Source organism: Mesorhizobium sp. Ca11 (assembly GCF_020165275.1).
Taxonomy (GTDB): Bacteria; Pseudomonadota; Alphaproteobacteria; order Rhizobiales; family Rhizobiaceae; genus Mesorhizobium.
The window spans coordinates 1-53,791 of record NZ_JAIUHU010000009.1; the positions used below are offsets into that span (position 1 = coordinate 1).

The 53,791-nt window shown below is 63.5% G+C and carries 63 protein-coding genes and 1 tRNA gene (1 of these 64 cut by a window edge); 30 read left to right on the forward strand and 34 right to left on the reverse strand.

Annotated features, from left to right (window positions below):
• Positions 1-117 precede the first annotated feature (117 nt).
• Together LB538_RS17270 and ykgO are read right to left on the reverse strand one after the other, a co-directional pair.
• Positions 118-738: a tetratricopeptide repeat protein gene (locus LB538_RS17270; protein WP_224532590.1), complete on the reverse strand. Its 621-nt coding sequence runs from the start codon at positions 736-738 to the stop codon at positions 118-120.
• A gap of 128 nt (positions 739-866) precedes the next feature.
• Entirely contained in the window at positions 867-992 is a 126-nt protein-coding gene (gene ykgO, locus LB538_RS17275; RefSeq protein ID WP_040974291.1) for a type B 50S ribosomal protein L36, read from the reverse strand.
• Between the two features lie 244 nt (positions 993-1,236).
• On the opposite strand from ykgO, the gene LB538_RS17280 reads away from it, so the two are divergent.
• Positions 1,237-1,662, forward strand: coding sequence for a lysozyme inhibitor LprI family protein (locus LB538_RS17280; RefSeq protein ID WP_224532589.1), 426 nt, complete (start codon positions 1,237-1,239; stop codon positions 1,660-1,662).
• Positions 1,663-1,669: 7 nt separating this feature from the next.
• Here LB538_RS17280 and LB538_RS17285 read toward each other — a convergent pair whose 3' ends face one another.
• The 8 genes from LB538_RS17285 to LB538_RS17320 form a co-directional block, all read right to left on the reverse strand.
• Positions 1,670-2,746 (reverse strand): 5-(carboxyamino)imidazole ribonucleotide synthase, encoded by a 1,077-nt coding sequence (locus LB538_RS17285; protein WP_224532588.1) that lies wholly within the window; start codon positions 2,744-2,746, stop codon positions 1,670-1,672.
• The gene (gene purE / locus LB538_RS17290) at positions 2,743-3,240 is read right to left on the reverse strand and encodes a 5-(carboxyamino)imidazole ribonucleotide mutase (protein ID WP_224532587.1); all 498 of its coding nucleotides are present in this window, start codon (positions 3,238-3,240) and stop codon (positions 2,743-2,745) included. The genes LB538_RS17285 and purE overlap by 4 nt, the downstream gene beginning before the upstream one ends.
• Positions 3,241-3,318: 78 nt before the next feature.
• Positions 3,319-4,524, reverse strand: a complete 1,206-nt coding sequence (locus LB538_RS17295; protein ID WP_224532586.1) for an aminotransferase class V-fold PLP-dependent enzyme — start codon at positions 4,522-4,524, stop codon at positions 3,319-3,321.
• A 19-nt stretch (positions 4,525-4,543) separates the two neighbouring features.
• Positions 4,544-5,005 carry a RidA family protein gene (locus LB538_RS17300; RefSeq protein ID WP_095767324.1) on the reverse strand — a complete coding sequence of 154 codons (462 nt, stop codon included), beginning with the start codon at positions 5,003-5,005 and terminating at the stop codon, positions 4,544-4,546.
• A 37-nt stretch (positions 5,006-5,042) separates the two neighbouring features.
• The gene (locus LB538_RS17305; RefSeq protein ID WP_224532585.1) at positions 5,043-5,834 is read right to left on the reverse strand and encodes an amino acid ABC transporter ATP-binding protein; all 792 of its coding nucleotides are present in this window, start codon (positions 5,832-5,834) and stop codon (positions 5,043-5,045) included.
• Between the two features lie 4 nt (positions 5,835-5,838).
• On the reverse strand, positions 5,839-6,489 hold the full coding sequence (locus LB538_RS17310) for an amino acid ABC transporter permease (RefSeq protein WP_140841555.1): 651 nt from the start codon (positions 6,487-6,489) through the stop codon (positions 5,839-5,841).
• Position 6,490: 1 nt separating this feature from the next.
• On the reverse strand, positions 6,491-7,156 hold the full coding sequence (locus LB538_RS17315; protein WP_140841553.1) for an amino acid ABC transporter permease: 666 nt from the start codon (positions 7,154-7,156) through the stop codon (positions 6,491-6,493).
• A 113-nt stretch (positions 7,157-7,269) separates the two neighbouring features.
• Complete coding sequence (locus LB538_RS17320) at positions 7,270-8,100, reverse strand: transporter substrate-binding domain-containing protein (RefSeq protein ID WP_210200001.1); 831 nt, start codon at positions 8,098-8,100, stop codon at positions 7,270-7,272.
• Between the two features lie 164 nt (positions 8,101-8,264).
• Here LB538_RS17320 and LB538_RS17325 point away from each other — a divergent pair, with 164 nt between their 5' ends.
• Positions 8,265-9,065, forward strand: coding sequence for an IclR family transcriptional regulator (locus tag LB538_RS17325; protein WP_224532584.1), 801 nt, complete (start codon positions 8,265-8,267; stop codon positions 9,063-9,065).
• A gap of 18 nt (positions 9,066-9,083) precedes the next feature.
• Here the strand turns inward: LB538_RS17325 and LB538_RS17330 are convergent, their stop codons facing one another.
• On the reverse strand, positions 9,084-9,287 hold the full coding sequence (locus LB538_RS17330) for a YdcH family protein (RefSeq protein ID WP_140841547.1): 204 nt from the start codon (positions 9,285-9,287) through the stop codon (positions 9,084-9,086).
• A 239-nt stretch (positions 9,288-9,526) separates the two neighbouring features.
• Between LB538_RS17330 and LB538_RS17335 the strand changes: the two genes are divergently transcribed.
• A complete protein-coding gene (locus LB538_RS17335; protein ID WP_042641511.1) occupies positions 9,527-9,706 on the forward strand; it encodes a YdcH family protein in 180 nt (59 codons plus the stop codon).
• Here the strand turns inward: LB538_RS17335 and LB538_RS17340 are convergent.
• Positions 9,687-9,947: a hypothetical protein gene (locus LB538_RS17340; protein WP_224532583.1), complete on the reverse strand. Its 261-nt coding sequence runs from the start codon at positions 9,945-9,947 to the stop codon at positions 9,687-9,689. The genes LB538_RS17335 and LB538_RS17340 overlap by 20 nt on opposite strands.
• On the opposite strand from LB538_RS17340, the gene ispG reads away from it, so the two are divergent.
• The 4 genes from ispG (at position 9,946) to LB538_RS17360 (ending at position 13,582) form a co-directional block, all read left to right on the forward strand.
• Positions 9,946-11,196 carry a flavodoxin-dependent (E)-4-hydroxy-3-methylbut-2-enyl-diphosphate synthase gene (gene ispG / locus LB538_RS17345; protein ID WP_140841545.1) on the forward strand — a complete coding sequence of 417 codons (1,251 nt, stop codon included), beginning with the start codon at positions 9,946-9,948 and terminating at the stop codon, positions 11,194-11,196. The genes LB538_RS17340 and ispG overlap by 2 nt on opposite strands.
• A gap of 4 nt (positions 11,197-11,200) precedes the next feature.
• Positions 11,201-12,061, forward strand: a complete 861-nt coding sequence (locus tag LB538_RS17350) for a lytic transglycosylase domain-containing protein (protein WP_224532582.1) — start codon at positions 11,201-11,203, stop codon at positions 12,059-12,061.
• Between the two features lie 29 nt (positions 12,062-12,090).
• Positions 12,091-12,309: a phosphotransferase-like protein gene (locus tag LB538_RS17355; protein WP_224551550.1), complete on the forward strand. Its 219-nt coding sequence runs from the start codon at positions 12,091-12,093 to the stop codon at positions 12,307-12,309.
• Between the two features lie 136 nt (positions 12,310-12,445).
• Positions 12,446-13,582: a sterol desaturase family protein gene (locus tag LB538_RS17360; protein ID WP_224532580.1), complete on the forward strand. Its 1,137-nt coding sequence runs from the start codon at positions 12,446-12,448 to the stop codon at positions 13,580-13,582.
• A gap of 234 nt (positions 13,583-13,816) precedes the next feature.
• Here LB538_RS17360 and LB538_RS17365 read toward each other — a convergent pair whose 3' ends face one another.
• The 3 genes from LB538_RS17365 to LB538_RS17375 form a co-directional block, all read right to left on the reverse strand.
• Positions 13,817-16,150: a response regulator gene (locus LB538_RS17365; protein ID WP_224532579.1), complete on the reverse strand. Its 2,334-nt coding sequence runs from the start codon at positions 16,148-16,150 to the stop codon at positions 13,817-13,819.
• A 186-nt stretch (positions 16,151-16,336) separates the two neighbouring features.
• Complete coding sequence (locus LB538_RS17370) at positions 16,337-16,555, reverse strand: hypothetical protein (RefSeq protein ID WP_140841537.1); 219 nt, start codon at positions 16,553-16,555, stop codon at positions 16,337-16,339.
• Positions 16,556-16,569: 14 nt separating this feature from the next.
• Positions 16,570-16,893: a hypothetical protein gene (locus LB538_RS17375; protein WP_140841535.1), complete on the reverse strand. Its 324-nt coding sequence runs from the start codon at positions 16,891-16,893 to the stop codon at positions 16,570-16,572.
• 95 nt (positions 16,894-16,988) lie between these two features.
• Here LB538_RS17375 and LB538_RS17380 point away from each other — a divergent pair, with 95 nt between their 5' ends.
• Positions 16,989-18,992, forward strand: a complete 2,004-nt coding sequence (locus tag LB538_RS17380; RefSeq protein WP_224532578.1) for a PAS domain-containing sensor histidine kinase — start codon at positions 16,989-16,991, stop codon at positions 18,990-18,992.
• Here LB538_RS17380 and LB538_RS17385 read toward each other — a convergent pair.
• Positions 18,983-19,582, reverse strand: coding sequence for an HXXEE domain-containing protein (locus tag LB538_RS17385; protein WP_224532577.1), 600 nt, complete (start codon positions 19,580-19,582; stop codon positions 18,983-18,985). The two genes, LB538_RS17380 and LB538_RS17385, sit on opposite strands and share 10 nt — an antisense overlap.
• A 244-nt stretch (positions 19,583-19,826) precedes the next feature.
• Here LB538_RS17385 and LB538_RS17390 point away from each other — a divergent pair, with 244 nt between their 5' ends.
• Positions 19,827-20,801, forward strand: coding sequence for an alpha/beta fold hydrolase (locus LB538_RS17390; protein ID WP_224532576.1), 975 nt, complete (start codon positions 19,827-19,829; stop codon positions 20,799-20,801).
• 76 nt (positions 20,802-20,877) lie between these two features.
• Here the strand turns inward: LB538_RS17390 and LB538_RS17395 are convergent, their stop codons facing one another.
• A complete protein-coding gene (locus LB538_RS17395; protein WP_224532575.1) occupies positions 20,878-21,096 on the reverse strand; it encodes a tautomerase family protein in 219 nt (72 codons plus the stop codon).
• Positions 21,097-21,308: 212 nt separating this feature from the next.
• The gene (locus LB538_RS17400; protein WP_411909031.1) at positions 21,309-22,226 is read right to left on the reverse strand and encodes a polyprenyl synthetase family protein; all 918 of its coding nucleotides are present in this window, start codon (positions 22,224-22,226) and stop codon (positions 21,309-21,311) included.
• 76 nt (positions 22,227-22,302) lie between these two features.
• Between LB538_RS17400 and LB538_RS17405 the strand changes: the two genes are divergently transcribed.
• The 3 genes from LB538_RS17405 (at position 22,303) to LB538_RS17415 (ending at position 24,167) form a co-directional block, all read left to right on the forward strand.
• Positions 22,303-23,061, forward strand: a complete 759-nt coding sequence (locus LB538_RS17405; RefSeq protein WP_224532574.1) for a transglycosylase domain-containing protein — start codon at positions 22,303-22,305, stop codon at positions 23,059-23,061.
• Positions 23,062-23,355: 294 nt separating this feature from the next.
• Positions 23,356-23,538: a 50S ribosomal protein L32 gene (rpmF, locus tag LB538_RS17410; RefSeq protein ID WP_006203806.1), complete on the forward strand. Its 183-nt coding sequence runs from the start codon at positions 23,356-23,358 to the stop codon at positions 23,536-23,538.
• A 227-nt stretch (positions 23,539-23,765) separates the two neighbouring features.
• On the forward strand, positions 23,766-24,167 hold the full coding sequence (locus LB538_RS17415; RefSeq protein WP_140545089.1) for a hypothetical protein: 402 nt from the start codon (positions 23,766-23,768) through the stop codon (positions 24,165-24,167).
• On the opposite strand, the gene LB538_RS17420 is transcribed toward LB538_RS17415, so the two are convergent.
• Entirely contained in the window at positions 24,159-24,677 is a 519-nt protein-coding gene (locus LB538_RS17420; protein ID WP_224532573.1) for a winged helix-turn-helix transcriptional regulator, read from the reverse strand. The two genes, LB538_RS17415 and LB538_RS17420, sit on opposite strands and share 9 nt — an antisense overlap.
• An 88-nt stretch (positions 24,678-24,765) precedes the next feature.
• On the opposite strand from LB538_RS17420, the gene LB538_RS17425 reads away from it, so the two are divergent.
• The 4 genes from LB538_RS17425 to LB538_RS17440 all read left to right on the forward strand — a co-directional run bounded on the left by LB538_RS17425 (position 24,766) and on the right by LB538_RS17440 (position 27,191).
• A complete protein-coding gene (locus LB538_RS17425; protein ID WP_224532572.1) occupies positions 24,766-25,593 on the forward strand; it encodes an alpha/beta fold hydrolase in 828 nt (275 codons plus the stop codon).
• A gap of 93 nt (positions 25,594-25,686) precedes the next feature.
• Entirely contained in the window at positions 25,687-26,343 is a 657-nt protein-coding gene (locus tag LB538_RS17430; protein ID WP_224532571.1) for a glutathione S-transferase family protein, read from the forward strand.
• Positions 26,344-26,349: 6 nt separating this feature from the next.
• Positions 26,350-26,685: an ArsR/SmtB family transcription factor gene (locus tag LB538_RS17435; RefSeq protein WP_095767344.1), complete on the forward strand. Its 336-nt coding sequence runs from the start codon at positions 26,350-26,352 to the stop codon at positions 26,683-26,685.
• A gap of 11 nt (positions 26,686-26,696) precedes the next feature.
• Positions 26,697-27,191 carry an SRPBCC family protein gene (locus tag LB538_RS17440; protein WP_224532570.1) on the forward strand — a complete coding sequence of 165 codons (495 nt, stop codon included), beginning with the start codon at positions 26,697-26,699 and terminating at the stop codon, positions 27,189-27,191.
• A gap of 61 nt (positions 27,192-27,252) precedes the next feature.
• Here LB538_RS17440 and LB538_RS17445 read toward each other — a convergent pair whose 3' ends face one another.
• From LB538_RS17445 to LB538_RS17455, 3 genes are all read right to left on the reverse strand, one after another.
• Positions 27,253-27,528: an ArsR/SmtB family transcription factor gene (locus LB538_RS17445; protein ID WP_140841513.1), complete on the reverse strand. Its 276-nt coding sequence runs from the start codon at positions 27,526-27,528 to the stop codon at positions 27,253-27,255.
• A 32-nt stretch (positions 27,529-27,560) separates the two neighbouring features.
• Positions 27,561-28,808: an MFS transporter gene (locus LB538_RS17450; protein ID WP_224532569.1), complete on the reverse strand. Its 1,248-nt coding sequence runs from the start codon at positions 28,806-28,808 to the stop codon at positions 27,561-27,563.
• Between the two features lie 81 nt (positions 28,809-28,889).
• Positions 28,890-29,084, reverse strand: a complete 195-nt coding sequence (locus LB538_RS17455; protein WP_095767348.1) for a DUF1192 domain-containing protein — start codon at positions 29,082-29,084, stop codon at positions 28,890-28,892.
• A gap of 215 nt (positions 29,085-29,299) precedes the next feature.
• Here LB538_RS17455 and LB538_RS17460 point away from each other — a divergent pair, with 215 nt between their 5' ends.
• The 3 genes from LB538_RS17460 (at position 29,300) to LB538_RS17470 (ending at position 31,693) form a co-directional block, all read left to right on the forward strand.
• Complete coding sequence (locus LB538_RS17460; RefSeq protein ID WP_224532568.1) at positions 29,300-30,310, forward strand: NAD(P)H-quinone oxidoreductase; 1,011 nt, start codon at positions 29,300-29,302, stop codon at positions 30,308-30,310.
• A gap of 296 nt (positions 30,311-30,606) precedes the next feature.
• Positions 30,607-30,747 (forward strand): DUF1127 domain-containing protein, encoded by a 141-nt coding sequence (locus LB538_RS17465; protein ID WP_095767350.1) that lies wholly within the window; start codon positions 30,607-30,609, stop codon positions 30,745-30,747.
• Positions 30,748-31,000: 253 nt separating this feature from the next.
• The gene (locus tag LB538_RS17470; protein WP_224532567.1) at positions 31,001-31,693 is read left to right on the forward strand and encodes a DUF1013 domain-containing protein; all 693 of its coding nucleotides are present in this window, start codon (positions 31,001-31,003) and stop codon (positions 31,691-31,693) included.
• Between the two features lie 166 nt (positions 31,694-31,859).
• On the opposite strand, the gene LB538_RS17475 is transcribed toward LB538_RS17470, so the two are convergent.
• Together LB538_RS17475 and LB538_RS17480 are read right to left on the reverse strand one after the other, a co-directional pair.
• Positions 31,860-32,579, reverse strand: coding sequence for a helix-turn-helix transcriptional regulator (locus LB538_RS17475; protein ID WP_095767352.1), 720 nt, complete (start codon positions 32,577-32,579; stop codon positions 31,860-31,862).
• 347 nt (positions 32,580-32,926) lie between these two features.
• Positions 32,927-33,091: a hypothetical protein gene (locus tag LB538_RS17480; RefSeq protein ID WP_095767353.1), complete on the reverse strand. Its 165-nt coding sequence runs from the start codon at positions 33,089-33,091 to the stop codon at positions 32,927-32,929.
• 187 nt (positions 33,092-33,278) lie between these two features.
• On the opposite strand from LB538_RS17480, the gene LB538_RS17485 reads away from it, so the two are divergent.
• Positions 33,279-33,458, forward strand: a complete 180-nt coding sequence (locus LB538_RS17485; RefSeq protein WP_042641561.1) for a hypothetical protein — start codon at positions 33,279-33,281, stop codon at positions 33,456-33,458.
• Between the two features lie 47 nt (positions 33,459-33,505).
• Here LB538_RS17485 and LB538_RS17490 read toward each other — a convergent pair whose 3' ends face one another.
• From LB538_RS17490 to tkt, 6 genes are all read right to left on the reverse strand, one after another.
• Positions 33,506-34,246, reverse strand: coding sequence for a DUF899 domain-containing protein (locus LB538_RS17490; protein WP_224527123.1), 741 nt, complete (start codon positions 34,244-34,246; stop codon positions 33,506-33,508).
• A gap of 154 nt (positions 34,247-34,400) precedes the next feature.
• Positions 34,401-35,426, reverse strand: a complete 1,026-nt coding sequence (locus LB538_RS17495) for a class I fructose-bisphosphate aldolase (RefSeq protein ID WP_224527125.1) — start codon at positions 35,424-35,426, stop codon at positions 34,401-34,403.
• A gap of 117 nt (positions 35,427-35,543) precedes the next feature.
• Positions 35,544-36,740 carry a phosphoglycerate kinase gene (locus LB538_RS17500; protein ID WP_224527128.1) on the reverse strand — a complete coding sequence of 399 codons (1,197 nt, stop codon included), beginning with the start codon at positions 36,738-36,740 and terminating at the stop codon, positions 35,544-35,546.
• 160 nt (positions 36,741-36,900) lie between these two features.
• A complete protein-coding gene (locus tag LB538_RS17505) occupies positions 36,901-38,790 on the reverse strand; it encodes a potassium/proton antiporter (RefSeq protein WP_224527131.1) in 1,890 nt (629 codons plus the stop codon).
• 271 nt (positions 38,791-39,061) lie between these two features.
• A complete protein-coding gene (gap, locus tag LB538_RS17510; protein ID WP_095767356.1) occupies positions 39,062-40,072 on the reverse strand; it encodes a type I glyceraldehyde-3-phosphate dehydrogenase in 1,011 nt (336 codons plus the stop codon).
• A 147-nt stretch (positions 40,073-40,219) separates the two neighbouring features.
• The gene (gene tkt / locus LB538_RS17515; protein ID WP_224527134.1) at positions 40,220-42,211 is read right to left on the reverse strand and encodes a transketolase; all 1,992 of its coding nucleotides are present in this window, start codon (positions 42,209-42,211) and stop codon (positions 40,220-40,222) included.
• Positions 42,212-42,471: 260 nt separating this feature from the next.
• Here tkt and LB538_RS17520 point away from each other — a divergent pair, with 260 nt between their 5' ends.
• The 3 genes from LB538_RS17520 to LB538_RS17530 all read left to right on the forward strand — a co-directional run bounded on the left by LB538_RS17520 (position 42,472) and on the right by LB538_RS17530 (position 43,956).
• Positions 42,472-42,744 carry a DUF4164 domain-containing protein gene (locus LB538_RS17520; RefSeq protein WP_023763725.1) on the forward strand — a complete coding sequence of 91 codons (273 nt, stop codon included), beginning with the start codon at positions 42,472-42,474 and terminating at the stop codon, positions 42,742-42,744.
• Positions 42,745-42,748: 4 nt separating this feature from the next.
• A complete protein-coding gene (locus tag LB538_RS17525; protein ID WP_095767358.1) occupies positions 42,749-43,114 on the forward strand; it encodes a cell division protein ZapA in 366 nt (121 codons plus the stop codon).
• Positions 43,115-43,296: 182 nt separating this feature from the next.
• Positions 43,297-43,956 (forward strand): peroxiredoxin, encoded by a 660-nt coding sequence (locus LB538_RS17530; RefSeq protein ID WP_140847021.1) that lies wholly within the window; start codon positions 43,297-43,299, stop codon positions 43,954-43,956.
• A gap of 260 nt (positions 43,957-44,216) precedes the next feature.
• On the opposite strand, the gene rpoH is transcribed toward LB538_RS17530, so the two are convergent.
• Both rpoH and LB538_RS17540 read right to left on the reverse strand, forming a co-directional pair.
• Positions 44,217-45,128 carry an RNA polymerase sigma factor RpoH gene (gene rpoH / locus LB538_RS17535; protein ID WP_095767360.1) on the reverse strand — a complete coding sequence of 304 codons (912 nt, stop codon included), beginning with the start codon at positions 45,126-45,128 and terminating at the stop codon, positions 44,217-44,219.
• A 215-nt stretch (positions 45,129-45,343) separates the two neighbouring features.
• The gene (locus LB538_RS17540; protein ID WP_224527137.1) at positions 45,344-46,414 is read right to left on the reverse strand and encodes an RluA family pseudouridine synthase; all 1,071 of its coding nucleotides are present in this window, start codon (positions 46,412-46,414) and stop codon (positions 45,344-45,346) included.
• A 26-nt stretch (positions 46,415-46,440) separates the two neighbouring features.
• On the opposite strand from LB538_RS17540, the gene LB538_RS17545 reads away from it, so the two are divergent.
• The 6 genes from LB538_RS17545 to LB538_RS17570 all read left to right on the forward strand — a co-directional run bounded on the left by LB538_RS17545 (position 46,441) and on the right by LB538_RS17570 (position 49,637).
• Positions 46,441-46,824 carry a fimbrial protein gene (locus LB538_RS17545; RefSeq protein ID WP_095767362.1) on the forward strand — a complete coding sequence of 128 codons (384 nt, stop codon included), beginning with the start codon at positions 46,441-46,443 and terminating at the stop codon, positions 46,822-46,824.
• Positions 46,821-47,234, forward strand: a complete 414-nt coding sequence (locus tag LB538_RS17550; RefSeq protein WP_095767363.1) for a VOC family protein — start codon at positions 46,821-46,823, stop codon at positions 47,232-47,234. Before LB538_RS17545 ends, LB538_RS17550 begins: the two co-directional genes overlap by 4 nt.
• An 86-nt stretch (positions 47,235-47,320) precedes the next feature.
• Positions 47,321-47,395, forward strand: a tRNA-Glu gene (locus tag LB538_RS17555).
• 143 nt (positions 47,396-47,538) lie between these two features.
• Positions 47,539-48,120, forward strand: a complete 582-nt coding sequence (locus LB538_RS17560) for a VOC family protein (protein ID WP_224527141.1) — start codon at positions 47,539-47,541, stop codon at positions 48,118-48,120.
• A gap of 22 nt (positions 48,121-48,142) precedes the next feature.
• Positions 48,143-48,991, forward strand: a complete 849-nt coding sequence (locus LB538_RS17565) for a glutathione S-transferase family protein (RefSeq protein ID WP_224527144.1) — start codon at positions 48,143-48,145, stop codon at positions 48,989-48,991.
• 280 nt (positions 48,992-49,271) lie between these two features.
• Complete coding sequence (locus LB538_RS17570; RefSeq protein ID WP_224527146.1) at positions 49,272-49,637, forward strand: hypothetical protein; 366 nt, start codon at positions 49,272-49,274, stop codon at positions 49,635-49,637.
• Positions 49,638-49,788: 151 nt separating this feature from the next.
• Here the strand turns inward: LB538_RS17570 and LB538_RS17575 are convergent, their stop codons facing one another.
• Together LB538_RS17575 and LB538_RS17580 are read right to left on the reverse strand one after the other, a co-directional pair.
• Positions 49,789-50,010, reverse strand: a complete 222-nt coding sequence (locus LB538_RS17575) for a hypothetical protein (protein WP_140545139.1) — start codon at positions 50,008-50,010, stop codon at positions 49,789-49,791.
• 179 nt (positions 50,011-50,189) lie between these two features.
• Positions 50,190-50,585: a hypothetical protein gene (locus LB538_RS17580; protein WP_411909032.1), complete on the reverse strand. Its 396-nt coding sequence runs from the start codon at positions 50,583-50,585 to the stop codon at positions 50,190-50,192.
• 149 nt (positions 50,586-50,734) lie between these two features.
• Here LB538_RS17580 and LB538_RS17585 point away from each other — a divergent pair, with 149 nt between their 5' ends.
• Positions 50,735-53,791, forward strand: the 5' portion of a protein-coding gene (locus LB538_RS17585) for a response regulator (RefSeq protein WP_224527152.1). The gene runs 288 nt beyond the window's last position; the window shows 3,057 of its 3,345 coding nt (coding positions 1-3,057); its start codon is at positions 50,735-50,737; its stop codon lies beyond the right edge, outside the window.

Below are 53,791 nucleotides of genomic sequence, written 5' to 3' on the forward strand. Positions count from 1 at the left end.
CAGTAGGCAGTAGGCAGTAGGCAGTAGGCAGTAGGCAGTAGGCAGTAGGCAGTAGGCAGTAGGCAGTAGGCAGTAGGTTGCTCCGTTTCCTATTGCCTACTGCCCAATTCCTACTGCCTAAATCCCCTCGCCGGCCAGCTCTTCCGAGAGCGTCGAGACCTGGTTCTGGGCGCTGCGCATCATCGGGTAGATCGCCAGCACCTTTTGCCAGGCCTCCAGCGCCGACTGCTTGTGGCCGGTTTCGGCCATGATCTGAGCGAGGCCAGAGAGCGCGCCGAAATGGCGCGGCTCGAGCTCCAGGGTACGGTCGATGTCGGCCATCGACTTCCCGTAATTCTTCATCATGAAATGGACGGTGGCGCGGCGGTTCCAGCCTTCGGCATAGTCGGGCTGCAAGGTCACGACCTGGTCGAGGAAGTCGAGGGCGACGTCGAATTTCTGGTCTTCCGTCGCCTTTTGCGCCCATTGCATCATCAGGTCGATCGAGGCACTGCCCGACTGGTTCCACTCGTTCCAGATGCGGCCGGCGATGCGCTCGGCGGCCTTTTCATTGCGCTCGCGCTTCAACTCAGCGAAGAGCTGGTCGAGGCGGCCCTGCCTGGTCGGAGCGGCGGGTGGCGGTGTTGTGGCGGGTGGCGCGGCATCTGGCGGTAGCGCGCCGGGCACCGTTTCTGCCCCTGCAGGCAAAACTGTGCCGGAGAGCATAAGGGCGGCGAAAAATGCAAAACGAATCCGCATCGTCGGAATCTAGTCCCGGACGGCGGATCGTCAAAGCGATTTTAGCGTGAGAGCGCCGGCGAACCGGCATTCGACATCAGCGCGCCGTGGGCGCCGCGCAGCAAGCGACAGCAAGCTGCGCTCAAGTCTCAGCCCTGGCGCGCCTTGTAGCGCGGAGCGGTCTTGTTGATGATGTAGATGCGTCCCTTGCGGCGAACCAGCCGGTTGTCGCGGTGACGCGCCTTGAGCGCCTTGAGCGAATTCTTGATCTTCATGGTCTTGCCTGTTCGGTCAGGGCCCGTCCCGGGCCGAATTTTAAAAGGCGCGCCCGGAAAAAGCGCGCCTTGGAACTTGCGTGGCTCATAAACGAGGTGCCTTGCCCGTGTCAACCACGTGTGCGCGCCCCGAATGCCACAAGTGGGCCGGCAGATCAAATATTCGCCATCCGGCAGCACGGCATTGCGCGACTCAAGGGCGGCTGGGATGGTGCGGTCTCGCCGAAACGACCGGAGATTGCACATGCGTCGCCTGCTTTTGCCTGCCTGTCTTGCCTTGCTCGCGACCGCTCCGGCAGCCTTTGCCGAGGACTGCGACCGCAACGACGACAGCCAGTCGATGCTGAACATCTGCGCGGACGCCGACTACCAGGCGGCCGATGCCAAGCTCAATGCCGCGTACAAGAACATCGTCAGCAGCAACGATCAGGCCTCGAACAAGCTGCTGCAGACGGCGCAACGCGCCTGGATCGCTTTTCGCGACGCTGAGTGCGCCTATTCGACCGCCGACAGCGAGGGTGGCTCCATCCACCCGATGGAGGTTTCGCAATGCCTGACCAAGCTCACCAACGAGCGCATCAAGCAGCTCACCTCCGGCGCCAACTGCAAGCTCAGCGATCCGAGCTGCGCCGGCTCGGACGCGGGCGACGACGACCAGGACATGCAGTAAGCGACGGTTATCGGGGTCTGATGAGGCGCGTGAAATGGCCCATCTTGCGGCCGGGGCGCGACTCGGCCTTGCCGTAGAGATGCAACATCAGGTCGGGCTCAGCCACCAGCGCCGGCACTTTCAGCATGTCGTCGCCGATCAGGTTTTCCATCACGCAGTCAAAATGCCGGGCGGGCGAACCCAGCGGCAGGCCGGCGACGGCGCGGATATGCTGCTCGAACTGCGAGACGACGCAGGCAGCCTCCGTCCAGTGGCCGGAATTGTGCACGCGCGGCGCCAGCTCATTGGCCAGAAGCGCGCCGTCGGCAAGGACGAAGAACTCGACGCCGATGACGCCGACATAGCCGAGCGCCGAAAGGATTTTCGCGGCGGCATCCTTGGCGGCGGCGGCCGTTTCCGGGCGGATGGCGGCCGGCAAGGTCGAGGTCCGCAGGATGCCTTCGCGGTGTACATTCTCGGCCGGATCGTAAGCCGCGACCGAGCCGTCCAACCCGCGCGCGGCGATCACCGAAATTTCGCGCTCGAAGGCGACCAGCGATTCCAGGATCAGCGGCACATTGCCCATCGCCTCCCAGGTGCCGGCAAAGCCGCCGGTCTGCATGTTGCGGAAGACACGCTGGCCCTTGCCGTCATAGCCCATGCGGCGGGTCTTCAGCACGCCGCTGCCGTCGAACTTGCTCAACGCCTCGGTCAGTTGGTCGTCATTGTCGACCGGACAGAACTCCGCCGTCGGGATGCCGATGCCGTTGAGAAAGGTTTTCTCGGTGAGGCGATCCTGCGCGACTTCGAGCGCGCGGGCCGGCGGATAGACCGGGACCGTTGCAGCCAGCGTTTGCGCCGCGGCGACCGGAACGTTCTCGAATTCGTAAGTGACGACGGCGCTGGCGCTGGCCAGATCGGCGAGCGCCGCCGGATCGTCATAGGCGGCGACGATCTGTCGGTTGGCGACCTGCGCGGCCGGGCAGTCGGCCTGCGGTTCCAGCACAACGACACGGTAGCCGAGCCGCGCCGCAGCCATCGCCAGCATACGGCCAAGCTGGCCGCCGCCGATGATGCCGATGGTCGATCCGGGCGCCAGACTCACGGCGTGTCCGTCGGCTCGGCGGCAACCTTGGCGGTCTGCGCCGCGCGCCAGGCGTCGAGCCGGGCAGCGAGCTTATCATCGTTCAGCGCCAGCACCGCCGCTGCGAGAAGCGCTGCATTGGCAGCGCCCGCCTTGCCGATCGCCAAAGTGCCGACCGGGATGCCGGCCGGCATCTGCACGATGGAAAGCAGCGAGTCCTGGCCCGAAAGCGCCTTGGATTCCACCGGAACGCCGAAGACGGGCAGCGGCGTCATTGCGGCCGTCATGCCGGGCAGATGCGCCGCTCCGCCGGCGCCGGCGATGATCACCTTGTAACCGGCGGCCTTGGCGCCCTTGGCGAACTCATAGAGGCGGTCGGGCGTGCGGTGGGCGGAGACGATCAGCCGCTTGTGCGGGATGCCCAGCGCTTCCAGCGTTTCCGCGGCCTGGCGCATCGTCGTCCAGTCGGACTGGCTGCCCATGATGATGGCGACGTCGGCACGCTGATCGGTCAAGGCTTCGCTCCCGGCGGCAAAGGCGCGCCTTAGCGGAATTCGCCGACAGCCGCAAGGATGTGGCGAATGCGCACCGAGCTAGTCCGGCCAACGCAAAGAGCCCGAGGAGTCCTTGCGCGCGATTTTCATCGCATCGGCCGGACGCTCCTTGGCCGTCAACACGGCGCGCAGCTGCTCGGCGACGATCTCCGCCTCGCCGGGATGCAAATTGCAGGGGTCGAGGAAGAAGTGGCCGCGCTCGACCTCGTGGTTGCGGACGATCACCGGCGGCGAGCCGGCAGCCAAAGCGGAAGCCAGGCCGGCGGCGGTGAAGCGGCTTTCCGGACGCACGAACACCTGCAGGCGGTCGAGAGGATTGTTGGTCGGGTCGGGAATGATCTCAGCGCCGATGCCGGGAATGCCTTGAAGTGAATCCTTCCACAGATTGAGCGCCGCCTCCTCGCGCCGGCGGATGCCAACATGGTCGCGCTTTTCCCAGGCGTCGAGCGCCGCCATGGTACCGGCAATGCTTTCCTTGCCGACCTTCATCGCGCGGGCCACGCCGCGGTTCTGCAGGTAGGCGGCGCGTACCAGGTCCTTGCGGCCGGTGACGATGCCGCTGGTCGGACCGCTGAGGAATTTGTGGCCGCTATAGACGACGATGTCGGCGCCGCGCGCCAGGAAGCTGCGCAGGTCATATTCGGACGCGGCGTCAACGATCACCGGAACGCCCTTGGCGTGGCAAATCTCGCAGAATTCCTCCAGCGAAAGCATGCCGTACTGCACCGTATGGTGGGCGACGACGTAGAGAGCCGCCGCCGTCCGCTCATTGATTGCCTCGCGCACATGGTAGTCCTGGGTGACGCTGACGGTGCCCGCCGGAATGACCTTGGCGCCGGCGACGCGGATCGACTGGTCGATGGGCGCGCCATAGTTGACGATGTGGCCGAGCTGAATGACGACCTCGGACTTCAGCCCTTCGGTGTCGTCCGGCAGGCGTTCGATCGCGAGAAGGTTGGTGCCTGTCATCGCGCCGGCGATGGCCATGGTGATGCCCGAGGCGCAGCAGGCGGTGATGAAGCCGGCCTCGCCGCCGGTGAGGCGCGCGACCACCGCGCTCGCGGCGCGCTGCAAATCATCCATCTCCACCCATTGCGAGGCGATCTCGGCCATGGCGCTGATCGCTTCGGGAACGATGATCGAGGCACCCAGCGCCGTCATCGTGCCCGAGACATTGATGATTGGCCTCAAGCCCAGCCGCTCGCGGATGGTGGTGTTGGAGCCGGCGTCGGAATAGGTCTTCATGTGAGTGGACTCCGTTAAGTCAGGCGGCGATCTCGACGACCGCTTCGATTTCGACAGTGATGTTTCGCGGCAGCGAGCCAACGCCGATGGCCGAGCGAGCATGGCCGCCAAGCTTGTCGAAAACATCGGCGAAGAGGTCCGAGCAGCCATTGACCACTTTGGGGTGGTCGCTGAAGGTCGGCGTGGCGTTGACGAAGCCGAGTAGCTTCACGACCCGCACAATGCGGCCGAGATCGCCCGCCGCGGCATGCATGACGGCGAGCAAATTGAGGCCGGTGAGGCGGGCATGCTCATAGGCCTGCTCGACGGTGACGTCATCGCCGACCTTGCCGGTGCAAAGCGTGCCGTCGGCACGCAGCGGCCCCTGTCCCGAAAGAAAGATCAGCCGGCCGCTCTCGGCATGGGTGACGAAATTGGCGATGGGCGTCGGCGGCTCCGGCAACGTCAGGCCAAGCTCGGCGAGCCGTATGTAAGGCGACATGGAAGGGTACTCCCTGGATGGCCGAGGCCATCCGCTTTCAGAAATGCGAGGCGCGGAAACGCGCCAGAAATGCGCGGAGGCGCTCGTTGGTCGTTTCCGCCGCGAGCACTTCTTTCGGCGGACCGACGGCCGAGACACCGCCATCGGCCATGAAGACGATGCGGCTGGAGGCATCGCGGGCGAAGGCCATCTCGTGCGTGACCATCACCATGGTCATCCCGTCTTCGGCGAGGCTGCGGACCACCGCCAGCACCTCTCCGACGAGCTCCGGGTCGAGCGCCGAGGTGATCTCGTCGAGCAGCAGGATTTTGGGCTCCATGGCGACGGCGCGGGCAATGCCGACACGCTGCTGCTGGCCACCCGAAAGTTCGGCGGGCAGGCTGTCCGCCTTGTGGGCGAGGCCGACGCGGCCCAGCCAATGCTCGGCGATCGAGCGCGCCTCCGTCTTGCTCTTGCCGCGCACCTTGGTCAGGCCGAGCATGATGTTGCCGGCGGCGGTCAGATGCGGAAAGAGGTTGAAGCTCTGGAACACCATGCCGGTCTCGGCGCGCATGGCTGCAAGATCGCGTTCGCTACGCCGCTGGCGCGCGCCGCCGTCGCGAAAGCCGACCTCCTTGCCGTCGATGCGGATCGAGCCCGAGTCATAGCTTTCCAGAAAATTCACGCACCGCAGCAGCGTGGTCTTGCCGCTGCCCGAAGGGCCGATGATGGTCACCACCTCGCCCTTCGCCACCTGCAAGCTGACCGAGCGCAGCACACTGACCGAGCCGAAGGATTTCGAGACCTTGGCAATATCGAGAAGCGCTGGGTTGTCGTTCGAACTGGCCATCGCATTAATCCCGGATGAAAGCGAAGCGCCGTTCCAGCCGGCGGCTGGCATAGGAAAGCGCATAATTGACGGCGAAATAGATGAGGGCGCCGAGGATATAGAGCGGCATCGCCTCATAGGTGCGGCCGATGACCTGGTTGATCGCCTGCATCAGATCGGTGATGCCGAGCAGCGAAACCAGCGCGCTGCCCTTCACGGCATCGGTGACGCCGTTGATCCAAGGCGGCAGGAAGCGGCGGAAGGCCTGCGGGAAGATCACCGAGGTGAGGCGCTGGCGAAAGGTGAGGCCGATCGCCATCGCCGCTTCCGACTGGCCTTTCGGGATCGAGGCGACGGCGCCGCGCAGATATTCGACGACCTGCGCCGTCTTGAACAAGGTCAGCGCCAGCACCGCTGCCCAGAAGGACTGAAGGTGCACGCCGACCGCGGGCAGGCCGTAATAGACGAAGAACATCAGCACGAGGATCGGGATGCCGCGGATGGTGTCCGAGAAGATGCGCACTGCCCAACGCAGCGGCGCTGGCCCATAGACCAGGCCGACGCCCAGCAGGACCCCTGCGACCAAGGACAGGACCACGACCAGCAGCGAGACCCATAAGGTCACGGCGAAGCCTTCGGCAAGGAACGGCAGGGCGTAGAGGATCTGGCTCAGCATCTCAGCGCGCCGCCCTGAACCGGCGTTCGACCAGCCGCAGCGCAAACAGCAAGGTGTAGCCGGTCACCAGATACATCGCCGTCGTCACCAGATAGACCTCGACGATGCGGAACGTGTTGAAGTTGATCCACTGGGCGCCGTAGGTGAGCTCGGGGACCGAGATCACCGAGGCGATCGAGGTGTCCTTGAAAAGGGAGATGAAGGTGTTGGACAGCGCCGGCAGCGTGATGCGCAGCATCGTCGGCAGGCGTACGTGGATCAGGCGCTGCCATGGGGTAAGGCCGATCGCCTTGCCGGCGTCGAGCTGGCCGCGCGGCACGGCTTCCAAGCCTGAGCGGAACACCTCGACGAGATAGGCGCCGCTATAGACCGATAGGGTCAGGACAAACGAGGTGGGGGCGCTGTAGGCAAGATCGACGACCGTCGGCAGGCCGTAGAAGACCAAATAGACCAGCAGGATCAGCGGTACGTTGCGGATGAATTCGACATAGGCCGCGATGATGGCGCGCACCACGCGTCCGGCCGAGACATACCAGACGGCCAGCACCAGGCCGATGACGATGCCGATGGCGATCGAGATCACGGCAAGCTCGAGGCTGAGCAGCAGGCCGCCCCATAGCTTGTCGAAATGCCGCCAGATCAGGTTGAAATTGAGCGTATAGCCCATGCGTCCGTCTCAATGGCCGCGGTGCGACGGATAGGATTCGCCGCCCTCGCGCCGGGGTCGAGGAAAAACAGGCGGAAGGACCGCTCCTTCCGCCGGCTTGATCGTGTGGCGCGTCAGATGACCGGGAAGCCCGGATGGCGCGGCGGCGGCTCCTGACCGAAATATTCCTTGAAGGCGGCATCGTAGAGCGCCGTCTCATGGCCGAACATGGCGATGGTGAAGGTCTGGTTGACGAAGGTCAGCCAGTCGAGGTCGCCTTGCCGGACCGCAGCGCCGTAAAGCATCGAGTACCAGCTCTTGCCGGCGTCGAAATACTTGTCGGGATTGCGCGAGGCGAGCCAGCGCACCGTCGACAGATCGACAGCGGCGGCATCGGCGCGCTTGGATTCCAACGCCTGCAGAACGTTCGCCTGGGTATCGATCTGCAGCACCTGCGCCTGCGGCAAGGCAAAATGCACCGAGCTTTCGGCGTCGACATTCTGCAGGATCGAGATGCGCGTGGCGGAACCGTTCGCCAGGAGCTTGTCGAAGGTCTTGTTCTCGGAGCCAGGCAAAGTCAGCAGCGCGACGCCTTCAACGTAATATGGCCGCGAGAAGTGGATCAGCTGCGAGCGCTGCGCCGTCATGGTCATGAACTGGATGGTGATGTCGACCTTGTTGGTCGTCACGTTCGGAATGCGCTGCGCCGGATCCTGCATGACGAACTCGACCTTGGTCGGGTCGTCAAAGAGGCCCTTGGCAAGGATGCGGCCCATGGTGATGTCCATACCGACCAGCTCGCCGGCATCGTTCTCGAAATGCCACGGCGCGTTGGTGCTGCCGGTGCCGACGATCAGCTTGCCGCGATCGAGCGCAGTGCGCAGCACGCTGTCGGACGCGGCTTGCGCCGCCGCCTTCTCGGCGCTGATGGCGGTGAGCGCGCCGGCGGTGGCCAACCCCGCCATTCCCAGTTTCAGAAAATCACGTCTGCCGGATGTGTCGTTCACGGCGACCTCCTTTGATGGTGTGTTCCCCAATGCAGCAGAGATACGCGTCGCAATCAGCGATTGTCTCTTACAAGAGACGTGTGTATCCTGTACAAGACAGATACTAGCACTAGGAATCGACAATGCAAGAGAGTGAAACGCTGACCGAGTGGCCGAGCGAGGGTGCGGATGAAGAGCGGCCGGCGGGCTCGCGCGAGAAGGGGCTCAACAGGGCCTTGAACATCCTGGAATTCCTGCACGCCAACCAGCGTGCGATCGGCATCGGCGACCTGGCCAAAGGGCTCAATGCGCCGCGCTCGACGACCTATACGCTTGTGCGCGAGTTGGTCGAAGCCGGGCTGCTGGAAATGGCTGGCGACGGCAACCGCGTCTATTTCGGCAAGAAGCTCTATCTCTATGGAATGGCTTATATGCGCGGCAACGACCTGCTCAGGCGCGGCCGCCAGGAGGTCGACACGCTGTCGCGCGAGACCGGCGAGACCTCCGAGCTCTGCATGCTGCAGAGCGGCCGCTACACGATCGTCCATTCGAGCCCGGGCACCAGGCCATTCCGCATCAGTTCGGCCACCGGCCTGCAGATCCCGCTGCCCTGGACTGCTTCCGGCCGGCTGCTGCTTGCCGGCCTCGATCGCGGCGGGATCGAAACGATGGTCACGCGAGACGACCTCGTGCTGCCGGACGGCCGAAAGCTCGAACTCGATGATTTCATCGACGATATCGCGCGGGCGCGCGTCACCGGCTATTGCGTCACGTCAGGCCTGGTCGATGCATACACCAAATGCCTTGCGGCGCCGGTGTTCTCTGCGCCAGGCAAGGTCGAAGCGACTATGTGCCTTGTGGTGCCGATCGACACGTCCGAAGAACGGACCGGCGAACTTCTCGCGCTGCTGCGCGAACGCGCGGCACGGCTATCGATCTCTTGACGGTGCGGGGCGATCCGCTCAGGCAATGATGTCGGGAATGATGCGGTCTTCCAGCACCGACAGCCGGTCTTTCAGCATCAGCTTCTTCTTCTTCATGCGCTGGATCTGAAGCGGGTCGCAGCCGGTGGCGATCATCGCGTTGATCGCGGCGTCGAAATCGGCGTGTTCTTGTTTGAGCCGGGAATATTCGAGGCGTATTTCAGCCTGTTCCTGTTCGGACATTATCTACCGTCTGCGTATGCATCGCCCAATCGGGCTGTTTGGGCGGGGCCGTGACTTGCGGGTTTGTGACCGGCGCGCAGCCCTTACCACATTTCACTTTGTCGTGGAATGCTACCACGTGGCATTCGACATCGAGATCGGTTGGTGGCAAACTGTCATGGTGCCGTCACAGTCGCAACCTGCGGTGGAGGCTCCTGCGACGGCTGCAATCGAGGAAACCATGAAAGGGAGAACCATTCATGTCTCTTGCATCCCATCTTGACGAGTTGCAGCGGAAACACGGTGATATCGAGCGCGAGCTCACCGATGCGATGAACCATCCTTCGGTCGACGACCTCGAAATCGTGAATCTCAAGCGACGCAAGCTGGCAATCAAGGACGAGATTGAAAAGCTGAAAGCTAGTCCGACGACACACTGAAGCTCTTCCAGGCACCATCATCGCAACCCGCCGCGGTGAATTCCGGTGGCAAGAAATGCCACCGGGTCGGTGCTTTTAACTGAAATTGACGGAAAGCTCGGCCGCAAACCTTGCGGTCGGGCGGGTTATTATTTTTCGCGCGGCTCCAGCCGATTTGCAGGATGGCCCGTCGCTTGCCATTGACAAGCCATCTTTGCTCCGCCACCTCATGCCGAAACTCCCAAATGAAGGCGGCCGGCATGACCGGATATTTTTCTTCTCCCTTCCCGCGTCGCCGGTCGGTCGGCGTATCGGTCGGCGGCGTGATGGTCGGCGGCGGCGCACCGGTTGTCGTGCAATCGATGACCAACACCGATACCGCCGATGTCGACCAGACCGTCGCCCAGGTCGCGGCGCTGCATCGTGCCGGCTCCGAGATCGTGCGCATCACGGTCGACCGCGACGAGAGCGCGGCGGCGGTTCCGCGCATCCATGAGCGGCTGTTGCGGCTCGGCATCGATGTGCCGCTGGTCGGCGACTTCCACTATATCGGGCACAAGCTGCTCGCCGATCATCCGGCCTGCGCCGAAGCGCTGGCCAAATACCGCATCAATCCGGGCAATGTCGGCTTCAAGGACAAGAAGGACCGCCAGTTCGCCGCGATCGTCGAGATGGCGATCAGATATGACAAGCCGGTACGCATCGGCGTCAATTGGGGATCGCTCGACCAGGAGCTTTTGACCCGGCTGATGGACGACAACCAGGCGAAGGGCTCGCCGCTCACCGCGCAGGAAGTCACGCGCGAGGCGATCGTGCAGTCGGCGATCCTGTCGGCCGAGATGGCGGAAGAGATCGGGCTTGGCCGCGAAAAGATCATCCTGTCGGCCAAGGTCAGCGGTGTGCAGGACCTGATCGCCGTCTACACCGAGCTTGCCACCCGCTCCGACCATGCGCTGCATCTGGGTCTCACCGAAGCCGGCATGGGCACCAAGGGCATTGTCGCTTCTTCCGCCGCGATGGGCATCCTGTTGCAGCAGGGCATCGGCGACACGATCCGCATCTCGCTGACGCCGGAGCCGAATGGCGACCGCACGCGCGAGGTGCAGGTGTCGCAAGAACTTCTGCAGACCATGGGCTTCCGGCAGTTCGTGCCGATTGTCGCGGCCTGCCCCGGCTGCGGCCGCACCACCTCCACCGTGTTCCAGGAACTTGCCCAGAGCATCCAGGCTGATATCCGCAAGAACATGCCGGTGTGGCGCGAGAAATATCCCGGCGTCGAGAACCTCAAGGTCGCGGTGATGGGCTGCATCGTCAACGGCCCCGGCGAATCCAAGCACGCCGACATCGGCATATCGCTGCCCGGCACCGGCGAGACGCCGACGGCGCCTGTCTTCATCGACGGCAAGAAGGCTGCGACGCTGCGCGGCCCTTCGATCGCACAGGATTTCGAGAAGATGGTCGGCGACTATATCGAGCAGCGGTACGGACACGGCAAAGCAGCCGCGGAATGAACCGATGCGGCGTTTCCTAAAGGCAACGCTGCTCTTGTTTTTCGTGCTGATCCCGGCGACACACGCATTCGCCGATCCGCCGCAGTCGAAGTCGGCCGCCAAGCGCCTGATTTCCCGCGTCTGCGATCTGATCGAGACCCAGGCCCAACAGAACGGGCTGCCCAAGGATTTCTTCGCCCGGCTGATCTGGAAGGAGAGCCGCTTCGATCCGGGCGCGGTGAGCCCGGTCGGTGCCGAAGGCATCGCGCAATTCATGCCGGGCACCGCGAAGATGCGCGGGCTCGCCGATCCCTTCGACATCGGGCAGGCCATCCCGGCCTCGGCGAAATATCTCGCCGAGATGAAGGTCAGCTACGGCAATCTCGGGCTCGCGGCCGCGGCCTACAATGCCGGCGAGAACCGCGTGTCGCGCTGGCTGAGCTCGGGCGGCTTCCTGCCGATGGAGACGGAAAGCTATGTCTTCGACGTCATGGGCGAGCCCGTCGACAAGTTCTCGGACAGGTCCTATGCCGGCACCGTCCAGCCGCTCGACCCGAAGATGAGCTTCGCGCTTGCCTGCCGCCGGCTGCCGGTGATCATGTCGCGGACCGTCGCCATGGCTTCGATCAACGTGAAGCCGTGGGGCGTGCAGGTGGCGGGCAATTTCCGCCGCTCGGCGGCGATCGGCCAATGGCTGCGGGTCAAAAGCCGGTTCCCGGCCTTGCTCGCCAGCCGTGATCCGGTGGTGAGCCGGGTGCGCACGCCGATCGGCCGCCGCGGCATCTATGCGGTCAGGATCGGCGCCGACTCGCGTGGCGAGGCCAACGGTATCTGCACCAAGCTGCAAAGCGTCGGCGGCGCCTGCGTGGTGTTGCGCAATCGGTGACGCAACGCCAGGACAGGGGGCCGCAAGAGGTGCTCGAAACGCGCGAAAGCCGGCGTGCAGACCGACTGCCCGGACTTGCACGCTGGCAATTCGAACGCGTGCACTTGGGTGTCGCCTACGACCTTGAGCTCGACACCAGCCGGCTGATGCCGGCGAATGTGCCCGCCTCATCCAGCAGCGATTTAAATTGTAGCGACTTGCATTCCTGGTGGGGACGCGAGCTTCCCGGCCGTCAACAACGCCGATAGCCAATTGCTAATGTTGTGACGAGAATCCGCTTGTCAGGGCGGTGGCGTTCAAATCTTATTGCGCTTTGCCATAGTAAGGGTGGGTTCAGTATTTCCAGGGCCCATTTTTATTCACGATCTTATAAGGGGGAGAATCATGCCGGAGGAGAATTTCCTAAAAAAGGTTGTCGGTGAGCTCGAAACACCGCGCACCAAGCGGCCATTCGGGTCCGGCTGGCTGTCGGGCTCGATCGCATTGCTTGCGGGGATCACCGGCCTCCTGATGGTCATCGTATTGCGCTATCCGACGCTGACCTCGATGCCGGACCTTGCTCCGATCCACCAGATGCTGTTCTTCAAGCCGGTCCTCTATTTCGTGCTTATCTCGGGCTACGTCCTGGCCATCCTGAGCATGATGCTGCGCCGGGAAAAGACGCTCGGCGTGGCGGCTATGGTCACGGTGCTGTTGGCCTCGCTCATCGGCATGCTCCCGGTGCGTCACGAGTTGCATGTCGACGGCGTGTTCTTCGGCCTTGATTTCTTCATTCTCAATGTCCTGTTCATGGGCGTGCTGTTCGTCCCGCTCGAACGCATCTTTGCCCGCAACAAGAGCCAGACCGTGTTCCGCGACGAGTGGCGCGAGGACCTGTTCTATTACCTGGTCTCCTCGCTGCTGGTTCAGATATTGACCTACCTGACGCTCGCGCCGTCCAATTTCGTCAACGCGCAAGCCGGCCTCGGTTCGGTGCGCGCCTGGGTCCACGATCTCCCCTGGGTCGTGCAACTGCTGGCGGTGATGTTCCTGACCGATCTCGCCCAATATTGGGTGCACCGCGCCTTCCATCGCATCCCATTCCTGTGGAATTTCCACGCCGTGCATCATTCAGCCAAGTCGATGGACTGGATCGCCGGCGCGCGGATGCATTTCCTGGAAATCATCGTGCTGCGCAGCCTGACGGCGACGCCGATGTTCGTGTTGGGCTTCGATGAATCGGCGATCCAGACCTATATCCTGATCGTCTACGTCTATTCGTCCTTCATCCATTCCAACATCGGAACCAGTTTCGGTCCGGTCGAAAAGATGCTCGTGTCGCCGCGCTTCCATCATTGGCATCACGGCCTCGAGAAAGAGGCAATCGACGTCAATTTCGCCATTCATTTCCCGCTGCTCGACCGGCTGTTCGGCACCTATCATCTGCCCGAGGGACGCTGGCCGAAGGGCTATGGCATTCACGGCCATCCGGTGCCGAAAGGCTATTGGCGGCAATTCCTGTATCCGTTCCGGCGGGGCTGAAGGCTCGAAAAGAGCTGGTTCAGAGTCGGCGGGACAGCGCCCCCCTCTGTCCTGCCGGACATCTCCCCCACAACGGGGGAGATTGGCCGTCACGTTTGCTTTCGCCAATCTCCAACGGACGGTCGAAGCGCCGGAACTGCTGATCTCCCCCCTCGTGGGGGAGATGCCCGGCAGGGCAGAGGGGGGCGCGAAGGAACTCGGCGGTGGCCGCCGAACGCACCTGGCGCCTGACGCTTAAGCCGTCTTCGCCGCCACGGTCTCGCTGAGCCAGGTGCCGATCTTGGCGCCGAGGCGGTCGGGCGAGACCGGTTTCGGCAGATAGTCGTCCATGCCTGCCTCGATGCATTTTTCACGGTCGCCCTTTAGCGCATGAGCGGTGACGCCGATGATCGGCGTGTGATCGCCGTTCTGCTCTTCGATGGCGCGGATGGCGCGCGTCGCCTCATAACCGTTCATCTCCGGCATGGAGACGTCCATCAGCACCAGGCGCGGGCGCAGCGAGCGGTACATCTCAACAGCCGTCCGACCATTGCCGGCAATGCGGTAGCTGAGACCGAAACCGTTGAGGATCTGGCCGAAGACCAGCTGATTCACGTCATTGTCCTCGGCGATCAGGATATCGATCGGGCCGCTCGGCGCTGCCGTCGATTCCGGCGCCGCCGGCACGGACACCGACGGGCCGCGGATGACGGTGAAGGCCGGCGGGGCCGCCTGGGCCGCGACCGGCTCGCGCACGAAATGCGCCTTGGCGCCTTGCGTGCGCGCCTTCTGGATGGCGGCAATCACGGTGCCCAGCAGCACCGCCGAACGCGCCGGCTTGGTAAGATGCGCGACGATGCCGAAATCGATCACCATGCGGCCGAAATCGACCTGGTCTACCGAGGTGAGCAGCACGACGGGGATGGAAGAGAGGCGGCTGTCGGCGGCGATGGCTCTGGCGACATCGGCGCCGTTCATGCCGGGCATCTGGTAATCGAGGATGATGCAGTCGACCGAGGCGCCGAGCTGGCAGGCGCGGTCGAGGAAAGCGAGGCCGACCGCGCCGCTTTCGGCGGCCGCGCAGTCGAAGCTCCAGCTTCTGAGCTGCTCCAGCAGGATCTCGCGGTTGACCGGATTGTCGTCGATGACCAGCACACGGGCGCCGGTGACGTCGACCGGCACCAGCTCGTCACGCGCCTGCTGGCTATGCGCCGGCAGCGGCACGGCGAACCAGAACACGGAGCCGCGGCCGATCTCGCTTTCGACGCCGATCTTGCCGCCCATCAGGTCGACGAGCCGGGCGCCGATCGCCAGGCCAAGGCCGGTGCCTTCATGGCGCCGGGTCGAGGAGCCGTCGACCTGGGCGAATTTCTCGAACACGCTTTGCAGTTTTTCGGCCGGGATGCCGATGCCGGTGTCCTCGACGCGGACCTTGAGCTGGACCACACCGTCGACGACATCGCCGCCGACATCGATCAGGACATGGCCCTTCTCGGTGAACTTCACTGCGTTGCCGAGCAGGTTGGTGACGATCTGGCGGAAGCGCCCGGCATCGCCGATGACGAAGGCCGGCAGGCGCGGGTCGACGCGCACGATGAGCTCGAGGTTCTTTTCGGCAACGCGCGCCGACACCAGCGTCGCCACATCCTCGACCGCCTCCGCCAGGCGGAAAGGGGCGGGGTCGAGCGTCAGCTGGCCGGCATTGATCTTAGAGAAATCGAGGATGTCGTTGATGATGGTGAGCAGCGCGTTGCCGGATTTGACGATGACGTCGGTGAAGGTCTTCTGGCGCGGCGTCAGCTCCGTCTTGGCAAGCAACTCGGCCATGCCGAGCACGCCGTTCATCGGCGTGCGGATCTCATGGCTCATATTGGCGAGGAATTCGGATTTGGCGCGGTCGGCGGCCTCCGCCTTGAACAAAGATGCGGCGGTCTCGGCGAAGGCGCGGCGGATCGCATTCTCCATCGGCCGGAATATCAGAAACGCCGCGATGGCGAGCACAGCGAACAGCAGGCCGCTCGCCCACAGGAGCAGCCGGTCGCTGGAAGCATCGGCGAGGCGGCGCTCCTCGTCGAGCGCGGTGCGCACCTTCACCAGCATCGGCTGGGCGAAAAGGTCATTCTGGTTGCGGATCTCGCGGTAGCTCCACTCGTCGACCTTCTGGGCGACTGCCATCAAGTTGAAGTTGCGCACCATATCGCGCGCCGACCAGAACAGGTCGTCATTGACCGAAGCGGTGTCCAGCGCGTTGACGGTGTTGTTCGACAGGCGCGGCCTGATCGCGGCAAGCTGGGCGTTCAGGATCCCGATCTCGCCCATCAGCCGTTCGGAATGGCCGCGCGCGGCGGTCGCCAACGCATCGCGCGTCTCGCTGCGCCAGGCGGTGCCGGTGGTCTCGGCGAAATTGGTGGCGTTGCGCAGGTCGCGGGCGAAGATGACGAAATTGCCGCTGAGAGCATCGACCTCGTGGCGGTACGAATTCACACGGTTGAGCGCGAACATGACGGCGGCCGAGGCCAGCGCGAAGACAAGCAATCCCGAAATGTAGCGGATCCGGATCGATCGGAGGAAGGAAGAATATTCCGGCATGCGCAACCCCAACACATACGCACAATTTTAATGGTCGGGATTACGCTTGATTTACATTAAGATTTCGTTGGAGGGAGGGTGGTCTTGTCGCTGCTTTTGATGCAGGGGCGACGTATCGCTGTCCGCGACAGACAGGTCTAGCGCACTGGACCTCCGGACAGCGCTTTGAAACCGGACGGCAGATCGTCAATCCGTCGTATCGGAGAGGATACGGTTTCCCTTGCGCAGCGTGATCCGCCGTCGAGGATGCTCGTCCCTTGCGGCTTGAAAAATGGCGCGGGCAAGCTGGGCTGTAACGGCGCGTGCGAGAACCCGTTCGATGACCTCATGGCTGTCGGCGTGCCAGAGTTCGATACGATAGGGCAGCGCTTCGGCCGAACGGGTAGAGTTGGCGCTCCGTGTCATAGACAGGCCCCTGCCTAATTCGCCGGACCGTTCCATCTCGAAACGAAATTGTTCTTGTGCCGCAAGGTGACGTAGCGGTCCGGGTGCTCACGCGTCGCTGCGTAATAGGCAGCGTAGCCGATGCTGGCATTTGCCGTGACGGCGAGGACTTGTTCGACACCGTTCTTGGTGGCGTTCCACAACTCGACCCTATACGGGAGTTCGTCATGCTCGGCAGAGCCGAGTTCGTGAGAGACGGGATTTTCCTCGTCATCTCCAGGCTCGTTTTCCGGAGCAAAGCTGTACAAATAACCTGGGTTTCTGAGATTGGCTGCGAGAGCGGATGAATATGTCGCCATTGATCCAAGCTCGTTGCTATGCAGGATAGGCACGCTTATGTTGCAGACGCGTCACCGGACGAACTGCCTGATGCGAGCGTAATGCGGGTTCGACAATGCCACTGACCACAGCCGACGCGCAACACCTTTCCGACAGCCGCCGCCTCGAACTCTTCATCGACGCTGTCGCCGACTACGCGATCTACACCCTTGATGCAGATGGCTTCATCACCAGCTGGAATGCCGGCGCCGAGAAGATAAAGGGCTACGCGGCTTCGGAAATCCTGGGGCAGCATTTTTCCCGATTTTTCACAGTCGAAGATCAGGCGAATGGGGTTCCGAGCAGGATGCTTGCCGCGGCAAAGGCGGAGGGAAGATACGAGGCCGAAGGATGGCGGGTGCGCAAGGACGGAACCAGGTTCTGGTCGAGCGGCCTTGTTCAACGGGTACTGGACCGCAACGGCGTTCTTTTGGGTTACGCGAAGATCACGCGAGACATCACGGAGCGCGTCGCCGCGCATGAGTCGCTGCTGCAGAGCGAGCGGCGCTTCCGCATCCTTGTCGACGGCGTGACCGACTATGCCATCTACATGCTCGATCCAAGCGGCGTGATCACCAATTGGAACGCCGGCGCCGAGCGGCTGAAAGGCTACGCTGCCGAGGAAATCGTGGGCCAGCATTTTTCCAAATTCTATACTCGTGAAGAACGCGCAAAAGGCGCGCCGCTCCGGGTCCTCGAAGCAGCCGTGCAGAACGGGCGATATGAAGGCGAGGGTTGGCGCGTACGCAAGGATGGCAGCCGTTTCTGGGCATCTGTTGTCGTTACCCCGATCCACAACGACGCAGGCCGACTCGAAGGATTCGCCAAGGTCACGCGCGACATCACCGAACGCCGTGCGGCGCACGAAGCTTTGCGCCAAAGCGAGCGCCAGTTCCGCCTTCTGGTGAGCGGCGTGACCGACTATGCGCTCTTCATGCTTGACCCCAACGGGCTGGTGACCAGTTGGAACGCCGGCGCGGAGCGCATCAAGGGCTATGCGGCCGAAGAAATCATCGGTCAGCACTTCTCACGTTTTTACACCGAGCACGACCGTGCCGCCGGTTTACCTGGCCGCGCGCTCTATACGGCAACACGGGATGGACGCTTCGAGACCGAGGGCCATCGCGTCCGTAAGGACGGGACGCTGTTCTGGGCGAATGTCGTGATCGATCCGATCCGCGACGAGCGAGGAGAGCTGATCGGTTTCGCCAAGATTACGCGCGACATCACCGACCGACGCGACGCTGAGATCGCACTCCGGCAGGCGCAAGCGCAACGCGTTCATACGCAGAAAATGGATGCGCTCGGCCAACTGACCGGCAGCATCGTGCATGATTTCAACAATCTCCTGACGGTGGTCGAAAGCTTTGTTCGCCTGGGCAAGAAGGTCGGTGCCGATCCCGAAATGAAGCGCGCGACCGAATCCGTGGAGCTTGCGCTCCAGCGCGGCGCCGCATTGACACGCCAGTTGCTGGCCTTCTCGCGCAAGCAGGCTGCCCGCGCCGAGGTCGTCTCGCTGGCAGAGCGCGTGGAAGCCGTCCGCGCAATGATAGCGGGCTCCATGCGCAAATCGGTGAAATTGGTCGCCGCTGTCGGACCCGAAACCTGGCCAGTCAAGATCGACCCCGGCGAACTGGAGCTTGGTCTCGTCAACATTGCCTTCAACGCGCGGGACGCCATGCCAGACGGTGGCCTGGTAACGATAACGGCGGAGAACGTGCTGTTGTCGAGCGAGGATAACGCAGCCGGCCTGCAAGGTGAATTCGTCGCGTTGCGGGTGACCGACACAGGCATCGGCATTGCGGCAGACGTGCTTCCGCAGGTTTTCGAACCGTTCTTCACGACCAAAGGGCCCGAGAAGGGTACAGGTCTCGGCCTCGCCCAGGTCTACGGCTTGGCGCAGCAGTCCGGCGGCGCGGTCACAATTGAAAGCGAAGTCGGCAAGGGCACGACGGTGACGATCTATCTGCCCCGGGCCGATATGGCAGTCGCCGCGCAGAGCGCCGAGCCGGAACAGCCAGCCAGCGCGAATGTGGTGCGGTTGAGGACAAAGGGCCGTTTTGCCGATGATCAAGACTGATGACGTCGCCGCCGATGCTGTGAGGTGACGACGAGAGAGCGGTATCGGGCGGCCACGACCGCAATGATCGCCAGGTGAAGCAGGATCGCGAGAGCTGCGCCGATCAATTGCGGGACAAGACCTCCCGTCCGGCCGATCATCCAGATCGTGACGACGCTCAGTGGCAAAAACAAAATGACGCTGGTGACGAGGCCGGGATTGTATTTGCCGAGCCGCGCCGATGTGACGAGGTGCGCGAGCGCGTTCACGATCATGACATACGGGGCAACCAGGCCCCAGGCGGGTCCCCACAGGAATGCCGCATAAAGAGCCAGCAGGTTGATGCCCCAGACAAACGGCAGGTTGATGACGAGAACCGAGGCGACGGTAAGGGCGTCACGGCCGCCGAAAACATTTTCGTTCGCGAATTTGCGGAATCGGTCGCCGGCGTGCTCTTCGACCTGATGGACCATGTAAAACGGGCTGTGCAGGAAGATCAGGAACACCGGCAGCGGAAGCGATAAGACCGGCGCGGCCGCTATGAGCGATGCTGCCATGAACCCTGCACCGATGACCCAATAATCGGCCAGCCAGGCTTTCAGCTTAAGCATTGGTTCCCCGCCTCGTCAGTCAGCGATCCTGCACGAATGGACGCGCATCGCCAGAACTATTCAAGTGCGTGGACGCCGTGGCGCTACGTGACCATGTCGATATTGACTGCCGCGACCGCCCCTGAGACAGTCAATGGAAGATGCGCGCCTCCAAAACTTGGCACCCCGCTGGCTCGGCCACCCGTTGCGGCGTCTGGCCTTTCGCCATTGATCAGAGGTGGAAACGCGAGCATGAGAAGCGGCCGTGAGCGAACCTATACAGCGGACAGTTGAGACCAACGGCATCCGCCTCAATGTCGCGGAGCAGGGCGAAGGGCCGGTGGTGCTTCTGTGCCATGGCTTCCCTGAATCCTGGTATTCCTGGCGGCATCAGCTGGGCGCGCTCGCAGCGGCGGGCTTCCGTGCCGTCGCCCCCGACATGCGAGGCTACGGCAAGAGCGACCGGCCGGAAGCGATCGACCAATACACGCTCTTTCATCTGGTCGGCGACATGGTGGGTCTTCTCGACGCACTCGAGGTCCCCAGCGCCGTCATCGTCGGCCACGACTGGGGTGCGGTGGTGGCCTGGCATGCCGCGCTGCTACGGCCGGACCGCTTCCATGCCGTCGTCGGCCTCAGCGTTCCGTTCCGGCCGCGCGGCAATGCGCGTCCGACCAGCCTCATGCCGCGAACGGCGGAGTCCCAGTTCTACCAGCTCTATTTCCAGCAACCCGGCATTGCCGAGGCGGAGCTGGAACGGGACCCGCGGGCCACGGTGCGCGCCATGCTTTACGCGGTGTCGGGAGACGCTTCGGACGGCGGCGCCAGAATTGCCATGGTCCCGCACGGCGGAGGTCTCCTGCAAGCCGCCGAGGTTCCTGCAAGTCTGCCGCACTGGCTCAGCGAAAGCGACAGCGATTTCTACGCCGGCGAGTTCCAGCGCACCGGCTTTGCCGGAGGTCTCAACTGGTACCGCAACATCGACCGGAACTGGGAACTGATGGCGCCCTTTGCCGGCGCGCGGATCAAGGTTCCCGCTCTCTACGCAGCGGGCGACCGTGACCTTGTAGTCGCCTTCCCCGGCATGGATCAACTGTTGGCCAATCTTAGGAACTTCGTCCCGCAAATCCGCGATACGCTGATGCTGCCCGGCTGCGGGCATTGGACCCAGCAGGAGCGCCCAGACGAGGTCAACGCCGCGATGATCGATTTCCTGCGGAGCTTGCCGAACCGGGGCTGATCCAAGGGAAAGCGAGTGTCGGCTCCGACACGGAAAGTTGGGCGTGCCGCTCGGCAAGCGACTCGCCCGGTTCAAGTCAGGCACTATCCTCGGCCCGGTAGGCGTCGGGAAGAATGAAGACCTCGTCGGCGCGGCCATAGCCTCCGTCGGGAACTTCCTCGATCAGCACCATGGTGTAGGGGCGTACACCTTCGCCGAAATAGTCGACGAACATCTGCGTGGTCTTGTGGACGAGGTCTTCCTTTTGCGCCTTTGTGAGGGCGGCCTCGGGCATCTTGAAGTTGGCAAAGGGCATTTCCAGGTTCCTTCCGGTGGATTTCACGGCTCTGGATGGAGGGCCGGGGAGGCGTCAGCGACCGGACCGATGATGTCCGTTCGTTGTCCTGGAGCGGATATAGACTGCTGCGGATGCCGGATAATCATCCGACCATCGACAGCAGTATTCGAACATAGCGAACAATCGGAGCTGTTGTCGGCTTCGGCAATGGCCGCCCGCCGCGCCGCAGTTCAGCTGTTGCGCGTCGCCACGAAGGTCGCCGCTTGCTTGAGCAGCTCAGCCCGCTCGCCATAGGGCTCAAGCAGCGCATGCGCCTGGTCGATGAGGCCGTGGAGCTGACCGCGCGCCCAGTCTGGTCCGTGCAGTGCTGCGAGCGTCGCCTTGCCGGCGGCCGCATCCTTGTTGGTGGCCTTGCCCATCTGCTTTGCGTCGGCGGTCAGGTCGAGCAGGTCGTCGGCGAGCTGGAAGGCAAGGCCGATCGCCGAGCCGAACTCCGCCAGCCGCTCGCGGTCGGCAGCAGGCGCGCCGGCGACGATCGCGCCGGCCTCGCAGGCGAAGCGGATCAGCGCGCCGGTCTTCATCGCCTGCAGCGTGATGATGCCCGCCTCGTCCGGCCGTTCGCGCTCGGCTTCGAGGTCCAGCATCTGGCCGCCGACCATGCCGCCGGCACCGGCCGCTCGGGCAAGGGCGAGAACCAGAGTGGCGCGGCGCTCCGCCGCCAGCAACGTCGCTTCGTCGGCGACGACGTCGAAGGCCAAGGTCAGCAACGCGTCGCCGGCGAGGATCGCGGTCGCTTCGTCGAAGGCCCTGTGCACCGTCGGCTGGCCGCGCCTCAAATCGTCGTCATCCATGGAAGGCAGGTCGTCATGGATGAGCGAGTAGCAATGCACGCATTCGAGCGCCGCGGCGACGCGCAGCGCCGCCTCGCTATCGGCCGACAACAGCGCGGCACTTTCCATGACCAGAAATGGCCGCAGCCGCTTGCCGCCATTGAGCACGCCATGGCGCATGGCCGCCATCAGGCGCTCCGGCCGCACGATCTCACTGGTGAGCGGACGCGCGTCGAGGATCCGCCGCAGCTCGGTCTCGACCGCGGCGGCGCGCATGAAAAGCGCGGATTCGAAGGCGATCTGGTCGTCTTTGCCCATGGCCGGGACCGGTAGCCGACACTCAGACATTGCGCAAGCAGGCTCGCGCCTTTATGCCGGAGGAGGCGAGGCACGGGTGGACGGCTTGACGGAACCGATCGTCGAATATGAAAGCGAAGGGCTGGACATGGCGCGACGTCGGCGCCTGAACCGCGCCGGTCTCAAGCGGCTTGGCCGGCGTTGCCTGGTCGTGGCGCTCGTGCTGGCAGTCATACCGGTCGTGCTCACCTTCCTTTATCTGCCACCTTTCGTGCATCCGGTCTCGACGCTGATGCTGAAGGACATCGTGACTTTTTCCGGCTACGACCGGCGCTGGGTGTCGATCGATGACGTGGCGCCGGTGCTGGCGCATTCGGTGATCATGTCGGAGGATGGGCAGTTCTGCTTTCATCGCGGCGTCGATCTGGGCGAGTTGCGCGGCGTGGTCGACGACGCGCTGGCCGGCGAGGCGACGCGCGGCGCCTCCACCATCACCATGCAGACGGTGAAGAACCTTTTTCTGTGGTCGCGCCCATTGGGCAGCGTGCGCAAGGTGGTCGAGCTGCCCCTGGCCGTCTATTTCGATGCTGTGATGTCGAAGCGGCGGATCATGGAAATCTATCTCAACATCGCCGAATGGGGGCCGGGCATCTACGGCATCGAGGCCGCCGCCCGGCATCATTTCGGCGTCTCTGCCAAGCAATTGTCGCGCCGGCAGGCGGCGCTGCTTGCCGTCAGCCTGCCCAACCCGATCGCGCGCAATCCCGCCAGGCCGGGGCCGGGCCTGCGGCGGCTGGCCTCGCTGATCGAGCGGCGCGCGAGCAGGTCAGGCGCCTATGTCGGCTGCCTTGACTAGGTGCATCGATATTCAAGTGAGCCCGGCCTGCGAACGGCGGCTACCTGCGCTTCCGGTGCTCACGTACTTTAAGTATGCTCCGCTCCGGTTCTCGGTGGCCACCGTTCTCGGCTCGGCCTGACTTGAATCTCGACACATCTAGTTCCTGTCCTCCTGCGGCAAAAAAATTCGCGCCGGCGCTGGCCAAAACGGCGCAAGGCGTGTATAGGCACCCGACTTTCTCAGATTATGGCCTCGATGCGGCCCTTTCGCGAGGGTTGCCGGGGCATTTTGACCATGTAGTGGAGCATATCCATGGCCGTTCCAAAAAGAAAAACCTCTCCGTCGAAGCGCGGCATGCGCCGCTCGGCCGACGCGCTCAAGGCCCCGACCTATGTCGAGGACAAGAATTCCGGCGAAATGCGCCGCCCGCATCACATCGACCTGAAGACCGGCATGTATCGCGGCCGCCAGGTTCTTGAGCCGAAGGAAAGCTGAGAGGCTTCCGCGGTTCGTGACGTTTCAAAGACCGGCCTCTGGCCGGTCTTTTTGCGTGCGGCCCTTGGTTGAGGGAGACCTGGGCCTCGCAGGCTGCAGAAAAGCCGGACAACCGGCTGACATTGTTATTTCATTAGGTCTTAGAGCGTGTTCGCCGCCGCCGGCGAAAAGCCTTGACGGCGCGCCTGCCGCGGATTTTACAAAAGGGGTGCCATGGAGTCGCCCAGATGTTCGGTGCCATCCCGCTGCTGATCGTGCCCTTCGTCCTCTACAATCTCGGTCTGCTGGGATTGTTCGGCGGCGGCGACGATCCCTGGACGACTGAGATGTTCTCCTTCCGCATGATGTCGGGCGGCGTGTTCTCGATGACGCTCGGTGGCCTGATGGTGCTGATCGGGCTGATCTTCCTGTTCGTCGAGATCTCAAAATCGGTGCGCACCACCAATGCCTCGATCCTCGATCACCTTTTGTCGACGCTGGTCTTCATCGCCTTCCTGGTCGAATTCCTGCTGGTGAAAGGCGCGGCGCACTCCGTCTTCTTCACGCTGATGGTCATCGCGCTGTTCGACGTGCTGGCCGGCTTCTCGGTGTCGATGCGGTCGGCCAGCCGGGATATAAACTTAAATTGACGTTGCCTCAGCTTTTCGCGCGACCACTTCCTCGTAGGCAGCGCGCAGTTGCTGGCGCACGGTCGGCGTGCCTGGCGGCGTCTTCGATGGCGCTCCGAGATGCTCATGGCGCAGTTCGTCCATGAATTGCTCCCATAGCGGCGGACCGCCCTTTTCCAGCAGCTCGGCGCGGATCGACAATTCTTCCGTGACCGGCAGCCAGACGCGTCCCCAGGCGCCGAGCTGCGCCATGATCGGCACCAGCGTGATCGCCATCTCGGTCAGGCTGTAGATCGCCTTCTGCTTGTGACTGGGGTCGTCGGCCTTGGTCAGCAGACCGAGCTCCATCAGCCGCTTCAGCCGGTCGGCCAGGATGTTGGAGGCGATGCCTTCCAGCGAGCCGTTGAGCAACTCGCGAAAATGGCGCCTGCCGCCAAAGATCATGTCGCGCAGGATGATCAGACTCCAGCGGTCGCCAAAGACCTCGAGCGACAGATTGATCGGGCAGCCGGACCGACGGTCGATGCTCATGGCACTCTCCAGAAAAACCAGTTGCATTATGATATCGGTTTGATTATCGTGCAACTGATTGCAAATTGCAATCGGATAGGAGGAGCAGATGACCAACGCGGCGCAGCTTCCCGACATCATTTCGGAAAGCTTCGGCAGTCCGAAAGATCCGCCGATCCTTTTGGTCATGGGCGCCATGGCTTCGATGCTGTGGTGGCCGGAAGCCTTCTGCCGGCAACTTGCCGAGCGCGGCCGCTTCGTCATCCGCTACGACAACCGCGACACGGGCCTATCGACCAAATTTCCGCCGGGCGCGCCGCCCTACACATTCGAGGATATGGTGGACGACGCCATGCGCGTGCTCGACGACCATGGCGTCGCCAAGGCGCATGTCGCCGGCATGTCGATGGGCGGCATGCTCGCGCAGAGCGTGGCGCTGAAATATCCCGAACGCGTCAGCGCGCTCACCGTGATCTCCTGTTCGCCGCTCGGCGTCGATACATCCGGCCTGCCCGGAACGACCGAAGCCTACAAGCAGCACTCGGCCGAAGGCGGCAATGTCGACTGGTCGAAGCGGGAGCAGGTGATCGACTTCATGGTCAAGGACGCCCGTGCCATTGCCAGCACTCGCCATCCGTTCGACGAGGGGCAGACGCGCAAGATGATCGAGGAGGATTACGGCCGTTCCGGCGGGCTGGTCAGCGCGACCAATCATTTCCTGCTCAAGGGCGGAGGCCCGCAACGCACGGTGCGGGATCTTCGCGTGCCGTTGCTCGTCATCCACGGCACCGCCGATCCGCTCTTCCCGATCGAACATGGCGAGGCGCTCGCCAAGGCGGTTCTCGGCGCAAAGCTGGTCAAGGTCGAAGGGGGCGGCCACGAACTGCATCGCAACGACTGGTCGCAGATCATCGAGGCCATCGCCGCACACGGCTAGCGCCGGCAAGACGCCGGCTTGACTCGAGCCGTCCGCGACAATAGTGAAGTAGTTACTTCAGTATCGATTATCCGAATGCGAAAGAGAGCCGGAATGTCCCTGACGCTGCATTTCCACCCGCTGGCCTCGTTCTGCTGGAAGCCGCTAATCGCGCTTTACGAGAACGACACGCCATTCGAGCCGGTCATTGTCGACCTCGGCGACGAGGCTTCCCGCGCCGCATTCCTGAAAGTGTCGCCGACCGGCAAGATGCCGGCGCTGCGTGACGATGCGCGGGACCGCACGGTGCTGGAATCGACAATCGTCGTCGAATATCTCGCCGCGCATTACCCCGGGCCGGTCGAGCTCATTCCCGCCGATATCGATCTCGCCCTGCAGGTCCGCCAGGCAGACCGCTTCTACGATTTCTACGTGCAGCATCCGATGCAGAAGATCGTCGGCGACAGGCTGCGGCCGCCGGTTAAGACCGATCCGTTCGGGGTCGAGGAGGCCCGCGCGCAGCTGCGCAACTCCTACGCCATTGTCGACGAGGAGATGGCGGCAAGGACCTGGGCCGTAGGCGAAAGCTTCACCATGGCCGACTGCGCCGCCTCGCCGGCGCTGTTCTACGCCAACAAGGTCGAGCCCTTCGGCGAAAAATTCCCGGCCTTGAAACGCTACCACGACCGGCTGCTCGCGCGCCCGTCCTTCGCCCGGGTGATCGAGGAAGCGGGACCTTACTTCAAGCTCTTTCCGTACAATAACGGCTAGAGCGAGATGCTCCACGATCCCGCCCAGCTCGACCTGATGTTCCAGGCGCTCGCCGACCCGGCGCGGCGGCAGATGGTGGACCGTCTGTCGCGCGGGCCGGCTTCGGTCAGCCAGCTTGCTGAACCGTTAGCGATGTCGTTGTCGGCCGTCGTCCAGCATCTCAACGTGCTTGAGGCAAGCGGCCTGGTGCGGACCGAAAAGCTTGGCCGGGTGCGGACCTGCCGGATCGAGCCGCAGGCGCTTCGGGCCGCCGAGCACTGGATCAACGAGCGGCGGCTTGCCTGGGAGCGTCGGCTCGACCGCCTCGGCGATTTCCTCGCTGAAACGAAAGATGAAACCTGAAGGGTCCCGTCATGAGCGAACGATCCGTCGTCCATTGCACCTTCGTCATCGAGCGCGTCTATCCGGCGGCGCCGGAGAAGGTCTATTTCGCGCTGAGCGATCCGACGGCGAAGAAGCGCTGGTTCTTTGACCTCGACAACCCCACGCCCAGCCGGCATGAGATGGATTTTCGGGTCGGCGGCAAGGAAGTGAATGCCGGCTGTCCCAGCGACGGACAGATGCATTTCTACAACGCGATCTATCACGATATCGTGCCCAACCGGCGCATCGTCTACAGCTATGAGCTTCTGTTCGGCGAAACCCGAGTCTCCGTGTCGCTTGCGACGATCGAGCTCATCGCCGAAGGCAAGGGAACGCGGCTCATCCTGACGGAACAGGGCGCCTTTTTCGACGGCATCGACTCACCGGCCACCCGCGAGCACGGCACCGGCGAATTGCTCGACGCGCTCGGGACGGCACTGGGAGCTGAGGGCTCCGGCCAAAGCGCATCGCGCTCTGGGTCTTGACGCGTGTCGTTGTCTCAGAACCGCTGCACACTTCCGAGCGACATGCATCAAACGCCAAAGACTATTCCCCAGGCGCCGTTTCCCAGAATTGGTCGAGCCAGATATTGAGCCTGAGGAAGCCGGCGCTGCTGACAGTATAGACGCGCCTTGTGCCTTCGGGCTTGGCGTTGACCAGGCCGGCGTCCAGCAGGACCTTCAGATGCTGGGAAACCGCCGGGCGTGAGACGGGCAATCCGGCGGCCAATTCGTTCACCGTCTTCGGGCCGCGCCGGAGTTCTTCCAAGAGATAGCGCCGGTTGGGATCGGCTATCGCCATAAAGGCGTCAGAAAACATCATGCCTTTATTTGTGAGGCAAAGTCTCGCGAATCTCAACTATCGGTTTCAACCTTTCTGCGCGGATCGAGCCGCGTGGCCTCGGGCGTGACGGCGCGGTCCGCGGGCTGCGTCTTGAAGGCATCGCGGTCTTCGATCGGCACCGGCGCGCGGGCGCGGATGCGAAGCAGCGTGTAGCCGGCGAGGCTGAGATGCGCGAGCGCGGTTGCCAGGAAAAGCCCCTCCGGACGCACCCAGCCCATCAAGGCCGCGGCCAAAAGCGGGCCGATCATCGTGCCAAAGCCGTAGAGCAAGAGCAGACCGCCCGAAACCTTGACGAAGTCCTCGGAGCGGGCGTGGTCGTTGGCATGAGCGACGGCGATCGAGTAGAGCGTATAGGCGAAGGCACCATAGGCGGCGGTCATCACGATGATGAAAACGCCCGAACGCGGCGCGATCAGGAAGATCAGCATCGCGACCAGGGCTGCGCCGAAGGCTGCGCCGGCCAGCACGAAGCGCCGGTCGGTTGTATCCGACAGCCGCCCGGCCGGTAGCTGCATGGCGGCACCGGAAATGACCACCAGGCTCATCATCAGCGCGATCTCGGCGGTCGATATGCCGACGCGCGCGCCATAGACGGCGCCCAGCGTGCCCCAAGCACCGTTGGCGATGCCGATCAGGAGGCAGGCCACCGCCGACACCGGCGAGTTGGCGTAAAGGCTTTTGACGTCGAGCTTGACGTCCTGCAGGGGCTTGGGATGCGACTGCGTCGACACGGCCGTCGGAATGAGCGACAGGCAAAACAGGATGCCGGTGATCATGAACAGCGAGGCCGACCGAACATCGCCGCCGGCGACGATCATCTGGCCGCCCATGATCGAGGCATAGGTGACCATCATATAGAGGCCGAAGACGGTGCCGCGGTTCTCGTTGGTGGCCTTCTCGTTCAGCCAGCTCTCGATCACCATGAAGGCCCCGGCCATGGTGAAGCCGGTGAAGGCGCGCAAAAGGATCCAGAAATATTCGTCGATGATGAGGCCGGTGAGCAGCGCGATGATCGCGCCCGACGCGGCGAAGGCGCCGAAAGCCCTGACATGGCCGGCGCGGCGCACGAGACGCGGCGCGAAGAAGCAGCCGGCGACGAAGCCGCCGGCCCAGGCCGTGCCCATCAGGCCGAGCGATGCGGTCGAAAAGCCTTCCACCTGGCCGCGCAGCGGCAGGAGCAGCCCGTGCAGGCCGGATGCGGCGAGCAGGAACGCGGTGCCGCGCAGCAGCGAGAGGATCGGTCTGTAGGTTGCAAACATCGCTTGATCCGGGTTCGAGACGCAGGGCCTGAAGACAGATGTATTCGGGCTTTTCGGCGGCGAGAGAGCACGCCGAACAATTTATCCGCGGCGGAACAGCGACTCGGCGGCGGATTTGGTGGCGCCCTTGGCGGTGCGCTCGGCTTCCAGCCTGGCGATCTCGTCGCGCAGCAATGCGATGCGCTCGGACAATTCGTCGACGGACAACAAAGACAGGTCCTGGCCGATCTCGTGCGGGCGCTGCTTTTTCCTGGGTTCGTCGTCGAAGATCGCCATCCGTCGCTCCTCTCTTACTCGGCCATTTGCCTGATTTGGCAATCGGCATACATAGAGCAATTCCGGGAAAAATGCGTGGCGGTTTTCCGCCCGGAATAGCGTAGGAACAAAGAGTTGGAGCAGGTTGGCGCTTCTTCAAGCGCCGAACTGCTCCAGGCAGCGGCGCCGATGCAAACGGGCGGCGATAGACCGGGATACAGGGAGAACACGATATCATGGCAAACGGACAGAAGATTCCGGCGAAGATGACGGCCATCGCGATCTCGCAACCGGGTGGGCCAAAGGTGCTCAAGCCGGAAACGCGCGACGTGCCGGTGCCCGGCCCCGGCGAAGTGCTGATCCGGGTGCACGCGGCCGGCGTCAACCGGCCGGACGTCCAGCAGCGCAAGGGCGCCTATCCGCCGCCGCCCGGTGCATCCGACTTGCCGGGCCTCGAAGCGTCGGGCGAAATCGCGGCGCTCGGCGACGAGATATCGCGCTGGCGCATCGGCGACCGGGTCTGCGCGCTGACGCCGGGCGGCGGCTATGCCGAATATGTCAAGGTTCATACCGGCAGCGTGCTGCCGCTGCCGGCGGGTTTCACGCATTCGGAAGCCGCCGCGGTTCCGGAAAACTACTTCACCGTCTGGCACAATGTATTCGAGCGCGGCGGCCTGAAGAAAGGCGAGACGCTGCTTGTCCATGGCGGTTCGTCCGGCATTGGCACCACCGCCATCCAGCTCGCCTCGGCCTTCGGCGCCACTGTGATCACCACCGCCGGCAGCAAGGAGAAATGCGACGCCTGCCTGAAGCTCGGCGCCGACCGGGCAGTCAACTACCGCGAGGAGGATTTCGTTGCCGCCGTGAAGGATGCGACCGATGGCAAGGGCGCCGACGTCATCCTCGACATGGTCGGCGGCGATTATGTCGGGCGCAATTACGATGCCGCGGCCGTCGAAGGGCGCATCGTACAGATCGCGGTGCAGGCCGGGGCCGTGGCCAGCGCGGACTTCTCCAAGATCATGGTGAAACGGCTGACCCATACCGGCTCGACGCTTCGCCCGCGTACCGTCGAGTTCAAGGCGGCGATCGCAGCCGCGCTCGAGGCCCAGGTGTGGCCACTGCTCGGTACGCGCAAGGTGGCTCCCGTGATGGACATGATCTTTCCGCTGACCGAAGCCTGGCGGGCGCACGAGCGGATGGAAGAGGGCGAGCATATCGGCAAGATCGTCCTCGACGTGGAGTAGGATGGGCCGTTATTCAGGTGAGGCGGCCTGCAAATGCCGGGCTTCTGCGCTTCCGGTGCTTGCGTACTAAAGTACGCTCCGCTCCGGTTCTCGAAGTCCACCATTTTCGACTCGGCCTGACCTGAATCTCGACCCATCCTGGCGTCGGCGCGTGTCCGGCTCCAAGCTGAACGAAACCTTAATGCTGCATTGCACAAAACGCATTGCGGCCATGCAAAAGCGTCCGTTCAATTTGTGGGCAGGAGTGCCTATTTACGCGGCATCAAACGATTTGACCAAACGACTGGAGAACCATCATGAACCCGATCAGTGCTTTCCGTAAGTGGCGCATGTACAACGAGACCGTGCGCGAATTGAACAAGCTCAATGCCCGCCAGCTGAGCGACCTCGGCATTAACCGGGCCGACATCGAGCGTATCGCCCGCCAGGCGGTGTAATCAGACGCAGCCCGGCCTCGCGGTCGGGCTGCGACATGCAAGCCAGAGCCGTCGAGACGCTTGCTTTGTTTCCGGTTCCAAGCCCGCTGGACCTCGTCCAGCGGGTTTTGTCTTTTTAGGGCCTTGAATCGGCCCTTCCAAAAACATTGCGAAAATTGGAGGGAGCGTTTATACAGGCCGCGAATTTCCCATTTTGGTGGCTCTAAAACCACCGCCCGCGCGGGAACGCGGGCGAACGAGAAGGATTTTTGATATGGCCAATTCGCTGCTGATGCCCAAGGCGACCGCCGTCTGGCTGGTCGACAACACCGCGCTTTCCTTCGAGCAGATCGCGCAGTTCTGCGGGCTGCATCCGCTGGAGGTCAAGGCGATCGCCGACGGCGAGTCGGCCCAGGGCATCAAGGGCATGGACCCAATCATCACCGGTCAGCTGACGCGCGACGAGATCGCGCGCGGCGAGAAGGACATCAACTACCGGCTGAAGCTGTCGGAGCCGAAGGTGCGGGTGCCGGAATCGAAGCGCAAGGGCCCGCGCTACACGCCTTTGTCGAAGCGCCAGGACCGGCCGAACGCCATCTTGTGGCTGGTGCGCAACCATCCCGAGCTCAAGGATGCGCAGATTGCCCGTCTCGTAGGCACCACCAAGTCGACGATCGAGCAGATCCGCGAACGAAAGCACTGGAACTCGGCCAATCTGCAGCCGATGGATCCGGTGACGCTCGGCCTCACCTCGCAGATCGACCTGGACCTCGAAGTCAACCGCGCCTCGCGCGGCCGCGAGCCGGCGCAGCCGGTCGGCGACACGCTGCTGCCCGCCGCGCTCACCGAACGGCTGGTGCCGGCGCCGGAGAAGCCGAAGGACGAGGACCAGGAGCTCGATGCCAACGCCGTCTTCGCCAAGCTTTCGGCGCTCAAGTCGAAGGACAAGAACGAAGACGAGGAATGAGCGCTCTTACCTTCTCCCCTTGTGGGAGAAGGTGGATCGGCGCGATAGCGCCGAGACGGATGAGGGGTGTTCCAGCGGAGTGAGACGCGGCGTTCCCTGGAACACCCCTCATCCGGCCGCTTCGCGGCCACCTTCTCCCACAAGGGGAGAAGGAGAAAAGCGCAAGTCACGTCCGCGCGGCGCGGTCGGGGGCCATGCCGTAATCCTCTGAGCGCTCGACGGCGCGGTAGAAATCGGCGAGCTGCTTGCCCCGCTCCGGCTTGAAGATGCGGCCGGCAATGACGACCGAGGCGATGCGATCGATGCGGAAGGCGCGGAAATCGTCGCGCATCTCGCACCAGGCGACCAGTGTCCAGACCTTGCCCCAGAACCACAGCCCCAACGGCCTGATGTCGCGCGCGGTGCCGCGACCGGCTTCGTCGGAATAGTCGATGGTCAGCACCTGGCGCTTCTCGATGGCGCGCTCGATCAGGTCGATCGCTTCCCGCGCGGCGTCGCTCACCACCCACATCGGCGTGTGGATCTCGGTGCGGGCGATGCGGTCCTTCTCGGTGTCGGGCAGCACGGCGCCGATCTTGACCAGCGCCTCGTCGGCGGCCCTCGCCATCGTAGCGCCGCCGAAGGCGCGCACCATGCGGGCGCCGGCAACCAGCGCCACGATCTCGTCACGTGTGAACATCAGCGGGGGAAGGTCGAATCCCTCCCGCATCATGTAGCCGACGCCCGCTTCGCCATCGATCGGCACGCCGGTCGACTGCAGGTCAGCTATGTCGCGGTAAATGGTGCGCTCGGACACCTCGAGCCATGCGCCTAGCTTCTGCGCGGTGACCAGCCGGCCGCCCCGCAAATGCTGCACGATCTGGAAAAGCCTGTCAGCACGACGCATCGCTAGATCCCCCGAGGATTATAGCATAAGCCCTTCGCGCTTGCGCAGCGCGGCAACGATTTCGCTCCGAAGGACAGTCGCGGCGACGGCTTGATGTGGTTGACGCCCGGTGCGTTCAGCTTGTCGTTCCAGCTTCTCACCATTGCGGATTACTCCGGATCGTCGAACCATGTTCGTTCCTGTCAGGATCGAAGCCGCTCCAATTACCGCATGCCTCCTGACAACATACTGTCAGGAGGCTGCGGCGAAGCTACCGGCAAACAAAGGCTTCTTTCCCTGAACTCAACATCGCTGGCCATTACATCTGGGCGCGCTACCGCCACAATCCAAGTCGCGGCGGCAAAATTTCAGTTTTCGCGCACGCGGCCCTGGTAAAGGTCCGGCCAGCCGATGTCCTTGCGGATGTCCGCCGGCAAGGTGTTCAGGAAACGCTGGGTGCGAATCTCGTTGCGCACGGTGCGGATTCTGCCGACATAATGCTGCACACTACGCAGAATTGTAAAACCGTTCATGACCTCACTCCTCTCTTTTTGATGGGAAGAGTATCTCACACCCCTCCTGACAGCAGTCTGTCAGGAGGTTGGCAGGGTGCGGAGAAAGACGGTGCGGGGCCGCTCGCAGCGTTCGAATAGGCCCTATTTCTGTCAGGAATGCTCCGCCCGAGGGTGCGCTCGAGAACAGCTTTGACAGTCGCCATCGATGCTGGTCAAAGGCGGCATGACGAAACTGCTCGCCCTTGTCATCTGCGGCATCATGCTGATCCAGGTCATCAAGCCGCTGGGCTGGCCGGGGCTGAAGCGGCGCGGCGATTTTTGGAAGCTGGCGCTGCTTGCGATGGCCGCGATCTCGCTGGCGGCGGTGCTTGGACACTGGGCATAGGCCTGTCCATATTCAGGGGACCGCCCGCGAGTGGCGCGTCCTGCCGTTCACGCGCAGCAGTCCGACCGATCCTTGTCTTTGTCCCGATATTCGTCATGCAGGCGCACCCAGTCCATCAGGTTGTGATAGGGACCCGTCTCGCCGCGGCCCTTCGGCGTCATGTCGAGATAATGATAGGCGCCGATCAGCGCATCGCCGCCGCGGGCGCGCGACATGAAGGTGAGCAAGATGTCGCCGCACTCGTTGCGATAGAAGATGCTGGTGCCAGGCAGGTCTTTCGACCGCAGCGGGCGCTTCTCGAAATTGTAGGTGGTTTCGCCCGCCGCGATCTGCCTGTCGGTGAAGGAGACCTGCAGGTCGAAGTTGAAATCGGACGCATAGGACGACACCCAGTCGAACTTCCAGCCCATGCGCCGCTTGTAAGGCAGGATTTCGAGCAGCGGCGCACGCGAGACGACAACCAGCGAGACGTCATGATGCTTCAGATGCCGGTCGGCGCCATCGATATGGTCGGCGAGGAACGAGCAGCCCTCGCAGCGGTGGTCGGAGCCCGGCGCCATCATGAAATGATAGACGATGAGCTGGCTCTTGCCGGCGAACAGTTCGGCAAGATGCTTCGGCCCCGCTTCGCTCTCGAAAACATAATCCTTGCGCAGCTTGAACCAGGGCAGTTGCCGCCGCTCCGCGGCGATAAGCTCGCGGAACTTTGTCAGCTCCTTCTCGCGTTCGAGATGCTTGCGATGCGCTTCGAACCAGTCTTCGCGCGAAACCACGGCATTGCGATGCATGACCATCTCCTGTCCTCTCCTGCCAAGGACGTTCGACATCGGCGCGATCCGACATGGCCGATAGCGGTCGGCGCCTGACAAGTGGGAAGGCGGCCCGCAAAAAGCAAAAACCCGGGCTGCCGGCCCGGGTTTTATGCACTGCTCAGAGATGGCGTCAGGCGGCCTTTTCCAGTGCCGGCTGCCATTTCCCGAGCGCCGCCAGATGGTTCATGTGGGCCCGGTGAGTGAAGGCAGCCTGGCCGGCGGCAATGTTCGAGGCCTTGCCGCTCCATGCCTTCTGCGGCGCGGCCTGCAGCGCGCGGCCATAGGAGAAGGTCAGTTTCCAAGGATGCGGGCCGATGGCGTTGATGGCATTGAGGTTGGCGGTCGCCTCCTCGTCCTCCTGGCCGCCGGAGAGGAAGGCAATGCCGGGCACTGCCGACGGCACCACTTCGCGGAACAGCTTTATCGTCTTTTCGGCGATTTCCTCCGGGCTGTCGCTCTTGCCCGACTTCTTGCCGGAGATGACCATGTTCGGCTTCAGGATCGAGCCTTCCAGCACGACGCGGGCCGCGTAAAGCTCGTCGTAGAGCTTGATCAGCGTCGCCTTGGAGACGTCGTAGCAGGTGTCGATCGAATGCGCCCCGTCCATCAGCACTTCCGGCTCGACGATCGGCACGATGCCGGCCTCCTGGGATAGCGCGGCATAGCGGGCCAGCGCGTGGGTGTTCGAGGCGATCGAATTGGCCGAGGGTACGCCCTTACTGGTGTCGATGTCGATCACCGCGCGCCATTTGGCGAAACGGGCGCCAAGCTTGTAGTAGTCGGCGAGCCGCTCGCGCAGCCCATCCAGGCCCTCGGTGATGGTGTCGCCGGGAAAGCCGGCGAGAGGCTTGGCGCCGAGATCGACTTTGATGCCGGGAATGGCGCCGGACGCCTTGATGATGTCGACCAGCGGTGTGCCGTCGGCGGCCTTCTGGCGAATGGTCTCATCGTAGAGAATGACGCCGGAGATGTATTTTGACATCGCCTCCTTGGACCGGAACATCATCTCGCGATAGTCGCGCCGGTTATCGGCCGTGGATTCGACGCCGATGACGTCAAAACGCTTCTTGATGGTGCCGGAGCTCTCATCGGCGGCCAACAGGCCCTTGCCGCCGCTCACCATCGCGGCGGCGATATCTTCGAGACGTTCGCTCATGGGTGCTCTCCTACGCTGCGTTTATTCCGCGCTAGCAGAACACTACCGCCAAAGGAATGACGCCGGAAAGCTAGAATCGATTGAAAGCCGCGCGGGCTTTGCCTGGTCTCGGACTGTTTACCGCTTCAGCACCTCGACGCCGGGCAGCGGCTTGCCTTCCATCCATTCGAGGAACGCGCCGCCGGCGGTCGAGACATAGGTGAAGTCGTCGGCGACGCCAGCATGGTTGAGCGCGGCCACCGTGTCGCCGCCGCCGGCCACCGAGACCAGCTTGCCCGCCTTGGTGCGGGCCGCGGCATGCTTTGCCGCCGCCACCGTGGCGCGGTCGAAAGGCTCGATCTCGAAGGCGCCGAGCGGACCGTTCCAGACCAGCGTCGCGGCGCGGTCGATCCAGTCGTTGACGCTCTGCACGGTCTTTGCGCCGACGTCGAGGATCATGCCGTCGGCCGGCACGTCCGAGATGGCGATGGTCTCGCTGGCGGCGCCCGCCTTGAATTCCTTGGCCACGACGCCATCTGCGGGCAGGATGATGGCGCAGCCGGCTTCGGCCGCCTCGATCATGATCTGCTTGGCGGTGCCGGCGAGGTCATGCTCGCAGAGCGATTTGCCGACATCGGTGCCGCGCGCGGCAAGGAAGGTGTTGGCCATGCCGCCGCCGATCACCAGCGCATCGACCTTCTTCACCAGGTTCATCAACAGGTCGATCTTGGTCGAGACCTTGGCGCCGCCGACGATGGCCACTACCGGCCGTACCGGATCGCCGAGGCCCTTTTCCAGCGCGTCGAGCTCGGCCTGCATGGTGCGGCCGGCATAGGCCGGCAAATGATGCGCCAGACCCTCGGTCGAAGCATGCGCGCGGTGCGCGGCCGAAAAGGCGTCGTTGACATAGATGTCGCCATTGGCGGCGAGCTGTTCGGTGAAGGCCGGTTCGTTCTTCTCCTCCGCTTTGTGGAAGCGAGTGTTCTCGAGCAGCAGGACGTCGCCGTCCTTCATCGCCGTGACGGCTTCGGCGGCCTTGGCGCCGATGCAGTCGGCGGCGAAACCGACCGGGCGGCCGAGAACGTCAGCCGTGGCCCTGGCGATCGGCTCCAGCGAGAATTCGTCCGACGGGCCGTCCTTGGGGCGGCCGAAATGCGCAAGCAGGATGACCTTGGCGCCCTTTTTCGAGAGCTCGGCGATGGTCGGGCCGATGCGCTCGATGCGAGTGGCGTCGGTCACCTTGCCGTCGGCGACGGGAACGTTGAGGTCGACGCGCACCAGGACGCGCTTGCCGCTGACGGCGCCGATATCGTCGAGTGTCTTGAAGCCGGCCATGGTCGTTCCTTCCTAGTGCCTTGACGCAATCCGGACGGAAAACCGCCCACACTTTTCCTGAAATTGCTCTAGCGAAAACGCGGCGACCTTACTCGGCGCGGAAGACGATGCAAGGGCCGCGTCAATGGCGCGCGCGCAAAAATGATGTCGCGGTGAGACATCAGCCTTCGCCGGTTGCCTTTTGCCCGTCCGGTGCGGGCGCCACGGTGTCGACCGGCACGTCGTCGGCTGCCTGCTTCGCCGCCGGCCTGCGCCAGCTGCGGATCAGCGCTGCGATGCGGTCGCCGATCTCACCGGCGCTCATGAACACCGGCACGCGCGCGACCGGCGCGGTCGGCTCGAAGGACAGGCCAAGGCCGGTGATTCTGCCTTTCTCATCGACATCGCGCACGATCAGCTCGATCGGTCCGATCATCACACGGTCGGCATATTCGGCACGGCCGCCGAGCCGCTCGGTAACGAGCGCTGCAACGGTGAGCTTCTGCTCGGCCTCGGACAGGCCGGGGGCATAGGCGGCTTCCAGCTCCGCGGCCGAGCGGGCCGGATCGACGGCAAAGGCGCCGAAGAAGTCGGCATCCTCAGGATCGACCACGGCGCGGCTGGCAAAAAGCTTGTCGAGCAGGCGCGGGTAGCGGTCCGGTACGAAGATGTAGACCTGATCGCCGGCCGCCAGCCGACCCATGTCCTGGAAGCGCATCGAGCGGCCGTCGCGCAGCACCAGCGAGGGCCTCGCCCAGCGCGGGATGCGCTCGCCCCGCGCCACCGGACTGCCGGCTGCTACGCGATAGGCGAGCAGCTCATGATGTGCCGAGCCCGGCAATTCGAGCTCCACCTTGTCCAGCGGCCCAAGACGGGCCGGCACGATCAGGCCGAGGCGGCGCGCCAGCGGACCGACCGTCCAGCCCTGCACCACCAACGATACGAGCACGATGATGAAGGCGGCGTTGAAGATCAGGCGGCCGTGCTCGAGGCCGCCGAGCAGAGGCGTGATAGCGAGCAGGATCGAGACCGCGCCGCGCAGGCCGACCCAGGAGACGAAGGCGACCTCGGGACGCGGCAGCCGGAACGGGATCAGGCAAAGCCAGACGGCGACCGGGCGGGCGACGAAGATCAGGAACAGGCCGAGCAGGATCGCCGGCACGAGGATTTCGGGGAATTGCGAGGGTGTGGCGAACAGGCCGAGGATCAGGAACATGATGATCTGCGCCAGCCACGACATGCCGTCCTGGAAACGCTTCAGGATGGTGACGGCGCGTATGTCGGAATTGCCGGCGATCAGTCCGGCAAGGTAGACGGCGAGGAAGCCCGAGCCGCCGACGGCGCCGGCTGCCGCGAACACCATCAGCGACAGCGTCAGCACGAAGATCGGCAGCAGGCCGTGATCGAGATTCAACCGCTCGACCAGACGCACGATGGCAAAACCGCCGAGCACGCCGATGATGGCGCCGAGCCCCATATTGGCGAGGAAGCCGAGCAGAAGGTTGGTGGCCAGCACGTTGGCTTCCGGGTTGGCATGCGCGGCGATGATCTCGACCAGGGTGATGGTGAGGAAGATGGCGATCGGGTCGTTGGTGCCGGATTCCACTTCGAGCGTCGCGCGCACGCGCTCGCGCAGGTGGATCTCGCCGGCGCGCAGCAGGAAGAAGACGGCGGCCGCGTCGGTGGAGGCGACGGCAGCGCCAAGCAGGGAGGATTCCAGCCAGCTGAGCTTGAGAACATAGGAAGCGGCGGCGCTGAAGATGGCTGTGGTCAGGATAACGCCGATCGTGGCCAGCGACAGCGCCGGCCCGGCTGCTTGCCTGAGCGCGTTGAGCGGCGTGCCGAAACCGGAATCGAACAGGATGACGGCCAAAGCCAGTGAGCCGGCAAAATAAGCCAGCCGCGCATTGTCGAATTCGATGCCGAGGCCATCAACGCCGGTGGCAAGCCCGATGCAGAGGAAGAGCAGCAGCAAAGGAGCGCCGAAGCGGAAGGCGATCAGGCTCGAAAACGCGGCGGCGACAATGAGCGCCGTGCCGACCAGCGTCACGAGATAGATCGCATGCTCCATCCGCTGTTGCCCCTCCAAATCCCTCTGTTTGTGGCTTTACGGGAGAGTGGGGCGAAGACATGACCAGTGCAAGGCAACAGGATGTTTTTTGGGTTCAATGCTTCCAAACTTCGTCATTCCAGGGCGAAGCAGGAGCGAAGCTCAGCCGCGGATTCTGGAATGACGACGCGATTGGTGTTCCGGCTAGTCACCATGGTGCGCTGATCCGCCGAGACTTAAACGAAAACGCCCGGCCGAAGCCAGGCGTTTTGAGCTGTAAATTGACGAGCGATCAGCCGATGGTCTTGCCGAAGGCGACGGCGGTGTCGCCCATGCGGTTCGAGAAGCCCCATTCGTTGTCGTACCAGGACAGCACCGAGACGAAGTTGCCGTCCATCACCTTGGTCTGGTCGAGTGCCACGATCGAGGAATGCGGGTCGTGGTTGAAGTCGATCGACACGTTCGGGTGATGGGTGACCGACAGAACGCCCTTCAGCTTGCCATTAGACGCGGCGATGACCGCTTCGTTGATCTCCTGAGCGGAAGTCGAGCGCTTGGCGATGAACTTGAAGTCGACAACCGAGACGTTCGGGGTCGGCACGCGGATCGAAATGCCGTCGAGCTTGCCCTTGAGCTCGGGCAGGACAAGGCCGATCGCCTTGGCGGCGCCCGTCGAGGTCGGGATCTGCGACAGCGCCGCGGCGCGGGCGCGGTAGAGATCCTTGTGCATGGTGTCCAGCGTCGGCTGGTCGCCGGTGTAGGAGTGGATCGTCGTCATCATGCCCTTCTCGATGCCGACGGTCTCGTGCAGCACGGCCGCCAGCGGCGCCAGGCAGTTGGTGGTGCAGGACGCGTTCGAGATGACGATGTGGTCCTTGGTCAGCTTGTCGTGGTTGATGCCGTAGACGACGGTGAGGTCGGCGCCTTCGGCCGGGGCCGAGACGAGAACGCGCTTGGCGCCGGCGGTCAGGTGCGCGGCGGCCTTGTCGCGGGCGGTGAAGATGCCGGTACATTCGAGCGCGATGTCGACACCGAGCTCCTTCCAGGGCAGCTGGGTCGGATCCTTGATCGCGGTGACCTTGAACTTCTCCTTGCCGACCGAGATCTGGTCGCCGTCGACAGTCACCTCATGCGGGAAGCGGCCATGCACGCTATCATAGCGCAACAGGTGCGCATTGGTCTCGACCGGGCCGAGGTCGTTGACGGCGACCACATCGATGTCCTTGCGGCCGGATTCATGGATGGCGCGCAGGATGTTGCGGCCGATGCGGCCAAATCCGTTGATGGCAACTCTGACGGTCATTGTTCTCTCCCTTGGGGCGGATGGGTCCGCAGTGTCATAACGGCGGAAGGCGCAAGAATCCAGCCGCAGAAGGTCGCATTTAAATCGATTAGGTTGGTCCAGCCCGGCAAAACCGTTAATCGGGCTGCCGGGCCCGAGGCAATTCTCCTACTCGCCGTGTAGCCGGGCTTCGACCGCCTTGGCGGCAGCTTCGGCGGTGATGCCGAAATGCGGATAGAGCTGCTCGATCGAGCCGGAGGCGCCAAAACCGTGCATGCCTACGAAAATGCCGTCGGTGCCGATCAGGTGATCCCAGCCCTGGCGGATGCCGGCTTCGATCGCGACCTTCACCTTGGCGTTGCCGATCGTCTTCTTGCGGTAATCCTCGCTCTGCTGGTCGAACAGCTCGAAGCAGGGCACAGAGACGACGCGGGTCGGATGGCCGTGCTTTTCCAGCAGGTCGCGCGCGCCAAGCGCGATCTCGACCTCGGAGCCGGTGGCGAAGATCGTCACCACGGCCTCGCCGCCGGCGGCGGCCAACTCATAGGCGCCCCGGCTGGAGAGGTTCGTCGCCGAGTGCTCCGTGCGCACGGTCGGCAGGTTCTGGCGGGTCAACGCCAGCGTCGAGGGCGTCTTTTCGGATTCCAGCGCGATCTGCCAGCATTCTGCGGTTTCGACCGCGTCGGCCGGGCGGAAGACATTGTGGTTGGGGATGGCGCGCAGTGCGGCCAGATGCTCGACCGGCTGATGGGTCGGGCCGTCCTCGCCGAGACCGATAGAATCATGCGTCATGACGAAGATCGAGCGGATGCCCATCAGCGAGGCAAGGCGCATCGACGGGCGGGCGTAGTCGGAGAAGCACAGGAAGGTGCCGCCATAGGCGATCAGGCCGCCATGCAGGGTCAGGCCGTTGATCGCCGCCGCCATGCCGTGCTCGCGAATGCCGTAATGGACATAGCGCTGGCCGTAATCGTCGGGGGTGATGTTCTTGGTCTGGCTGGTCTTGGTGTTGTTGGAGCCGGTGAGGTCGGCCGAGCCGCCGATCGTTTCCGGCACAGCGCCGTTGATGACTTCCAGCGCCATCTCCGACGACTTGCGGGTGGCGACCTTCGGCTTGTCGGCCGACAGCTTCTTCTTGTAGTCGGCGATGACGGCGTCGAAGTTGGAGGGCAGCTTGCCTGCGAGGCGGCGCTCGAACTCGGCCTTGAGCTTCGGCTCGGCCTTCGCCAGGCGGCCTTCCCAATCGGCGCGGGCCTTGGCGCCGCCCGTGCCGACGGCGCGCCATGCGTCGAGGATGTCGGCCGGAATCTCGAAGGGCGGCGAGTCCCAGTTGAAGAATTTGCGCGCGCCGGCGATTTCCTCGGCGCCGAGCGGCGAGCCATGCGCTTTGTTGGTGCCGGCCTTGGTCGGGGCGCCGAAGCCGATGGTGGTCTTGCAGGCGATCATCGTCGGCTTGTCGGAATGGCGCGCCGCCTCGATGGCATACGCGATCGCTTCCGGATCGGTGCCGTCGATGTGGCTGGCGTTCCAACCGCTGGCCTGGAAGCGGGCGACCTGGTCGGTGTTGTCGGCGAGCGAGACCGGACCGTCGATCGAGATGTTGTTGTTGTCCCAGAAGACGATCAGCTTGTTGAGCTTCAGATGCCCGGCCAGCGCGATGGCTTCCTGGGATACACCTTCCATCAGGCAGCCGTCCCCAGCCAGCACATAGGTATAATGGTTGACGAGGTCGTTGCCGAAGGCGGCGTTCATGATGCGCTCGCCGAGCGCGAAGCCGACCGAATTGGCAAGACCCTGGCCGAGCGGGCCGGTGGTGGTCTCGATGCCGGCGGCATGGCCGTATTCGGGATGGCCGGCGGTCTTGGAGCCGAGCTGGCGGAAATTCTTGATCTGGTCGATCGTCATGTCCTCATAGCCGGTGAGGTAGAGGAGCGAATAGAGCAGCATCGAGCCGTGGCCGGCCGACAGAATGAAGCGGTCGCGGTCGGCCCAGTGCGGTGCCTTGGCGTCGAATTTCAGGAAACGGCTGAACAGCACCGTGGCGATGTCGGCGCAGCCCATGGGCAGGCCTGGGTGACCGGAGTTCGCCTTCTCGACGGCGTCCATGGAAAGGAAACGGATCGCGTTGGCCATCCGATCATGTTGTTCACGCGAGGTCATGCTTCCTCCGGAAGTGAGTTGGAGCCTGGGGAGAACCCTTGGAAAAGGATGCCGCGACACATAGCAGGCGCGGTCTTTTAGTCAACAAATCGGGATGGATTTTGCCGGGCTTGTGATGGCACCCGGCGCCTACATTAGTGATAGCGGGGGACAGTCGCGAGAGCTTTGTTGACGCGCCCTTCACCCGGCGCCTAATCTTTCCCAGGTAACGCATTCTGAACGCGTGCGATTCGGTGATGGGCAGGGCATAGGACGAAGCCATGACCGGGGAAACGACCCTCAAGGAAGTCATCGCCAGGCTGGGCAAGGCCATGGAAGGGCTGGAAAACGCCGTGGCGGCGAAGCTCGAGCATGAGCGCGATTATTCGGAAGCCGAGGCCGAGGTGCAGCGCATGAACGCCGATCGTTCGCGCCTGGCGCAGGAGCTCGACAATTCGGAGGCGCGCGCCGAGCGGCTGGAGGACGCCAACAAGGAAGTGTCGCGGCGGCTGGTGACCGCCATGGAAACCATCCGCGCGGTCCTGGACAGGTAAGGCAATGGCACAGGTCACGGTTTCCATCGACGGCAAGCAGTATCGCATGGCCTGCGACGAAGGCCAGGAAGAGCATCTGATCGACCTTGCCGAGCGCTTCGACCGCTATGTCTCGCACCTGAAGGATTCCTTCGGCGAGATCGGCGACCAGCGGCTCACCGTCATGGCCGGCATCATGGTGATGGACGAGCTCTCGGAGCTCACCAAGCGTGTCAAAGGCATGGAGAGCGAAGTGCTGACCTTGCGCAAGACGCGCGACGAGGCGCTGACCAAGGCCGACAAGAGCGACAGCGTGCTCACGACCGCGCTCGGCGCGCTCGCGCAGCGCATGGAAGACCTCACGGCGACGCTCGCGATAAGGAAAGCCTGAGCGGCCCACCCTCTCGCGAAAGCGCAAAATCCTGCCGAAGAGCGCCGTGCTCGCCAAAAAAATATTTGGCTGCAGCGGGCTAGGTTACGGCTCCTGGCGTTTGACCGATGCCGCGATGGTGGTAGCTTAGAATGCTTGCCGGCCGCGCCGGCCATCGTTTCATAAAAGGGTAGGGATAGGTCATGAGTCTTCGTATCAACGATGTCGCGCCGGATTTCACGGCCGAGACCACGCAGGGCACCATCAAATTCCACGACTGGATCGGCGACGGCTGGGCGGTGCTGTTCAGCCATCCGAAGAATTTCACGCCGGTCTGCACCACCGAGCTCGGCACCATGGCCGGCCTGGAAGGCGAGTTCAAAAAGCGCAACGTCAAGATCATCGGCATCTCGGTCGATCCGGTATCGAGCCACGAGAAGTGGCAGGCTGACATCAAGACCGCCACCGGCCAGACGGTGAACTACCCGCTGATCGGCGATAAGGACCTCAAGGTCGCCAAGCTTTATGAAATGTTGCCGGCAGGCGCCGGCGAGACCTCCGAGGGCCGCACGCCGGCCGACAACGCCACCGTGCGCTCGGTCTATGTCATCGGCCCGGACAAGAAGATCAAGCTGGCGCTGACCTATCCGATGACCACGGGCCGCAACTTCGACGAGATCCTGCGCGTCATCGATTCCATCCAGCTGACGGCCAAGCACCAGGTGGCGACGCCGGCCAACTGGAAGCAGGGCGACGACGTCATCATCACCGCCGCCGTCTCCAACGAAGACGCGATCAAGCGTTTCGGCGCGTATGAGACGGTTCTTCCTTACCTCAGGAAGACCAAGCAGCCGACGGCCTGAGCCTTTCCTTCTCCCCGTTCCACGGGGAGAAGGTGCCCGAAGGGCGGATGAGGGGCGGCGCCGCGGTCGAGGATCAGCGCGCCTGCCTCGCGAAGACAGTTGCTGGAAAAGACAACCTCGCAGCCTCGGCGCTGCCCCTCATTGCCCTGCCGGGCATTTCTCCCCGTATAGTGACGGGGAGAAAGGGGCGCGCGACCGCTTTAGCCATACAAAAAAGGCGGCGCCGAAGCGCCGCCTTATTCATTGATTCCTTGAGCTTGTTACGCCGCCGGCTGCGCCTCGATGGTCCGCAGCGCCTGGGTCTGACGCTTGGCGGCGGCCTTGACCGCGTCCTGCACCTTCTCGAAGGCGCGCACCTCGATCTGACGCACACGCTCGCGGCTGATGTCGAACTCGGCCGAGAGTTCTTCCAGCGTCAGCGGCTCTTCGGCCAGGCGACGCGCCTCGAAGATGCGCCGCTCGCGGTCGTTGAGCACCGACAGGGCACCCGACAGCATGGTGCGCCGGTTTTCCAACTCGTCCTGCTCGATGAGCATTTCTTCCTGGCTCTCGTGATCGTCGACCAGCCAGTCCTGCCATTCGCCGGACTCGCCTTCGCTCGCCCGGATCGGGGCGTTGAGCGAAGCGTCGCCCGAAAGGCGGCGGTTCATCGACACCACTTCGGCCTCGGAAACGTTGAGGCGAGTGGCGATCTCGGCGATCTGCTCGGGCTTCAAGTCGCCATCGTCGAGCGCCTGGATCTTGCCCTTCACCTTGCGCAGGTTGAAGAACAGACGCTTCTGATTGGCGGTGGTGCCCATCTTGACCAGGCTCCACGAGCGCAGGATGTATTCCTGGATCGAGGCCTTGATCCACCACATGGCATAGGTGGCGAGCCGGAAACCACGCTCCGGTTCGAATTTCTTCACGGCCTGCATGAGGCCGACATTGCCTTCCGAGATCACCTCGCCGATCGGCAGGCCGTAGCCGCGATAGCCCATGGCGATCTTGGCGACGAGCCGCAAATGGCTGGTGACGAGCTTGTGGGCAGCCGTAGTGTCCTGATGCTCGGCATAACGCTTTGCGAGCATGTACTCTTCCTGCGGCTGAAGCATCGGAAAGCGGCGGATTTCTTCCAGGTAACGGGCGAGACCGCCTTCACCGGAAACGATACTGGGTAATGATTGGGCCATGATAGCGCCCCTCTCTCTTTGGAGTGGATGCCCCCGAAACGCGGCGGGCATTCGTCACGGATCCCAAAGGCTCATCCGCGACAACCTGTGTATATAGGAACAAAACCAGAAAAGACAGGCATTTGTTCAACGCTAAACAGTCTGTCACGCTAAAGTGAACAACGCCGGTCAGGTTTTTTGATGGCTGGTTTGCAGCTTGTTCGTGGCGGGTCGGTTCAGAGTTTTCGGAAGTCGCCGACGAGTTCCTCCATGTCTCCTGGTATCGGCGCTTCGAACCTCATCGTTAGATGGGTGGTCGGATGCCGGAATTCAAGGAGCCACGCGTGCAGGGCCTGCCGGGGAAAGGCTTTGACCTTGGCCTTCAAGGGTCCGGGCAGCCGGTTGGCCTTGGTGCGGAAAGCCTGCCCGTAATCCGGATCGCCGATCACGGGGTGCCCGATATGGGCCATGTGGACGCGGATCTGGTGGGTCCGGCCCGTCTCCAGCCGGCATTCGACCAGGCTTGCCGTGGCGAAAGCCTGTTGTCCTTCGCCGAAACGTTCGACAATGCTGAAATGGGTGACGGCATGGCGGGCGTCGTCGCGACTTTCAGACACCACCGCGCGGCGGACGCGGTCGGCGGCGCGACCCAAGGCAGCCTCGATGGTGCCGGTCGGCCGTTGCGGGATGCCCCAGACCAGCGCCAGATAGGCGCGCTCGAGGTCGCCGGTGCGGCCATGATCGGCAAAGGCTTCCGACAGCGCCTTGTGGGCGCGGTCGGTCTTGGCCACGACCATGACGCCGCTGGTTTCCTTGTCGAGGCGATGGACGATGCCAGGACGCCTGACGCCGCCAATGCCGGACAGGCTGTCGCCGCAGTGATGGATCAGCGCGTTGACCAGCGTGCCGGTCCAGTTGCCGGCGCCGGGGTGGACGACCAGTCCCGCCGGCTTGTTGATGACGATCAGCTCGTCGTCCTCGTAAAGAATGTCGAGGGGAATGTCCTCGCCCTGTGGCTCCGCCGGCTCCGGAGCGGGCACGAGGATCTCGATCGTCTCACCGACCGTCAGCTTGCGCTTGGCTTCCAGCACCTTCCTGCCGGCGATGGAGACTGCGCCTTGCTTGATCAGCGCCTGCACGCGGCTGCGCGAGAGCTCCGGACCGAGCTTGGCGGCAAGCCACTGGTCGAGGCGCTGGCCGGCGGCATCGGCGCCGGCTTCCAGGACGGTGGCTTCGCCTGCGGCCAACTCATCGTCCGTCGGTTCCTCCCCTATCAATGTCGAACTCTCTTCGTTATGAGCGCTCATCGAAACCCGTTGCGGATTGTTTAGCCATGGCCCGGCCGATCGCCGAAGAAGATGAGGAAAAGCCGCTCGACCCCGCGGCCGAGAATGTGCGCCGCAAGCTCGTCCGCTTCATGATCGTCAATCTCGGCCTTCTGTTCCTCGCCCTTATGGTGGTGATTGGGGCGCTTGTCTACAAAGCCCGCAACGCGCCGGTGGCCGGATCGGCGCCCGCCGGCGATGTTCAGGCTCCGGCCGGTGCGCCGCTCTCGGGCGACATCGTGTTGCCCGTCGGCGCCAAGGTGATCAGCCAGTCGCTCTCCGGCAACCGCCTGTCGATCGACGCCGAGCTTGCCGATGGCGGCCGTTCGATCTTCGTCTACGACATCTCCGAGCGCCGCATCATCGGCCAATTCGCGGTTCGCAACAAATGAGCGGCTTTGCCGAGCAGCGCAGCATTGCGACCGTCGCGCTCGTCGTCGGCAATTACGACGAGGCGATCGCCTGGTATGTCGAGCGGCTCGGTTTCGTGCTGAGCCAGGATGTCGATCTCGGCGGCGGCAAGCGCTGGGTCACCGTCGCGCCGGCGAAGGGCAAGGGGGCGAGGCTGCTCCTGGCGGAAGCATCCGGCGAAGAGCAGGCAAGCCGCATCGGCAACCAGACCGGCGGCCGCGTCTTCCTGTTTCTCGAAACCGACGATTTTTCCCGCGATCACCAGGCGATGCTCGCCAAGGGCGTCGAGTTCCGCGAAGCGCCGCGCCACGAAGCCTATGGCACGGTGGCCGTTTTCGCCGATCTCTACGGCAATCTCTGGGACCTGATCGAGCCGAAACGGCAGCGCTGACCAGCAGCTTTGGGCAAAGCACGCAAAGTGCCGGAAACCCCAGTTGCTTTTTCCCAGCCGCCAGCCTATGTAGCCGGTTCTTGAGCGCGCCCATCGTCTAGCGGTCAGGACACCGCCCTCTCACGGCGGGAACAGGGGTTCGATTCCCCTTGGGCGTACCAAGCAACTCTCCTGTAGACCGAAAGACCAATCCCTGCTGGGTCCAATCTGGCGTTCGCGCGTTCGTCCGTTCTGGCGCAGCGCTTGCAGTTGCTTTAGCATTCTCTGCACAAAGCCTGCCGCAAGTGCGGGCGGGAGGAGTCCAATGCGGAAGCTGCAGTCGCAAGGCGTTCATCACATCACGCTGGTCGGCGCCGGGCGCCAGACCTCGATCGACTTCTGGGAGGGCGTGCTCGGCATGCCTTTCATCTTCGAGCAGCCCAATCTCGACAAGGCGAGCGAAAGCCACCTCTACTTCGATCCGGGCGACGGGCGGCTGATCACCGTCTTCACCGACGAAACCCGGGTCCCGGTCAAGCGGCGGACACCGACCGATATAGGCTGCGTCCATCACATCGCGTTCTCGGTATCGCGAGTCACCTTCCTGCAGGCAGTCGCGCGGCTCGACGAGCGCGGCATCAAGCACAGCGGCGTCAAGGATCGCGGCTTCATGGATTCGATCTATTTCGAAGATCCGCTCGGGCTGTTGATCGAGCTCGCGTCCTACCGCTTCGACCCGCCGGCCGGCTTCACCCATGCCGACGTGCTGATGGAGGCGCACAAGATCCGCGTGGCGCGCGGCGACTACAATATCGCCGAATTGCACCTTGCCGACGCCATCCAGGCGCTGGTCGAGCGGTCACGCGAAACCCTGTCGGAAAACAGGGTGCCGAAGAATCCGTACTGAGCAAGCAAGGGAGGGACATGAAATGGCAAAAGCCGCAACAAAGAGCGCGAAGAAACCCGCTGCCAAGGCCGCGCCGAAAGCCGCGGTAAAAGCCGCCGCGAAATCGGGCGCCAAGGCATCGGCGAAGGCGGCGGCCAAAACGGCCGCGACCTCGAAAGTGGCGAAGCCAGCTAAGAAGCCGGGCATAAAACTCAGCATGCTGAGGCCGAGCGTCAACAACATGACGGTGCGGGTGTTCGCGCGCGCGGCCGGGCTCGATCCGGCGGAGACCGATGCCTGGGGCCTTACGCGTTCGCCCGAATTCCTGGCGCGCAATCCGGCGCATCTGACGCCGATGATCGAGGACAAGGGCCTGCCGCGCGGCGTGCTTTGGGAAAGCTGCGCCATCATGCAGTATCTCGCCAACAAGCACGGGCTGGACAAGTTCTATCCGAAGGCGCCAGCCAAGCGGGCGATGATCGATAGCGCCATGTTCTACCTGGTCGGCACGCTTTATCCCTATGTCGCGCGCGCGACGTATCCGGCGCTCGGCTTTCCGCAATATGCCGGCGAGGTCGGCCACAGCGACGCCCATCCCGACAAGAAATCGGAAGCGCAGAAGGCGGCGATGGCTGCGATCGCCGAGCCACTCGAGGTGTTTCACGCCTTCTTTCGCAACGGCAAACCATTCATCGGCGGCAACAACCCGTCGATCGCCGACATAAGGCTGGCGGCAACGCTCGAGTTCCTGGCGGTCATCGACTACGCGCTGCCCAGCTGGGCGAAGGAATACATGGCGGCCATGGAGAAGAAGCTCGGCAAGGCCTATGCGGAGCCGGCAGGCGATGTGCGCGGCTACATCGCGCATGTGAAATCGCAGGCCAGGGCGTAACAGCCGGCTCAGGTTAAGGTTTCGTTTACCCAACGCCTGTCTACTGATCACAGTCCTCGCCGCGACCACGGATGTACTGGCGCGAAGTGGAGGCGAAGGGAAAGGTCGGCCCAGTGCCGGCCTTTTGCTTTTCCGGCGGTTGTATCGCCCCCCACGGCAATCACGACATACGACTTATCCGGTTCCAGACCGGTTGAAATCCTATTGTCATCGGCGTGATTGATCCTACCATTACCTAGGTCGACAGGTGCGAGCCGGGCAAAAAGCGATGAGGACTGCGATGAAAAGAATGGCGAAATTTTCCGCGGTCGCGAGCGCGCTCCTGGCGAGCGCCGCGGCCGAAGCCGCGCCGCTCAACGGTATGAACGAGGTTGGCGCCGCCTTGCTCGCCTGCTGGACGCCGCCGGCCAATTCCGACAATTCCTCGGTGACGCTCAGCTTCAGCTTCAAACGCGACGGCACGCTGATCGGGCCGCCGAAAACAACCGCTATCCATGTCAGCGGCGACGACAAGGCGCGTAAGGCGTATATCGACGCTGCGACCAAGGCCCTGAACGATTGTCTGCCGCTCAGCCTTTCGCCCTCGCTGGCGCAAGGCATCGCCGGAAACGTCTTCACGCTGCAGTTCAACTCGCCGAAGAAGTAGGCCACGGCGAAGGCACCGAGCCTAAGGCGCGTCGCGATCTTTCTAGATTCGCTCCATGCGCTTTAGGTTTTTAGGCATGTCTTTATCCCGAAATCGGTTCCCACTTTCGGCAGACATGTTCTAACTGTGTCGCACTTTCCTGGAATTGCTTTCAGGTCAAACCGCGTGCGCGCCTGATCTGGGCGTGCTTTTCCAACTCCGGCATCTCGAAGACATAATCGTTCCAGGCGGAATCCGGAATCTGCCCGGCAAGGTAGCAATCCAGCAGAAGGCTTTGTTCGGGGGTAAGGGCTCTCGGCGCATGCTCATGATCCAGCCCAAGCGAATGGATCAGGTTTCTGGTCAGGCCAGAGACGGTGAAGTGAATGGACATCTTCGGTCTCCCTCTGCGCTGCGCGGATCGCATCAACGCCATCAACGTCCGGCGCCGGGCAAAGGTTTCATCAGCGATCCGTGATCGCGCCGCCGTCGCGGCCGGGCTGAATCTGTCGGGCTGTCTTTCTTCACGGGCAAGTGGATCCAGCCGGCATCGACCGGCGGATCGAGGCAAAGCTACTCGCAGATGACGCGGTAGCGCTTGCCGGTTTCGCCGACATTCCTACAGGTAAGAGCGGTCTGCTCGTCCGAAGACTGATCAGCCAGATTCTGGTTATATGAAGGCCTTGGCGGAGACCTGGAATAGCGCCGGACCGACGGGCCTTGCGGCGCGCCCGGCGGCGGCAAAGGAAACACGTCCGACGCGATCTGCCGCGACGCGGTCGTTCCCGGCGGCGCCTTGTCCCAGACTCGCCTGACGTCCATCCGGCTCGGGACGATCACCGTGCCGTCGTCGCTGCGCGCGCAGCCGCCCGCCGCAAGCAGCGCCGGACAAAGGATGAAAGCCGCGATTCGACCAAACATTAGCAACACCTCAGGCACCTTATAATGCGTTGTTGCCATGATCGCCAACGGGCGGATTACCGCAGCCGGCGCCAGGGCCGGAAGCTGGCTCAACGGCACCGGGGCAGGCGGTTGCAATCATTATGGTTAGCGGATCGTTAATGCTTGTCGGGCACATTCCCCCGACGGACCGGCACAGTTCGGCCTTGGGGGTAGGAATGGCGGATACGGACGGGACTGTCGAGGCGGACAACAAGGCGGACAGACGCGGCAACGAGGCCTTTCTCGGCGACGTCCACGATATGGCCGGGACCTCGGAGGCGCTTGCCAATCTCAGGCTGATGGTCGATTCGATGCCGATCGGCGTCATCGTTCTCGATGCCGAATTGCGGGCGGAGGTGGTCAACCGGGCATTTTACGACTTCTGGCAAATCGATCCGCGGCGCGCTCCGGCCGGCAGTCGCTTTCGCGACCTCATGGAAGCCAGTCGTGATGCCGATCCGTTCGGCGCCGAGGAACAGGCCTGGCAAAGCCATGTGGCCGAACGGGAGGCCGAAATCCGGGCTGGAAGCGCAGGGTCCAGGCAGTTGCCGCGCAAGGACGGCCGCACGCTGATCGCCTCGCTGGCGCCTCTTCCAGGCGGCAAGCGGCTGATCTCCTATGTCGACATCACCGACATGAAACAGCGCGAGAACGAGGCGGAGGACGCGCGCAAGAATCTCGTCACCGTACTGGAGTCGCTGCCGGCGGGGGTCATCATCTACGATCGCGACGACCGCTTCGTCTTCGCCAACCGCAAGCTGCAGGATACGCTGCCGGCGCTGAAGCCGGCCTGGCAGCCTGGCCGCACGTTCCGCGAGGCGTTGGCGCTTGGCCACTCCGTCGGCTATTTCCGCTCGAGCGGCGACCCCGGAATCGACAGCCTGTATGGCGTCGACACCGAGAGCTGGCTTGACGCCATGCTCAAGCGGTACCGTTTGCCGAGCTCGGCCTACGAACGCCTCAACGCCGACGGGCGCTGGTACCAGGTCTATGACATGCGCACCGACGACGGCACATTCATCGGCGTGCGTGTCGATATCACCGACATCAAGGCGCGCGAGAAGGCGTTGCGCGATTCCATGCGCCAGATCGACCTTTACCGGCATGTGATGGACGAATTGCCCGTGGCAGCCTTCATCAAGGCCGACGATCTCAGCATAGAATTCGTCAACAAGGCCTGGTGCGCGCTGACCGGACTGCCCAAGGACGAGGTGCTCGGCAAGACCGATCGCGAGCTTTTCGCGACCGAAGAGGCGGACGGTTTCAGCAATGACGACAACGAAGTCGTGGCGACCGGCGCGGGACGCGAGATCGAGGAAGCCGTCACCCACCGCGACGGCACGGTGCGCCAGCTGATGACGCGCAAGAGCCGGCTGGTGGCGATCGACGGGTCGGTGCATCTGGTCGGCTCCAGCACCGACATCACCGACGTCAAGGCGCGTGAGCAGGCGCTGCGGCAGAGCATGAGCGAGAACGAGGTGTTCCGCAGCCTCATCGACAATGTGCCGGTGTCGATCTACGCCAAGCGCTCGGACCTCAGGCAATTCTATGTCAACAAGGGCTGGTGCGATCTCACCGGCTTCAGCAGGGAAGAAGCGATCGGCAAGACCGATGTCGAGATTTTCGGCGCGGACGGCGAAGCCTTCGTCGCCGGCGACCTTGCCGTGCTTCGCACCGGCGAGACGCAGGAGATCGAAGAGACGGTGACGATGCCGGACGGCAGCGTCAGGCACCAGTTCGCGCGCAAGGGCGCGATGATTGCCTCGGACGGCTCGCTCTATCTCATCGGTTCCACCACCGACATCACCGAGCTCAAGCAGCGCGAGGCGGAGCTCAGCGAGGCGCGCCGGCGCGCCGTGCTCGCCGACCGTGCCAAGTCGGAGTTCCTCGCCAATATGAGCCACGAGATCCGCACGCCGATGAACGGGGTTCTTGGTATGGCAGAGCTGCTGGCAAAGTCGGACCTCGATCCGAAACAGAAGACGTTCACCGACATCATCGTCAAATCCGGCAATGCGCTGCTCACCATCATCAACGACATCCTCGACTTCTCGAAGATCGATGCCGGCCAGCTGGTGCTCGACCCTGCGCCCTTCAATCTCGCCGAGGCGATCGAGGATGTGGCGACGCTGGTCTCGACGCGCGCCAAGGAGAAGGATCTCGAGCTCATCGTTCGCATCCAGCCGGGCCTCGACGGCCAGTTCGTCGGCGATGTCGGCCGTGTCAGGCAGATCGTCACCAACCTGCTCGGCAACGCGGTGAAATTCACCGACAAGGGTCACGTCCTGGTCGATGTGACGGGTGAGCGGGTTCCGGCGGGAACGAGGCTCACCATTTCCGTGACCGATACCGGCATCGGCATTCCGGAAGACAAGCTGAAGCAGGTTTTCGAAAAATTCAGCCAGGTCGACACCTCCTCGACCAGGCGGCATGAGGGCACCGGGCTTGGCCTTGCCATCACCTCACGTCTGGTCGAGATGATGGCCGGCGAGATCGGTGTCGACAGCGCCGAAGGCAAGGGTTCGACCTTCTGGTTCACGATCACGCTGCCCAAGGCCGAGCAGGGCGGGCAGCGCATCATGCCGGTCGACGTCACCGGCGCGCGCGTGCTCATCGTCGACGACAATGCCGTCAACCGCTCGATCCTCAGCGAGCAGATGGCGTCGTGGACGTTCGATTCCTGCGCGGCCGAAAGCGGCGCCGAGGGGTTGAAGGTGCTGATTGCCGCCGCCGCCTACGGCGTGCCGGTCGACTGCGTCGTGCTTGATTATCAGATGCCGGGCATGACCGGCGCCGAGATGGCGCGCATCGTGCGCAATACGGCGGGCCTGGCGCATACGCCCATCATCATGCTGACCTCGGTCGACCAGTCGCTTGCCGGCACGGCTTATCGCGACCTCGGCATCGATGCGCAGCTGATCAAGCCGGCGCGCTCCTCCATTCTCCTGGAAACGCTGGTCTCGACCATCCAGCGCCACCGCCACAGCAGCGCGGCGGCGCAACCCGCCATTGGCACCGCCAGCCCCCCGCGAGCCGCTCCGGCGCAGACGGCGGCATCGGAGCGCGCCATGCTGCAACCGCCCCCAGCGCGGGCGCGTCCGCGCCCCGCCGATGCCGAGCGCGAGCTCGACATCCTCGTCGCCGAGGACAATGAGGTGAACCAGATGGTGTTCACCCAGATTCTTGGCGAGACCGGTTACCGCTTCGAGATCGTCGGCAACGGCCGCAAGGCG

Coding starts and splice junctions, on each gene's coding strand:
- LB538_RS17270 (WP_224532590.1), bottom strand. CDS start 738: ATGCGGATTCGTTTTGCATTTTTCGCCGCCCTTATGCTCTCCGGCACA.
- ykgO (WP_040974291.1), bottom strand. CDS start 992: ATGAAGATCAAGAATTCGCTCAAGGCGCTCAAGGCGCGTCACCGCGAC.
- LB538_RS17280 (WP_224532589.1), top strand. CDS start 1,237: ATGCGTCGCCTGCTTTTGCCTGCCTGTCTTGCCTTGCTCGCGACCGCT.
- LB538_RS17295 (WP_224532586.1), bottom strand. CDS start 4,524: ATGAAGACCTATTCCGACGCCGGCTCCAACACCACCATCCGCGAGCGG.
- LB538_RS17300 (WP_095767324.1), bottom strand. CDS start 5,005: ATGTCGCCTTACATACGGCTCGCCGAGCTTGGCCTGACGTTGCCGGAG.
- LB538_RS17305 (WP_224532585.1), bottom strand. CDS start 5,834: ATGGCCAGTTCGAACGACAACCCAGCGCTTCTCGATATTGCCAAGGTC.
- LB538_RS17310 (WP_140841555.1), bottom strand. CDS start 6,489: ATGCTGAGCCAGATCCTCTACGCCCTGCCGTTCCTTGCCGAAGGCTTC.
- LB538_RS17315 (WP_140841553.1), bottom strand. CDS start 7,156: ATGGGCTATACGCTCAATTTCAACCTGATCTGGCGGCATTTCGACAAG.
- LB538_RS17320 (WP_210200001.1), bottom strand. CDS start 8,100: ATGGCGGGGTTGGCCACCGCCGGCGCGCTCACCGCCATCAGCGCCGAG.
- LB538_RS17325 (WP_224532584.1), top strand. CDS start 8,265: ATGCAAGAGAGTGAAACGCTGACCGAGTGGCCGAGCGAGGGTGCGGAT.
- LB538_RS17330 (WP_140841547.1), bottom strand. CDS start 9,287: ATGTCCGAACAGGAACAGGCTGAAATACGCCTCGAATATTCCCGGCTC.
- LB538_RS17335 (WP_042641511.1), top strand. CDS start 9,527: ATGTCTCTTGCATCCCATCTTGACGAGTTGCAGCGGAAACACGGTGAT.
- ispG (WP_140841545.1), top strand. CDS start 9,946: ATGACCGGATATTTTTCTTCTCCCTTCCCGCGTCGCCGGTCGGTCGGC.
- LB538_RS17340 (WP_224532583.1), bottom strand. CDS start 9,947: ATGCCGGCCGCCTTCATTTGGGAGTTTCGGCATGAGGTGGCGGAGCAA.
- LB538_RS17350 (WP_224532582.1), top strand. CDS start 11,201: ATGCGGCGTTTCCTAAAGGCAACGCTGCTCTTGTTTTTCGTGCTGATC.
- LB538_RS17360 (WP_224532580.1), top strand. CDS start 12,446: ATGCCGGAGGAGAATTTCCTAAAAAAGGTTGTCGGTGAGCTCGAAACA.
- LB538_RS17365 (WP_224532579.1), bottom strand. CDS start 16,150: ATGCCGGAATATTCTTCCTTCCTCCGATCGATCCGGATCCGCTACATT.
- LB538_RS17370 (WP_140841537.1), bottom strand. CDS start 16,555: ATGACACGGAGCGCCAACTCTACCCGTTCGGCCGAAGCGCTGCCCTAT.
- LB538_RS17375 (WP_140841535.1), bottom strand. CDS start 16,893: ATGGCGACATATTCATCCGCTCTCGCAGCCAATCTCAGAAACCCAGGT.
- LB538_RS17380 (WP_224532578.1), top strand. CDS start 16,989: ATGCCACTGACCACAGCCGACGCGCAACACCTTTCCGACAGCCGCCGC.
- LB538_RS17385 (WP_224532577.1), bottom strand. CDS start 19,582: ATGCTTAAGCTGAAAGCCTGGCTGGCCGATTATTGGGTCATCGGTGCA.
- LB538_RS17395 (WP_224532575.1), bottom strand. CDS start 21,096: ATGCCCTTTGCCAACTTCAAGATGCCCGAGGCCGCCCTCACAAAGGCG.
- LB538_RS17400 (WP_411909031.1), bottom strand. CDS start 22,226: ATGGGCAAAGACGACCAGATCGCCTTCGAATCCGCGCTTTTCATGCGC.
- rpmF (WP_006203806.1), top strand. CDS start 23,356: ATGGCCGTTCCAAAAAGAAAAACCTCTCCGTCGAAGCGCGGCATGCGC.
- LB538_RS17415 (WP_140545089.1), top strand. CDS start 23,766: ATGTTCGGTGCCATCCCGCTGCTGATCGTGCCCTTCGTCCTCTACAAT.
- LB538_RS17420 (WP_224532573.1), bottom strand. CDS start 24,677: ATGAGCATCGACCGTCGGTCCGGCTGCCCGATCAATCTGTCGCTCGAG.
- LB538_RS17425 (WP_224532572.1), top strand. CDS start 24,766: ATGACCAACGCGGCGCAGCTTCCCGACATCATTTCGGAAAGCTTCGGC.
- LB538_RS17430 (WP_224532571.1), top strand. CDS start 25,687: ATGTCCCTGACGCTGCATTTCCACCCGCTGGCCTCGTTCTGCTGGAAG.
- LB538_RS17435 (WP_095767344.1), top strand. CDS start 26,350: ATGCTCCACGATCCCGCCCAGCTCGACCTGATGTTCCAGGCGCTCGCC.
- LB538_RS17440 (WP_224532570.1), top strand. CDS start 26,697: ATGAGCGAACGATCCGTCGTCCATTGCACCTTCGTCATCGAGCGCGTC.
- LB538_RS17445 (WP_140841513.1), bottom strand. CDS start 27,528: ATGATGTTTTCTGACGCCTTTATGGCGATAGCCGATCCCAACCGGCGC.
- LB538_RS17450 (WP_224532569.1), bottom strand. CDS start 28,808: ATGTTTGCAACCTACAGACCGATCCTCTCGCTGCTGCGCGGCACCGCG.
- LB538_RS17455 (WP_095767348.1), bottom strand. CDS start 29,084: ATGGCGATCTTCGACGACGAACCCAGGAAAAAGCAGCGCCCGCACGAG.
- LB538_RS17460 (WP_224532568.1), top strand. CDS start 29,300: ATGGCAAACGGACAGAAGATTCCGGCGAAGATGACGGCCATCGCGATC.
- LB538_RS17465 (WP_095767350.1), top strand. CDS start 30,607: ATGAACCCGATCAGTGCTTTCCGTAAGTGGCGCATGTACAACGAGACC.
- LB538_RS17470 (WP_224532567.1), top strand. CDS start 31,001: ATGGCCAATTCGCTGCTGATGCCCAAGGCGACCGCCGTCTGGCTGGTC.
- LB538_RS17475 (WP_095767352.1), bottom strand. CDS start 32,579: ATGCGTCGTGCTGACAGGCTTTTCCAGATCGTGCAGCATTTGCGGGGC.
- LB538_RS17480 (WP_095767353.1), bottom strand. CDS start 33,091: ATGAACGGTTTTACAATTCTGCGTAGTGTGCAGCATTATGTCGGCAGA.
- LB538_RS17485 (WP_042641561.1), top strand. CDS start 33,279: ATGCTGGTCAAAGGCGGCATGACGAAACTGCTCGCCCTTGTCATCTGC.
- LB538_RS17490 (WP_224527123.1), bottom strand. CDS start 34,246: ATGCATCGCAATGCCGTGGTTTCGCGCGAAGACTGGTTCGAAGCGCAT.
- LB538_RS17495 (WP_224527125.1), bottom strand. CDS start 35,426: ATGAGCGAACGTCTCGAAGATATCGCCGCCGCGATGGTGAGCGGCGGC.
- LB538_RS17500 (WP_224527128.1), bottom strand. CDS start 36,740: ATGGCCGGCTTCAAGACACTCGACGATATCGGCGCCGTCAGCGGCAAG.
- LB538_RS17505 (WP_224527131.1), bottom strand. CDS start 38,790: ATGGAGCATGCGATCTATCTCGTGACGCTGGTCGGCACGGCGCTCATT.
- gap (WP_095767356.1), bottom strand. CDS start 40,072: ATGACCGTCAGAGTTGCCATCAACGGATTTGGCCGCATCGGCCGCAAC.
- tkt (WP_224527134.1), bottom strand. CDS start 42,211: ATGACCTCGCGTGAACAACATGATCGGATGGCCAACGCGATCCGTTTC.
- LB538_RS17520 (WP_023763725.1), top strand. CDS start 42,472: ATGACCGGGGAAACGACCCTCAAGGAAGTCATCGCCAGGCTGGGCAAG.
- LB538_RS17525 (WP_095767358.1), top strand. CDS start 42,749: ATGGCACAGGTCACGGTTTCCATCGACGGCAAGCAGTATCGCATGGCC.
- LB538_RS17530 (WP_140847021.1), top strand. CDS start 43,297: ATGAGTCTTCGTATCAACGATGTCGCGCCGGATTTCACGGCCGAGACC.
- rpoH (WP_095767360.1), bottom strand. CDS start 45,128: ATGGCCCAATCATTACCCAGTATCGTTTCCGGTGAAGGCGGTCTCGCC.
- LB538_RS17540 (WP_224527137.1), bottom strand. CDS start 46,414: ATGAGCGCTCATAACGAAGAGAGTTCGACATTGATAGGGGAGGAACCG.
- LB538_RS17545 (WP_095767362.1), top strand. CDS start 46,441: ATGGCCCGGCCGATCGCCGAAGAAGATGAGGAAAAGCCGCTCGACCCC.
- LB538_RS17550 (WP_095767363.1), top strand. CDS start 46,821: ATGAGCGGCTTTGCCGAGCAGCGCAGCATTGCGACCGTCGCGCTCGTC.
- LB538_RS17560 (WP_224527141.1), top strand. CDS start 47,539: ATGCGGAAGCTGCAGTCGCAAGGCGTTCATCACATCACGCTGGTCGGC.
- LB538_RS17565 (WP_224527144.1), top strand. CDS start 48,143: ATGGCAAAAGCCGCAACAAAGAGCGCGAAGAAACCCGCTGCCAAGGCC.
- LB538_RS17570 (WP_224527146.1), top strand. CDS start 49,272: ATGAAAAGAATGGCGAAATTTTCCGCGGTCGCGAGCGCGCTCCTGGCG.
- LB538_RS17575 (WP_140545139.1), bottom strand. CDS start 50,010: ATGTCCATTCACTTCACCGTCTCTGGCCTGACCAGAAACCTGATCCAT.